The organism is Gottfriedia sp. NPDC056225 (genome assembly GCF_042267765.1).
Classification (GTDB): domain Bacteria; phylum Bacillota; class Bacilli; order Bacillales; family Bacillaceae_G; genus Gottfriedia.
Window position 1 is genome coordinate 115,343 of record NZ_JBHJTJ010000008.1, and the last position, 45,483, is coordinate 160,825.

Consider the following 45,483-nt stretch of genomic DNA (forward strand, 5'->3'; position numbering starts at 1 on the left):
AATATATGACCCTACTCGTAATGTACGATAGATTATACCTGAAACATTTTTATTAAGCATACTAGGTTCAGCTTGTACTGAGAACTCTTTCATAACAGGTTCAGTTGCAAGTTTAATTAATAATCTACCTTGATTTGTTTGCTTTAACGTACAAAAAATTTCATCACCTTCTTCAGGCCATACTTCTTGAAGAGGTGGAAGGTCACCTTTTTCTAATAGGATATCTTTTGAAATACCGATGTTTACAAAAACACCTACTCCATCAAGTTTATCTACTACTTTAGCAAATCCATAACCTTCAGTCGTAATAAAAGGCATTTCCATTGTTGCAGATAATCTTCCTTTAGAATCATGATATAAGAAAACAGTTACTTCTTGATCTATTTCAATTTCACCTGATGCTTCGTTATTATGTAAAAACACTTCTTCTTGACCTTGGGCAAGCATATACCCTATTTCAGTTACTCGACTGCACTCTAAAGTGACAATCTCTCCTGCTTGTAAACTCATTCTTTGTTACATCCTCTCTAAACTTCCAAACTAAAAATTATTATATCATGCATAATGAAAGTTTGTTACTTCGTCTATCATACACTATAATACAAGTATTAACGAATTGGAGGGATTCTATCTATGTCAAAGGAAAGTTCATTTGATATTGTTTCAAAAGTAGACTTACCAGAAGTCTCAAATGCGATTCAACTCGCTAATAAGGAAATCGCAACTCGCTATGATTTCAAAGGAAGCAAAAGCTCAATTTCATTAGAAAAAGAAGAACTAGTCTTAATTTCTGATGATGATTATAAATTAGAGCAATTAAAAGATGTATTAATTAGCAAATTAATTAAACGTAATGTACCGATCAAAAACCTAGATTATAGTAAAGTTGAAGGTGCTTCAGGCGGTACAGTTAGACAAAGAGCTAAATTAGTTCAAGGTATTGATAAAGATAACGCTAAAAAAATTAATACAATTATTAAAAATAGTGGACTAAAAGTTAAATCACAAATTCAAGACGATCAAATCCGTGTAACTGCAAAAAGTAGAGATGATCTACAATCAATCATCGCTGCTGTAAAATCTGCGGACTTATCAGTTGATGTTCAATTCTTGAACTACCGATAATGAATACATAAAAAAAGAGGATGAAATTGAATTCATCCTCTTTTTCATGCGGGAAAATTTCCTCTTTTACCCTTAACTACTCACCAATGTTAATCGTTCATTCTTTGCACAAGTATCACGGATGATTAGTTTATAAGGAACGATAATACTTTTTTCAGTACCGTCTGGTTCTTCAATCTTTGAGATAACATTTTTGGCCGCTTCGTTACCTAGTTGATAAATGTTAATATCAACAGATGTTAAAGGTGGATTTGCTAATTCTGCAAAGATGGCATTATTAAAACTAATCATTGAAATATTATTTGGAACTGAAATATTATATTCATTTAATACACTTATAATCCCTAATGCTAATACATCGTCTGTGACTACAATTGCAGTAGGAAGTTCTTGCATGTCTAGTAATTGGTTTACTGCTTTTCTTCCACCATCTCTTGTAAATGAAGTAAAGATTATTGCTTCATCATTTACTTGTAGCCCATTTAATTTCATTGAATCTTGGAAGCCACGTAAACGATTTTGGGTTACTAGTAGGCTACTTTCTCCTCCAATAAAAGCAATTTGTCGATGTCCAAGATCAATTAAGTAATTGGTAACATCTCTAGCAGCTGAGTAGTTATCATTATCAATATACGTAATATCATCCATTGAATGGTCTGGCTTACCAACTAGTACGAAAGGAAAGTTATTTTCGTTTAAATAATCAATGATTTTATCATTTTCCTTAGAATACAGCAGAATAATCGCATCAACTCTTCTACCTCTAATCGTTCTTATCACAGATTGTTCGACTTCATCATCATTATTTCCTGTAATAAAGTAAAGAGAATATTCTTTTTGGTTTGAGTAAGCAGTCACACCTCTAATTACTTCTGCAAAAAATGGATTATGAAATGATGTATCAAGTGCAGGTGGTAAAACTAAACCGATTGATTTCGTAGATCGATTAGCCAATGACCTAGCATTTAAATTCGGATGATAATTTAACTCGTCCATAACTTTTCTAACTTTTCTTTTTGTCTTTTCACTAATTCTTGGGCTGTTTGAGATAACTCGAGACACCGTTGAAGGTGCTACATTCGCTTTCTTCGCAACATCCTTAATTGTTATAGTCATTTTAATTCCCCTTATTCACGAATGAATGTAAACGTTATCATTTTTTCTTTAGATGCTATTTAATAAAATCCACGTCTTGCCAACTCTAAATTTCGATGCCTCGTTCATAACCAGATGGTGGATTATCAATATTGTTTGATGATTAGAATACTTCACATAACCGTTTCAAGTATTCTAATCACATCAAACTAGTTTCTATCCTTATTGTTTATTACGTCTTCTTGCTAACCACAAAAAGATGATAAATGCTACAAAAATCGATGGAATTGCAATGATTATGCCAATGTTTAAGCCTGTTTTTGGAGCAACTGCGTAAACATTTGATGATTCCCTTTTCAGAACAATATCAAACCCTTTTTTATTCGGGCGAACTAGGTCATCCGCTAAAAGACCTCTTAGTTCATCTGATTTCTTAACGACGTCAAAATTCAAATGAACCTTTTGGTCAAGTGAAGTATTATTAATTGCAATGATTGTCGTTTCATCTTTATCATGTCGCTTAAATAAAGTCATACCTTTCGAATCATAAAGAACTTCAAAATTCCCATTAGTAAGTGAAGGTAAAGTTCTTCTTAATTCTGTCAGTTTTTTTATATAATCCGAAAAATCTTGATCCGTACGGAAGTCCATTCCTTTTCGATTATCCGGTATATTTCCACCATTTAATGCAATTTCAGTACCGTAATAAGTTAATGGGATACCTGGTGATGTAAATAAATAAGTAAGTGCTAACTTTAATCTTGACGGTGGGTACTGACCCTTTGATAGTGCAATTGAAACAAAACGCTTAGTCATTTCATCGTCTACATAGTTAATCATTAATGTAGATCCAAGCTGTTTAGTTAAATCTTTTTGTTGCTTCATTATTTCTGTTAATGATTGATTTTGTGAAGAAAAAGTATTAGCTAAATCGCCTACTAAATCAACGTTATAAATTCCATTAAAGTCTAAATTCTCGTATTTACTATAATTCATTTCACTTGATTCATTTAAGTCAGCAAGTAAAATAAAATTTGGATTTTTCTTTTTTAATTCTTGATTAAATGTTTTCCAAAAAGAAACAGGCACATTATTTACTTCCTGTAAATTATAGCCATCAAAGCTAGCCTGATCCATCCAGTACTTACCAGCATCAATTAAGTAATTCGCTACATCAGCATTTTCTTGATTAAAGTCAGGAAGTCCGTTTATCCATTTCTTTTCTGAACTTGTACTGTTTTCTGGATTGAACCAATTCGCATTTTTAGCTAATTCACTATTAGGTGAAACATTATTAGCAACAAAATCAATAAAAACTTTAATTTTACGTTTATGCGCTTCTTTCACTAACTTTTTTAAGTCTTCAATTGTTCCAAACCTTGGGTCCATCTTTTTAAAATCTACGACTGAATATCCATCGTATGAATTTTCATCGCTTTTAAAAATAGGTGATATTGAAATAGCTGTATAGCCAAAATCCTTTAGATAATCTAATTTTTGTGTAATTCCGTCTAAATCACCACCCTGAGATTTTGTTAAATCTTTCGGGTCAGTATTTTTATTATTTCTAGGATTACCATCAAAAAAACGATCAATTAAAATTCGGTAAATCATTTCTTTTTTTAGATCTGTTGTATTTTTCTCTGCAAAACTAATACTTGGTAATGTACTTAAAAATAATACAGACACAAGTATTATAAAACCAAATCGCCTCATTTTTTCTCCCCCTGCAAGTCAATCGCATGTACAAAATTCACTCTCTAACTATTGTGCAAAATATTACAATGAAATTCAAATGTTATATTGATTTCATAAAACGGAAGCGATTGCACACACTATTTAATTATACTGTTAGCAAATTAGATAGCAAGTTAATCCTTTCATTAATTCCTTTTAGTTAAACCATTAATAAAATTTAAAGGGGAGAATCATGCAAATTGAATCAATCTATCATCAACCGTATGATCAATATGCTTTTTCAATTGATGATAAAACCTATCGTATAAGAATTCGAACAAAAAAAGGAGATTGCAAAGAAGTTAGTTTCTATTACGGAGATCCTTTCAAATTTAATGACTCGGGCTGGCAAATAGAATCGGTTCTCTCAATGTATCTTGCGTTTTCTACTGAATTTTTTGATTACTGGGAAATAAACGTTATTCCTCCGAATAAAAGAATGAAATATATTTTTCATTTAAGAAACGACCAAAATTCTATTTATTATGGTGAAAGTGGATTCTCAAATCAATTTAATCAAAATGATCAATCGAATTGTTTTACTTTAGCATTTCTCCACAAAAATAATTTAATTTCGCCCCCAAAATGGGTAAATAAAACAATTTGGTATCAGATTTTCCCTGATCGATTCGCTAGTGGTAATAATAAGAATAATCCTATCGATTCAATTCCATGGGGCTCAACTTTACCAACTAGTTCAAGTTATTTCGGAGGGGATCTAGAAGGTATAATCCAAAAAATCGATTATCTTAAAAATTTAGGAATAAGCGGCATTTATTTAACACCTATCTTTGAGGCAAATTCAAATCATAAATATAATACGATTAATTACTTTCGAGTGGACCCTACATTCGGAGATGAAAAAATCTTAAAATTATTAATTAAAAAATGTCATGAAAATAATATAAAAGTTATGCTTGATGCAGTTTTTAATCATACAAGTGCATCATTCCCCCCTTTTCAAGATGCATTACAAAACGGAAAAAACTCTGCATTTTATGATTGGTTTCACTTTTATACCGAAAACAATCAACTCTCTTATGAAACCTTTTCTTTTGTTAAGGAGATGCCAAAGCTAAATACAGAAAATAAAGAAGTACAAAATTTCTTAATCGAAATAGGTTCTTATTGGATTAAGGAATTTAATATAGACGGCTGGCGTTTAGATGTAGCTAACGAGATTGATCATTATTTTTGGAAGCATTTTAATAAAAAAATGAAAGAAATAAAAAATGATTTGTTTATAGTAGGTGAGATTTGGCATCATGCAATGCCATGGCTAAGGGGTGATGAGTTCGATTCTGTTATGAATTACCCACTAATGAAATCACTATTTGCTTATTTTGGTTACCAAACAATCTCAACCACTAATTTTCAAAATTCAATCAATGATTTAATAGCCACATATCCATTAACTGTTATCAAAGCTTTATTCAATGTATTAGGTTCCCACGATACACCTAGAATCCTGACACAATGTAACCAAAACGAAAAAAGGGTTATTTTATTATATGTTTTTTTGTTTACATTCTTTGGAACGCCATGTATATACTACGGTGATGAAATTGGCCTACAAGGTGGCAATGATCCTGAATGCAGGAGCTGCATGCTTTGGGACCAATCTCAGTACAATTTAACGTTATTTGACTCAATAAAAAAATTAATTGCCTTACGAAATAAGTTCTCAGTATTAGCAAACGATGGGGAATTTAATTGGGTACAAACTGATCTTAGCGGTATCCTCATGTATGAACGTAAAAATGATCATTTTCATTTTTTAATCATAGCTAATAACTCAATTGAAAAACAGTCAGTTTCAATACCTATAAATTTGAAGGGTAAAAGAATAACAAATTTATGGAATGGACAACAATTCGCTACGGATTCTGATTCAATTGCGATCGACATTGCTGAAACTGATTTTTTAATTTTGCAATTTGAAGAAGTAGGTTCAATCATTTAATTAACACAGACTCATTCACTTGAGTCTGTATTTTTATTCATCACTTTACTAAATGTTAGATTTCCTTACATTTTTATAATTGTTAGCGTTTACATTAATTTTCAGATTATTTTTTTGTTATTTTCAAGAAATTATTATTGAATTTTGCATATATTCTGAATATGATAACTTATATAACATTTAATGTTATATAATCTAACATTATAGAAATGGGGAATGAAAATGAACAGTATTCAAGCTGCAGATAGTGTATTTCTTTTTATTTCAACTGTTTTAGTAATGATCATGACGCCTGGTCTAGCACTCTTTTATGGCGGGATGGTCAAAAGCAAAAATGTTTTAAGTACTACAATGCATAGCTATGCTGCTATGGCAATCGTATCAATCCAATGGGTTATAATAGGCTATTCTTTAGCATTCGGCCCCGATGTAAATCACTTAATCGGTAACTTTTCATGGGCAGCCTTAAAGGATGTTGGTTTTACTCCAAATGATAATTACAGCGCAACAGTCCCTCATAATCTTTTCATGATGTTCCAACTAATGTTTGCAATTTTAACTCCCGCTTTAATCTCAGGCGCATTTGCTGAGCGAATGAAATTTTCAGCATTTCTATTATTTACCCTTTTATGGACAACATTCGTTTATGACCCATTAGCTCACTGGGTTTGGGGTGTAGATGGTTGGCTTCGTAATTTAGGTGCTTTAGACTTCGCTGGTGGTACAGTTGTCCATATTTCCTCCGGTGTTTCAGGCTTAGTCCTTGCACTCCTTCTAGGTAAACGAAGAGATTTCGGTTCAACATCTCCACATCACTTACCATTAACTGTGTTAGGTGCTGGTCTCTTATGGTTTGGTTGGTTTGGATTTAACGTCGGCAGCGCTCTAACTTTAAACGATGTTGCATTAACAGCATTTATTAATACAAATACTGCAGCAGCCTCCGCATCAGTCGCTTGGGTGCTCGTTGAATGGTATGTAAATAAAAAACCTACAATGTTGGGCGGAGTCAGTGGAGCAGTAGCTGGCCTTGTCGCAATTACTCCAGCCTGTGGCTTTGTTACTCCACTCTCATCGATCGTCATTGGCTTTTTAGGTGGAGTCATATGCTTTTTAGCAGTAACATACTTAAAATACAAATTCGGATACGATGATGCGTTAGACGCATTCGGCTGCCACGGAATCGGTGGAACATGGGGCGCAATCGCCACAGGCTTATTTGCTACAAAATCTGTAAATAGCGCAGGAGCAAACGGAGTCTTTTATGGTGATTTATCATTACTTTGGAAACAACTACTCGCAATCGGAGCAACCTATCTATTTGCAGGAGTGATCACCTTTATCATCGTAAAAGTAATAAGCAAATTCATCCGTATTCGCGTCGACCAAGAAGAAGAAAACCTCGGTCTAGACTTATCAATACACGGCGAAAAAGCATACCACGACGCAAGCTTATAAGGAGGTATTAAAGTGACTGCTAAACTAACTAAAATCGAAATCATTACTCGACCAGATAAATTTGATGTTTTAAAAGATGCCCTCTCAAAAGTAGGGATTACAGGAATGACCGTTACAAACGTATTAGGATGTGGAATGCAATCAGGCTACACAGAAGTATATCGAGGTAAAAAACGAACAATAAATTTACACGAAAAAATTAAAGTCGAAATTGTTGTATGTGACGTACCCGTTCAAGCTGTAATCGATGAGGCGAAAAGAGTGTTAAAAACAGGAAAACCCGGTGATGGAAAAATATTTGTATACCCTATTGAAAATGCGATTAAAATTCGCACAGGGGAAGAAGGTAGAGACGCTTTACAGAATGATTATTAATTTTAAACCCTAGCCGTTTTGAGTGGCTAGGTTTTTTATTTTAATTTACTTTTGAGGTTAATAGGTAGCCGCTACATCCGTTCCTCTACGGACGTTTTAGTGCCCCAACCGGCTTATTTTTTAATGAAAATTAGCAATTATCCTTTTTCCATCTTTACTCACAATCCTACGATCTAATTTGCGATTCCACTTCTCCTCTAATTAAGCCCTTACCCAACTAAAAAAAGAGGTGAAAATCACCTCTTTTTTTACGCCTTTACATTAATATTGAATTTTTTAAACCAAACATGAATTTGATACAAATGAGCTAATAACTGCGGTCCAGACATTAATTGCCCATACCACGGAACTTGGAATGCTCTTCCTTCACTTTGAACTAGGCTATTTAATTGCTCCTTATCTAGAAATTCATAAAGAGCTGAGCTTTTGTCTTTTAATGCTTCTTTTAATTTTTGAACAACTAATTTTGTATAGACTGGATTGTGCGTTTTTGGATACGGACTTTTTTTACGGTATAAAATTTCATCTGGTAACAGACCTTCAAGTGACTTCCTTAAGATGCCTTTTTCACGATTGCCATACATTTTGAGCTCCCAAGGGATGTTCCAAACATATTCAACAAGTCGATGATCAGCAAATGGAACACGTACTTCAAGGCTTGCTCCCATACTCATTCGATCTTTACGATCTAAAAGTTGAGCCATAAACCATTGGCGATTTAAATAAAATAATTGTCTTCTTTTAGCTTCTAAAGGACTCTCTCCTTCGAGGATTGGCGTTTCTCTTACAGTTTCATTGTAGCGATCTTGAACGTAGTTGGCTAAATTCAGTTTCTTACTCCATTCGTCTTTTAATAGATTTTGACGAAGCTCTGTAGATCTCATCCACGGAAACGCTGGTCTATTTAAATCATCTTCTCGATGAAACCAAGGATAACCACCAAATATTTCGTCAGCACATTCTCCTGATAAACCTACTACAAAATTGTTTTTAATTTTTTGGCAAAACCATAGTAATGAAGAGTCGACATCTGCCATTCCCGGAAGATCACGACATTCTGTAGCTTCTTCTAAATATTGCACAAGTTCTTCGTTTGAAATGACGCATCTTTGATGATTTGTATTAAATGTTGAAGACATTAACTCAATCCATGGTGCATCTGAATTCGGTTGGAATACACTTGATGTAAAGTATTTGTCATTTTCTTCGTAGTCAATTGAATAGGTCGTTAATTGGCCTTTTCCTTCTTTAGCATAATGATTCGCAGCAATTGCTGTAATTGCACTTGAATCTACTCCTCCTGAGAGAAAAGTGCATAACGGTACATCAGAAACTAGTTGTCTTACGATTGCATCTTCTACGTAAAAACGCACTTTCTCAATCGTTTCATCAACAGAATCTGTATGAATATCACTTTTAACATCCCAATATTTCCATACTTTAAGTCCATTTCTAGAGAACGTCATTGCATGGCCACCACGAAGCTCTTTTATGCCATCAAAAACGCCATTTCCAGGGGTACGAGATGGTCCAAGACCAAAAACCTCTGAAAGCCCTTCTTCAGTTAATTCCGCTTTTACTTCTGGATTAGCTAATATCGCCTTTACTTCTGAAGCAAATAATAATCTTTTGTAATCTTCTTTATAAAATAGCGGTTTTACGCCTAAACGGTCCCTTGCTATGAATAAGCTTTCTTTTTCTTCATCCCAGATTGCAAATGCAAATATTCCATTAAATTTGTCTACACAAGCTTCCTTCCACTCTATATAACTAGTAAGAAGGACTTCAGTATCTGAATGACCTTGAAATGTATAACCCCTCTTTAAGAGTTCCCTTCTTAGATCCTCAGTGTTATACAGCTCACCATTGTAGCAAAGTGTATACGTAACATTTCCACTTGCTTTACGCATCGGTTGTTTCCCACCAACCGGATCAACTACTACTAATCTTTTATGGCCAAAGCTACAATGATTTGTGGACCAAATATTCGTATCATCTGGACCTCGTTTCGATAATGTTTCAGCCATCTTTTTTGTAGTATTGGTTACCTTTGATAAATCTTTTTGAAAATCTGCCCACCCAGTTATACCGCACATGCTTTTTTCTCCTTTCTGGGCTATTTCCCTATAAAACTAAAGTTAATTCTATATCGTATTAATGCTTTTAAAAATAGGTGCGTCAATCTATAAAAAAAGTTGATAACTTATCATTATTTGTCCATACGTTTTTTCAATTTTTGCATAGTTATAAAATAGTTAAGTTATGTCAATAAATGAAAAAAGTAGCAGCTTTATTAAAATTGAAATAAACGCAGCTATTATTGTTAATAAATCCTAATATCGGTCGGAAAATAGAGTTAACTTTTATCCATTTAAAACAATATTCGAGATTTTAAAAAAGGTTCGAATGAAAAAAGGTTCCTATTATTAATACTTTATTTTATGTATCAATAAAATGTCCGAATCACTACTTCTCATCGAACTTATGTAAATTAATAAATGAACAGCAGAACGCTTGTAACTGGAGGTTACTTAATGCAATTTAAGCAACGATCTCAATTATTTCAAAAGCAACCTCGCGCTTTCACTATTGGAGCAATTGAAGAAATAAATGATGAATGGGTCTTTTTCGATGATGAAACTGATGAGGCGTTTTTACTTGAGGATCTCATCGATGAAGAGTTCGAAGTTTCTATAAATGAAGAATGGATTCCTGCTTCTTTAAAGAATGGAAATTTTCTAATTCAATATCCCAAAAAGAAAAAATTACAAAATGGTGATATCCTTCGTATTCAACGAAAACTTTTATATAGCTTCGATACACTATTAAAAAATTTGAGTGATGAATCGTTTTATACTTTAGCTTACTTGCTAAATACTCATAATTTTTCTTTATACGATTGTCTATACTGTCATAATTTTCTATCATTCCAACCAGAAAATTCCCCTTCTGATGGAGTAAATTTCATTGTGTTTGATAACGGAGAATTAGTTTGTTCAGTATATCACCAATTCAGGTTATCATCTGAAGAACAAAACCATAGATTTGAATTGACGAAAGCAACAGGAAACCGTTATCTATTAACACAGCTTTCTTAAAAAATAAAAAAACTGCCACAATTAATATTGTGACAGTTTTTTATTATGCAAAGAAGTGAAAACCTTGAGGTAATCTAAATCCTAAATATAATAAACCTAAAATAATTACTGTAAAAATAGTTGCAGGAACAACCATTTTACGATGTTTCTTAGAAGACACAGTGAAGTATTCAAATACTCCTAACATAATAATGCCAAGTGTCATTTTGATGTTGTAAAGCATCATCATATCTGACGGCATATTTCCTTTATTAGGAATGTGAATAAATAAATACAGTCCAGTTCCTAAAATAACGAAATATAAAAGACGTAAAATCATGTGAGCAACTTTAACATTCCAACCATTTTTGTAACCGTGCCCAACAATTAAAGCTAAAATAATAGCGACTACCCACGATGTAATATGTAAGTGAATCATTTCATTTCCTCCCAAATATATATTCTAAATAATCATAACATAAGACTATAAATAAGGAAAAATTAAGATGAATCGGAAAGTGTAAAGATTTAAAAAAATTCACAAATTGTTCAAAAAATACGGTGTGATTTTCTACCCATCAACCGTTAAAACTCACAGGACAAAATACTCATTTTTAAAATTTATAAATTATATTAATCTAGGATTGTAATCTACTGTCGAAAATAAATTCAATATTTTCTATAGGACCTTACGTTTCGACAGTCCGTATAGTTTATCCTACAAAAACCTATTAATTTCCACTATCCATTGATTGAATGCAGATGAATATTGTTGTATTTTGTAAGTTTTACACTTCTTTTAGCGAATGTCTTCTCATATGGAAATGATTTTGTATAATAGCATTACATACATCGTGAGACCTAGACATAATTCCCTATTCTTGAACAAAGTTGGTGACTAAATTGCTGCTTCATGTTATAGAGAAAAAACGGGCCCGAATGGTATATTATGCGGGACGATATGGCTTTACGAACAAGAAAACAGTTTTATGTAGCCAAGAGTTGGACAGGCTCATGAATATGATATCGACCTTTTCCTCTTCAAAAAAGAGAGCTTAATAACTAGTTGCGATTAGTTCATTCTAATTGCGACTAGTATTTTTTTATCTCCATTTAATAAGATCTTTCTATTTTACTATTCTTCACTTTCCTTCATTTAAAATTAATACTTCTTAACAATAAGTAGTCTACAATCACGTTTTAGGTTAAATGGCCATATAATACATAATCATAAAAAGAACAAAGGGTGTACAGTCATGCCTGCTTATGTTGGAGTAATAAATATTGTCAGTATCGGTAGTAGTGGCGTAGTTAACATAGGTGACGCGTATAATATAACACCTAAAAGTAATGCACAAACATATGCCGGTGCTGGTTCGTTTAATACGGGTGATAATGTAACAGTTTATAATAATAAAAGTATTTCGAACGTATACGACCAAGATCAAGTGGATCAGCCAATGGTTGGCAACATGTAAAGGAGGATGTCGTTTGAATATATATATACATCAAACAATTATTATTAATCAGCTGAAAACTGGTGGGATTGTAAACTCATCTGTTTTTCAAATTGGTACAACAGGAAATATAAATGCAAAAACAATAACGAATAATACTGGAGATTATTTAGAACCAGCACCACCAATTACTGAACCAGGTCAAATCGTTCAAACTTCGCAAGAGACATAAATTTATTCCTGCAGCAAATTGAAAGCGAGGGAATTCTATGAATCAACTAGAATTAAGGCAGACTCAGATTGAGCAACTACTATATGAACAGTCTCAAATGATTGAACAATTAAAAAGTAGAATTGCTCAACTTGAAGCCACTGTTGTTGAACTTTCTCAAAGACCTGAGACAAAAATTGATAAAATTGAATATAAATTCGACCAGTTAAAAGTAGAGAATTTAAATGGTACATTAACAATTGGACTGAATCCACTTCAATCTCCAACTTTCGATGATTTAACAGTTGAGAACCAACAAATAGATATTAAACCAGACAACAATATAAAAGCATTGAAAGCATATATTGAAGACCGAATTCATTTCCATTTGAAGGAAGAAGCTTTAGAAACAATTCTTCAATTAGAATCCGAACTAAGAGTTGCAGTAGATGAATATTATCGTCAAATGATGATCGATGATATTCGAAATCAAATGGATATTCGAATTCCTTATTATATCGACTTATATAAAAATAAACCTGAATTCAATGATAATCCTCTTCGTTATTCCGAAGAGGTCGTATTACACATGTTAAGAGATATCCGAACAGCATACAGTGCTTTCCTTCAAAACTTACCACATAATATTGGAAAGGAGAATAAAGGATGATTTTAAATGTAACAAATTGCAATTTACAAGTAGAGGATATTAAGTTTACAGCCATTTCTTCGTCTTCATTATTTTTGATTGGAGATGCTCATAACATTTCACTTTCTTCTATATTTGACACACCACCAGAATCGTTAATTATTGGACCATTTGTACCTTTATCTGTAAGCTAATGTTTCAAATTGATCCAAGGATTCGTTTAGCTGCTGTACAAAGATACGATGTAAATACAGTCCTATTTTCAAGTATTTTACAGTTTGGTGATGTATTTTCAATAAATGCAGAGTCAAACGCTCTTGCTTTACAAGAAGAAGGGAACATATTAGCTGATCCAAACAAAGATATTTTTGAAATTTATCCTATTTTTAAAGTAATTCCAAAACATCTTCCATATGTTCCTAATGTGGAATTAAATCGAGTAAATCTTAACCCTACTATACAGGTTGGTTCAATTAATTATAATGGTATAAGTTCCTCTAGCGCTTCCATTATTGGTTCAGTTCATAACGCTACAATGTTAGCCCGTGTTCATCAAATACGACATTTCACTTCATCACCTACCATACACTACCAAACGCCAACACACACTCAAGGTCAACCTACTTTTTCTCAACTTTTCCAACCACTCATGACACAACCAATGCAACCATATGAATCAGAAGTTCTTGTTCAACCAACTGTTCCAGTTACACCGGCAGTAACAGCACACACCGTAGTACCAGTCGCACCTGTAGTTCCGGTAGTACACACCGTTGTCCCAATCGTTCCTTCTGTACCCGCAGTACCAGCTCGATTAAAAGAACCAACCGAACCAAAATTAACAGATTAAGAAAGGAGAATACTTCATGCCAACATTTCTTGGTGCAATTGTTATCACAAGCAACGAAGGGAATATAAATACGGGAGATCTTAATAATATCTCTCCAAAAACTCAAACAAAATCATATTTCGGATCCGGTTCAGGTAATACTGGGTTTATCCCTGCAACAATTAGCGGCGCAAGTGCCACTAATACATTAGATGCTGATTTAGTTGATCAAAATGAAATAGCAACTTTATAATTTCTTCTTCGATAAAAGGCGATGCAAATTAGCATCGCTTTTTCTTTGTGTTGAAATGACCCCTTATGAGTTACATATTTTCATTATCTTGCTCTTTTCCTTACTCATGAGCCCTCAGTGAACCCTTTACGAGCAAGTTATGACCAGCTTCATGTTTATTTGTACTCACGATTCTATTTTATTAAGTAATATTCTACAACCACATGAACTTTTCATGAGTATCTTCAATTTCTTTGTCAATATTGACTAGGTACGATTTCACCACGTTGAAAAAAGCGATGCAAACTAGCATCGCTTTTTTCTATAATTCTACAATATGACCGCCATCGAAAAAGTATAGATATTTTGCTTTAACCTTCTTATCCATTCCAGCTTCGATTGCTTTTGAATAAAGATCAAGTTGAATACCGTATCTTCTTATGGCTTCTTTTTTCAATGCTTCATCAGTAGTAAATGCTTCAGTTCGATCTGTTTTATAATCAATTAGGATCGCTTCTTCACCATCGATTAAAAGTAAATCAATAATCCCTTGAATTAATACCACTTCTTCTTCATCTTGCCAATCTTTATAAATTTCATTTGTTGAAACACCATAACTAAAAGGTACTTCACGTAACTTTTGATGAGTGTTTTTCACTAATTGACCAAGTTCTGATTGACAGAAATCAAAGATTTCCATGCTATTGACGGCTTCTCCTTGTTCATGTGTAATTAGTTCTTTTAGAATCATACTACTGATTTGATTCATAATTTCTTCATGAGAAGAAATTAAGTGATAATCTAAATTTTGCATTACAGCATGGGTCGCAGTTCCTTTTTCAGCCTGGTTCATCTTTTGTTCTGAGATAAATTTTGGTCGTTCAAGAGGATAAGCTTTTGTTGTAGTTCTTATAAAACTTTCATTATACGGCTCTTCTTCTTGCATTTTTCTTTTTAATTCTGTTACAGATTGCTTTGGTCGATATAAAGTTGATTGACTATGACTATATTGCCATTTTAATTGATTTTCTATTTTTTCATAAAGCTCGTCATTTTTGATATTGATTGGATCTCTTAGCTGAAAAGCTTGAAATATTTCAGTTTTATTATTTTCTACTTCTTCAGTTTCCATTAATTGAATAGTAGAAGCATCAACAATCGAATAATTCCAACGACATGGATAAAATTGAATTTCATTTTTGGTTTGCCATAGATCATCCTGAAGTCTAATTGCGCTACTAGAATCATGACGAATGATCGATGGTCCAATCCAATCAAGATAGTTTTTTGCACCACTAATTATATTTAATGGTAGAAGCCACTCTTTATGATTTTCAACTTCTTTCCAGCTTTCGATTATTTTTTGTGCGTCCTTTACCTTACCTACAAGTATTAGTTTTTCCCTTGCACGGGTTAATGCAACATAAAGAATACGTAACTCCTCAGATATTAATTCTCGTTGTTCCTTACGCTTGATTGTTTCCTTTAATAGAGTTGAATTTGTAGTGCGATACGTCGGATGAACATAATTCATCCCTAGTCCTAGCTCTTTTTGTAATATAAATTTCGCATTTAAATCTTGCATATTAAATTGCTTAGCTGTATTCACAACAAACACGACAGGAAACTCTAGGCCTTTACTTTTATGTATTGTCATCATCTGTACGATATTTTCTTGATCACTTACTATACGAACCTCATCTAGTTTTTCGTCTCTTTCCTGCATTCGATCTAAAAATCTTAAAAATTGAAATAGACTTCTATAGTTCGATTCTTCTAACGCTTTTGCACGATCAAATATTGTAATTAGATTTGCCTGTCTTTGCTTCCCTCCAGGCAAACCTCCGACAAAGTCATAATAAGTCGACTCATTTAATACCTTCCAGATAAAGATTGAAAGTGTTTCTCTTTTTACAAGCCGCTTCCATTCCTTTATTTGTTGAAAGAAATTTGCTAATTTAATTGATAATTGCTTATGGCGATTTTCAAAGTTATTTGTATACGCTTGACATGCGTCATAAAAAGATCCCTTTTTATGGTCAAGTCTGATCACCGTTAATTCTGGTTCCGTTAGCCCTACAATTGGAGAGCGTAAGACAGATGCAAGCGGGATATCTTGAATCGTATTATCGATTAGCTTTAATAAATTTAAAAACACAGCCACTTCAATTGTTTGAAATAAGTCCTTCGATTTTTCAGCATATAAAGGGATTCCAAGAGCTTTACATTCCTCAATATATAAATCCGCATTCGATAATGAACGTCCTAATATCGCGATATCGCTGTATTTAACTGGTCTCATTTCTCCAGTTTTTTCGGTAACCAAATATTCACTTTCAATTAAGTCCTTTATTCTCCTTGCTACATATCTAGCTTCAATTTGTTCCAGTTTTTCTTCGACAAGCTCATCATCTTCTTGCTCGCTAATTTCAGAAACGTCATCTTCTTCAGCAGAGTTTGTTAATAAAATCAATTCTGAAGTGCAAAAAGAGTATTCTGGATAGCTTGCTCCTAACTTCAACATAGCATCTTCATCATATTCAATACCGCCAACTTCTCTCCCCATGATTTGTTGAAAGATAAAATTGGTTGCATCTAATACTTCCGCTCTACTTCTAAAATTTTTAGATAAATCAATCCTCAAACCTGTTCGATCATTTAACTCTTTTTCATATTGATTATATTTATTGATAAATAACTGTGGTTCCGCTAAACGAAAACGATAGATTGATTGTTTAACATCGCCAACCATAAATAAATTTCCATCCGAGCCTGTACCTTTTGTAATTAATCTTAATATCGATTCTTGAACATAATTCGTATCTTGATATTCATCGACTAATACTTCGCTAAATTTTTCTTGATAAACCCTTGCAACCGAAGAAGGCAGCAATTGTTCTGTTTCTTCTTTATCCTTTAAAATTTCGAGTGCATAATGCTCTAAATCATTGAAATCTAAAATTCCATTTTCTAGCTTTGCTTGTTTAAACAACACGATAAAGTTATTAACAAGCCCGATTAATTTTTCGACTAGAGGCTTCAATTCAATTATTTGTTTTAACTGATGATTAATGTTTCGACTAAAATACTTTTCTTTCAAATCATCAATTTTCTTTTTAACATCTTTACGGAAATTAGCCGCTAATTCTTTTTTCTGTTGATCCCCTTCTGTCTTTTTAATAATAGGCAGACGAGTAAACGCTATTTTTTGTAGACCGATATTGATTTCTTCCCATGTTTTTTCTGAAACATGATATAAACACTCTAAATTGCTATATTCTTCTTTAAATACATCGAAATACTTTATTGGACCATCGGGACTTTCAATTAAATCTAAAGCTTGTTTATAAGCATTTATACAAGTAATGATGTCTTCTTGAATAAATCTCTTTAGTTCTTGAATAAAAGGAATATCGTCAACTAATTTATCTTTTACGTCATATTGTTGAATGAACGTATTTAAAAACTCGCTTGGATTTGGATTAGAAATTGCATGACGATACAGCTTTAAAATTAATTTTGGTAAATCATTATCATCGCGATCGCTTGTATAACGATTAACTAAATCAAAGAAGACTAAATTAGAATCATCACTATACTCTGCTTCCATTAATTCTTCTAACACTTCATCCATCAGTAATTGGATTTCTACTTCTTCTGCTGTACGGAAATTTGGATCTAACTCAACCATATAGTAATTTGATCGAATGACTTCAGTACAAAAAGAGTGGATTGTCGAGATCGACGCTTTATTTAACAAAGAAGCTTGTTTTCGTAAATGATCCGATTCGGGATTATTTACAAGTTGCTTCTCTAATGCGACTCCAATTCTTTCTTTCATTTCCTGGGCACTTGCTTTAGTAAAGGTAACGACAAGTAATTCATCAACATTAATCGGATTTTCTTCACGAATAATCTTTTGAATGATTCGCTCAACAAGAACAGCAGTCTTTCCAGAACCAGCGGCAGCGGCAACTAGAATGTCTGATCCTTCGAGATCTATCGCCTTTTGCTGGTCGACCGTCCATTTTGTTTTACTAGCATTATTTTCTTCCTTACTCATCATGCTTCACCGCCTCTATCATTTTTTGTATTGCTTCACCATCTTCTAAAGGAGGTAAAATACGATATTCATTTCCTTTTACATTTGCATCGAATTGACAAACTGATTGATACGAGCAATATGTACATGGGATTTTATCCTTTTGTTGGTATGGGTTCGCTTCAACGAATCCGTTATAGATTTGCTGACCAGCTTCAGTAAATTTTTGCTTTATAAAGTTCGTCATCATTGGATATTGTTCAGGCTTTACTGTTTTAGAATATTTTGCAATGTACTCTCCATTTTTTTTAAGCTTAATTGGTACGATTTTCGAAGAACCTCCATCTTCAATTAAAGCTTCATCCATTAACGAATTACTTTCACGATCTTCCAACAGTAATCCATTCATTTTAAACTTTTTAAAGATTTCGTCTTGTATTTCATCGAACTCAATTTCATTTTTAATTTTTACAATTGGATTTTGAACATGGAAATAAAGTATGCCAGCAGGGTCTGCAGGTTTACCGAGTAATGCAGTTGAATTCGCTACAGCTATATCTAAATAAGTTAGTAATTGTAATGCCAGACCATAATAAACATCAGATAATTTTAATTCCTTTTTAGTTGACTTATAGTCCAAAATTCGTAAATATTCGCCTTTTTCACTCGACGCTTTATCAATCCGGTCAATTCGACCATTTAATACCATTCTTTTCTTTCCATCAATAGGTAGTTCATATGAATTTAATTGTTTACCAATACCAAATGGAACTTCTAAAGCAACTGGAATAAATTTACCTGCATGCTCTTGTTGACTTAAGATTGATGATACTTTTGAAATTACGTCTTTCATTTTTTTCTTTAAGAACATATATCGGTTTGTGCTTAGTAAAATTTCACGTTGAAACTTAGGTGATATTTCATCTACTACTCTCGCTGCTAATTCATCACACTCTGCATTCGTTAAATTACTCCAACTTTTTCCTGCCTGCAATAGATTCTCTCCAATTATTGTTAATGCACTATGGAAAAGTTGACCCATATCGAATGATTCAAATTTATAAATTTCACGTTCTTGTAGCTTTAATCCGTATCGTGCAAAATGAGCATAAGCACATTGATGGAAAAGCTCAATTCTTGATACCGAACCACTTAATTCTTCTCCATATAATTCTGTACTTAACTCTTCTCCAAGGTCTTTTGCAATATTGTTATACATTACACTACTAATAACTTTATAAAGTTTATCTTTAGAATCTGAATCTTCGCGTAAAAAGTTATATAGCATCCACCATAAATCCATATTAGACTCAGTCTCTTGAGTTGACCAAGCTTGAAGCTGGGTAACTAAACTTGATAGTGCAGTTCCATTATTCGTAATAAATGAAAGCTGTTCTTCTACTGAACTAAATAATAAATCTCCACTTTCAAAGCGTTGCTGTACATTTGGGAATATCGATTTAATCCTTTGAATTAGACTTGAAGGCGCAAGTCCTTTTCCGTCATCACTTGCCAAAGGATAACTGAATATTAACTCATGACTTGCCCGATTAATTCCAGTATATATATTAAAATTTTCTACGAACAATTGATGCTTACTAGTTGGCGCAACCTCAACGCCGAATGATTGTAAAAACTCTCTTGCAGTATCACCTAACAATCCATCCTCATTAGCTTTTCTTGGGATAATCCCTTCATTTACACCAATGATGTATGCGCACTTTACATTTTGTAATCGTGAATGATCAAAATTAGCAATATTTACTTGATCTAATGAAGCAGGTACGTTAGCAAATTGAAGCGATTGAAAACCCGTTTGAAGAATTTCAAAAAATGTTTTACGTGACAGCTTCTCCGTACCAATTAATTCGACACACTCATCTAAAAGATTAATAAATCCTTTCCATACTTGTTCGTGATCTTTACTTTCGATTAAATTGGAACGCTTTTCTGCTTCATCTTTTAAGCGTTGAAGTTTTCTAGAAATATCTAGTGACTCAACAAATTCGTATAATGCTACACACATTTCTCTTACATTTTTTGCATTTTTTAAATTGCTTTGAAATGATCGAACTGGCCCCACTAATAAATTTCTTACTGAATTTATTAAAGCCTCAAATTCTAGTTCTTCATTTGTTACTCCTTTTTCAATTCCATCAGTAGAACGATATTTACGATACTTCCATGGCTCATCAATCGTCCACCTTTTCCCTTGTTTCCCATATGCAATACAATAGTTTTCAAATAACTCTAACTGCTCACGATTTTTATCGCTATTGCTTTCAAACGGGTAAACTAACTCTGTCTTATATGCATTAAAAACTGATTCATACCGCCAATTTTTTTGAATGATATCAAAAGTAGCCTGTAAAAACGTAAACAATGGATGAGTTAACATTGAACGCTTTTCTTCTATAAAAATCGGTATTTGATAAGCATGGAAAATAGTAGAGATTAAATGTGAATAAGTCTCACTGTTTCTCAAAAAAATCGCCATATCACGATATCGGTAGCCTTTATCTCGTACTTTATGAAGTATATCTTTTGCAATCGCGTGAATCTCTGACCTTCGATTTGATGCCGAAATAATTTTAATCCCCTCTGACTCAAAAGATGGTGTTACTGGTCTACTATCAAAATTCTTTTCAAAATAGCTCAAGCCATTCGATAAATTCCTTAAATTTTCGTGGCAAATTATTGACTTGTCAATAGATTGCTTCGTATTTAAAGCAATCTCCTTAATTTGTTGATATAAAATTGCAGGCTTGTGAAATAAATTTAATTCATGCGGTAATAAATCATCGTATGGACGGTCAACCGTTAATGAGAACTTAACTTCACTACAATATTTCATTAACTCCTCAACAACATTACGCTCTTGAGGCGCTAAATCATAATAACCATCAATATAAATAATGCTATCTTTTATATACTCACTTTTAGGTAGCTCTTGAATTAATAAATTTAAATAGTCTTCCGAATCAAGATATTTATCTTTCATATATGTATTAAAAGCATCAAATACAATTTGAATATCATTTATCTTTTGTTGAATAAAGAGATGATCTTTTGAGGAATTTTGTTCCATTTGCAAAATCACGGAAGATAGTTCATCTGTAGAAACTTGGAATCCTTTAAACTCAGAAATAAGAGAAGTTAATTCCTTGTAGAACCCTTGTCGATCAGCGACGTGATGAAATACCTTTAATTCCTCTTTCTTTTCCTCAATAATCTTTCGAAGAATCATTGAAATACCAATTTCTCCGATATGAATCCGACTAATTCCACCGGTTTCCTGTAAAACCTTCCAAGCTAGTCTTGTAAAACTAAAAACTTGTGAATTAATAATAGCCTTCTTCTCTTGCCTTCTGACTAATTCATATTCCATCTGAAATGTCATTTGGTCAGGTACAATAAATATGATATTTTTTGTTTCTTTTTTTAATCTATCTGTAATTTCATTTAAAATATAATGTGTTTTCCCACTGCCTGCACGTCCTAAAATAAATTGAAACGACATTAAATTCACTCCTTTGAAGCAGGCCCATAGTAATTTTGGTACATAGGTAAAGTCCTAAAGACCTTGCCCCCAATTTCTCCTGCTTTTTTCGTTTTACGTGCTCTTCCTGTCTTTTCTGCCCCTAATAATAAAAGCCCCTATAAGGAGCTTATTTGTTAAAATTCGTATTCAAACTTGAAAGCGGCCAATATAGTAAATCGACCTTCCCTACAATTTTATCAATTTTTACAAATCCAAACAAACGACTATCATAACTTTTTGGTCGATTGTCACCTTCTACAAACACATAACCAGGAGGAACTTTAGCTTTACCCGTAATTTCGTTTAAATTAAAGTCACCAGTAAAAGGTGTTCCCTTTAGTGTATTTTTGTAATCATTTAAAAATGGTTCACTCCATTTTTTATCGTTAATATAAAGTTGATCATCCTTATATTCGATTGAATCTCCGGGTAAACCAATAACTCGTTTAACATAATCCTCTTGTTTATTTGCATGAAAGACTATTACATCAAATCTTTTTATATTACTTAATTCATATCCAAATTTATTTATTACTAGTAAATTTCCATTCTTTAAAGTTGGCATCATAGACTCTCCATCAACTACATAAGTAGAAAATAGAAAAGTTCGAACAATAAAAGCAATTGCGATTCCGATAAAGATCGCTTTTCCCCAATCAAATACTTCTTTTCTTAGCATAAACAAACTCTCTCCCTTTTGAGTAATAATGCTTTATTGCTCATCAGATGATTGAGGTGTACCCTTTTTCTCTGTTGTTTTTTCTTTGATGTCCATACGTTTCTCAATCACTTTTCCAACAATCCACAATATAAAAATAAATATTCCTATATATAATGCTTTAATTGGATTTTGAAACACAGAAGTCAAATCTTTCCCTAAGTAGCTAATCACTGCAATCATTGTAAACTTTCCAAGTACTAATGCAATTAGAAACTGGGAAATTTTAATACGGGACAAACCTGCTACAATATTTATTAAAAAAGATGGAGAGAACGGAAAAGCAAACATGATAAAAATTGGACCAAATCCTCTTTTTTCAATCCATCCAATTGAAGATTCTACTTTCTTATGCTTACTTAAAAATGAAAAAAATCGTTTCTGACCAAATTTCCTCACAGCATAAAATAATAAAATGGAACCTAAGCAAGAACCAATCCAAGAATATAAAAATCCTAATAACGGTCCAAATGCCGCAGCATTAGCAAATATAAAAACGACCAAAGGTAAAATTGGGCATAACGCTTCAAGAAATGGCATGGATATCCCAACTAATGGACCATAATCTTTGTATTGTTGAATAAGATGTAAAAAATGTTCCTCTGTAAAAAAAGCCTTTATGTCAAAAACGTTCATCTAAATATGAATCTCCTTAAGCCGTATTTCTATATTGATATCCTTACTGTTAACATTATCACATATAACTATTTATTCAATAATAATAAATGATTCTAACTATTATTTTTTGTCATAAATTGCCTCATTTTATTCGAAGTACTTTTTTACTAATTTATTCCTAATAATCCTTAATTAAATTCTAACAAATGATCGATGAATAAACTAAAAAAACTACTTTACTAAATGTAAAAGTAGTCAAAAATTTAATCTTCCGCTTTATTTTTCGTGTACCGTTACTCCTTTTATATAAGAAGTAATTTCTTTATCAGGAACTAATCTATAATTTCTTTGTTGTACATTCTCAGGATTGAGTCGATCTTCATAAATAGCTCTTAAATGGGCAGTTCGATATAATTGATTTTCAAATGAACCGCGGGATATATCTAGTGGGAGTTCAACACCATTAAAAAATTCAACAATTGATCGATTATATTTACCGCCTTTGAATTTTGAAACGTGATTGTAGGAGATCCAAAAACATTCTACTTTTAAAGAAGATGAAGTGGGGAAAAAGAAAATTTGATTCATTGAGCTGATTGCAATTGGTGGTTTGTGAGTAATGGATATCATTTGTTTTGTGCCTTCACGCCTGCCGCGATAACTGCTTCCAAAATAAGCGCAGCTTCTCTCAATAATTTCAATCGGCTTCATTAGTACATAAAAATTATCATCTGATTCCAATACCTTTGAAATCACTACTAAATCCACCGTAAACTCAGGTATGATTGCCATTGTTGATTTGTTGATTTCATACTCGTTTAGTACCTTAACTTTTCCTTTCGAATTATTCATCATTACAACTCCTTCTGTTATTAGTTTTGAGTACTGTTAAATATCGAAAAGTTTTAAAAATACCAATCTCTAAATTTAACAACACCAATAAAAAGTTTTTTAACACGAAGTATAGTAGCAAACATAGATGTTAGAAAAATAATATCATAAATTATTATTAGCAAAATCAATATTTAAATAGTTTAACAAAAGTGTCAATGTTTACTAAATTTTAGGATAATAGCCATAAAAAACCACTTTCTCTTGTAGTAGAAAAAGTGGTTTCTTTCATTAATTAGCTGAAAATTGTTGTTCTTCTGTAGAACCTTTAAGAGCAGTAGTTGAAGAAGTTCCTCCAGTAATAACTTGAGCCACTTGATCAAAATAACCTGTTCCTACTTCGCGTTGATGTCTTGTCGCAGTGTAGCCATGTTGTTCACTTGCAAATTCAGCTTGTTGAAGCTCTGAATATGCTCCCATTCCACGTACTTTATAATTCCTAGCTAATTCAAACATTCCAAAGTTTAATGCGTGGAAACCAGCCAGTGTAACGAATTGGAATTTGTAACCCATTGCAGCAATTTGTTGTTGGAATGTCTCGATTGTTTCGTCATCTAATTTCTTCTTCCAGTTAAATGAAGGAGAACAGTTATATGCAAGTAATTTACCAGGGAATTTTGCATGTATTGCATCTGCAAACCGTTTTGCATCTTCTAAATTTGGCTCCGATGTTTCACACCAAACTAAATCTGCATACGGTGCATAAGCAAGACCACGAGCAATTGCTTGGTCTAACCCAGCCTTTGTACGATAAAATCCTTCTGGTGTTCTTTCCCCTGTGATAAATTGCTGATCAACTGGGTCAATATCACTTGTAATTAAATCTGCTGCATCAGCATCAGTTCGTGCAACAATTAGAGTAGGAACTCCCATTACATCGGCTGCTAATCGAGCAGAGATTAGATTGCGAACCGCAGTTTGAGTAGGTAATAATACTTTTCCGCCTAAATGACCGCATTTTTTCTCAGAAGACAATTGATCTTCAAAATGTACTCCAGCCGCTCCCGCTTCAATCATGCTTTTCATTAGTTCAAATACATTTAATTGGCCACCGAAGCCAGCCTCTGCATCTGCCATAATCGGTGCGAAGTAATCTACTTCCTCTCCACCTTCAACATATTGAATTTGATCTGCACGTTGAAAAGCCTGATTTATTCTTTTTACAACAGCTGGTACAGAATTTGCTGGATATAAGCTTTGATCTGGATACATTTGACCAGAAAGATTTGCATCTGCAGCTACTTGCCATCCACTTAAATAGATTGCCTTCAAACCTGCTTTTACTTGTTGAATTGCCTGATTTCCAGTCAATGCTCCCAATGCATTAACATAGCTCTCTTCGTTTAAAAGCTTCCATAATTTTTCTGCACCTTTTTTAGCTAATGTTTGTTCAATATCAATTGATCCTCTTAATTTAATAACATCCTCAGCTGTATAAGTCCTTGTAATACCATTCCATCTAGAATCAAGTTCCCAGCTTTCTTGTAATTCAGCAATACGTTTCTCACGATTTTTCGTCATATTCATTACCTCCTAATTTTATAAAAAGTTATATCCGTTTAAAGTTAGAAAATCTGCAAATTCATCGTTGCTAATTAAGTCATCAAATAATTCAATTGCTTTTTTAAATTGCTTTGCTTCAAACTCTTCTTTACCGATTTCTAGTTGAAGCTTCATCATTTCTTCGTTTTTTAATGAATCAACTAATTGTAGAGTAATGTTTGTACCGTCCTCTAAAATACCCTTTTCATGACGTACCCATTGCCAAATTTGCGCACGCGAAATTTCAGCAGTTGCAGCATCCTCCATTAAATTGTAAAGTGGTACAGCTCCTCGTCCACTTAACCATGCCTCAATGTATTGGATCGCAACTGTTATATTCGTTCTAAGACCTTGTTCTGTAATGACTCCACTAGGAATCTCTAAAAGATCTGCTTCAGTTACATAGACATCCTCACGTTTTCTATGAATCTGGTTTGGTGTAGGCATAAATTGATTAAATTGTTCAAGTGCAACAGCTACTAAACCAGGATGAGCCACCCAAGTACCATCGTGACCATCCTTTGCTTCTCGCTCTTTATCTTTTCTTACCTTTTCAAACGCAGCTTCGTTTCGTTCCTTATCACCCTTAATTGGAATTTGAGCAGCCATTCCTCCAATTGCCGGAGCATTTCTACGATGACATGTTTGAATTACTTTATGAGAATATGAGCGCATAAAAGGTACTTCCATCGTCACAATTGAACGATCAGGAAGAATAATAGATTGATCGTAACGCATCATTTTTATAAAACTAAAAATATAATCCCATCTTCCACAATTAAATCCTGCCGAATGATCTTTTAACTCATACAGAATTTCATCCATTTCAAATGAAGCAGCAATTGTTTCGATTAATACCGTTGCTTTAATTGTTCCAACTGGTATATTTAACTCGTTTTGAGCAAATACAAAGACCTCATTCCATAATCTTGCTTCCAAATAACTTTCCATTTTAGGCAAATAAAAATAAGGACCAGAGCCGTTTTTTAATGCCTGTTTTGCATTATGAAAAAAATAAAGTCCAAAATCTACTAAGCTGCCAGACATATTTTCACCATTTACAGTTATATGCTTTTCTTCTAAATGCCAGCCCCTTGGGCGGACTAATAGTACAGCTGGCTTCTCTTTTAATTGATAAGTTTTTCCTTTTGAATGAAGTGAAATCGTTCGATTCACAGCATCTCTTAAATTGACCTGACCTGAAATAATATTTTCCCAAGTTGGAGAAGTTGCATCCTCAAAATCAGCCATGAAAACAAATGCATCTGAATTCAATGCATTTATTATCATTTTCCGATCAACTGGTCCCGTTATCTCCACTCTTCGATCTTGTAAATCCGTTGGAATAGGTGCAATTGACCATTCACTTTCACGAATATGTTTTGTTTCCTCCAAAAATTGCAGCTTACCTCCATTTTGTAAAAAGCGCATTCTTTCTTTTCTGTTTAATAACAGCTCTTGTCTACGTTGATCAAATTTCAGATGTAATTGTTCTAAAAAACTTAAAGCTTCGGTCGTAAGAATGTCAGTTGAACCCTCTACATGATTACCTAGAACCTTAATTTTCGAAAGCTCAGTTGTCATACGATTCCTCCATTCAGTTATATAACAGTTTTTATATACTTACGTTATTATATAACAGAGTATTCAAAATGGATATTAATTTCTGAAAATTTTTCCAAAAGATTTTTCGACAGTTAAACTCTAAATACCCAGAAAAATTTCTTTTAATTTCCTTACTTTTTGATCGAATTTTTACTATATAAATTTTACTGAGCTGAGAGATCCATACGATTTTCATACTATTATTTTTTAAAAAGATGAATTCTCCGCATACAAAAAAACTTGTAGACAAGTGACATAATAATCACTTTACCTACAAGCTAAAAATTCAAAAAGAGTTTTTATTTATTTGTTACCATTTCTTTTCTCAGCTGCCTCTAAATACTGCATTCTTTCCAACATAGTCGGATGATCATATCTAAATAACTTCACAAGAAATGGAGGATTTACCTGGGAAAGACTGTTTTTTGATAATTTTTGAAACGCAATAATCCCTGCTTCAGGATCATGTGTTAACTTAACAGCATATAAATCCGCTCTTTTTTCCGCACTTCTAGAAAACGCATTTGAAACCGGGTCAGAAATAAATTCTACAACTCCACTAATAATTAAAAATAGTGTTAAGACAACTGCCATTTTTTCAGTCTGGTTACTGCTTCTACTTTTTGATAGAACATACTTCATTAATAAGTGAATGATATACAGACCAACTAAGCTTCCGGCTAGCAAGCCAAACATTGATTTATAGATATCTTTGTGTACGTAATGAGACATTTCATGAGCCATGATGAACATAATCTCATCTTCAGTTAACCCCTTAAGTGTTGTATCCCATAAAACAATTCTTGCATTTTTACCTATCCCTGTTACGTAAGCATTATAAGTCGTGGTCTTAGTCGACATATTTACTTCATAAACCCGATGTGCAGGAATATTCGCCTCTTTAGCTAATGTAATAATTTTCTTTTCTAAGTTTTTATCTTTCAATGGATAAAAATCATTATATAAAGGATCGATGACGACCGGCTGAATAAACGTTAAAAATATTGTAAAAGGAATACTTAATAGCCATGCCGTTAGCCACCATTTCTTTGGTTGTTTTTTGATTAATAAATACAGCACATACAGCACAAAAAACATCATTCCAAAATTTATCCAAAAACCAATCATTTCATCCTTCATATATGCATTAAATGTTTGAACCGACAATCCATATTTAGTTGATAACTTAAATCGATATAAGTCAATTGGAAATGTAACGATATATGTAATGACTGAGACAAAGAAATAATATAAAAGGACTTGGATAAACTTAAATCTAGTCAACTTAGATAACGATTCACCTAATCTTTCAATCGCTCCACTTAATAATAAAAGTGATAAAACAATCCAATCGATCGGTAAGCTAATAAAGTAAAGAACATTTTTCAATGTGCTATAACTAGAACTTAAATTAGCTTCTTTATGATTCATAAATGTATGTGGATCTACAAATGTTCCTTTATATTTTGAAGGTAGGTCAGGACTTGTAAATACATAAAAGTATAACAGGATTAAAATGATATAGACGAGATAGCCTAGACAAATGTACTTGGTCAATTTCGTTTTTGTAGCTTTTTTCATAAAATCTCCCCCCACTCTATATTATCAACTTTGTCCAATTTTTTAGAACTTCAACCTATTATATTTTTAATTACTTTTTTCTTTCAGTAATGTAATTTTATAACAAACGTTGCAATGCCGTGTCCATCTACTACGTAATTATTTCGTTTATAACCTATTAAAGATTGGTAATAAAGTACATCGGCAAATAACAATCAAGTTAGAAAAAGCCGAAACATGATTAGAGAATTTTAAACTGAGAAGTAGGTATCTCTCATGCGCTTGTTGCTAATTATCATTGTTTTATAGATTATTAGCAAATTTATATCAATTATTTATTTAATTTAAAGAGAATCAAAGCAATTTTGCTAATTTTTCATTTAAAAGGAATAAATATTGTCCTATTTTAAGTGTAATCCCTTATCTGTATTGGGAAGTTTTATCTTATTTGCAGTTCTCCATCACTTATTTGCAATTCGGTGTTCGTAGATTTCTTTCGGAATACATCATAACCCTCTTCCAATAAACACTGTTATAACTCTATTTCAGCAAATAAAAGGAGAGCTACCCAGAATAGGACACTCTCCTTCATTACTGCTCCCTATTGAATAACAGAATCCTTTAATGCTCTTCTAAGTATTTTACCCGTTGCATTTTTTGGTAGCTCAGAAATAAACTCGATTGATCTTGGTACTTTATATTTTGCTAGATGTGCATTGCAATATTCTTCCAGTGCTTCTACACTTAATGATGGATTTTTAGAAACGACATATGCTTTTACACTTTCGCCGAAATTATCGTCTGGTAATCCAATTACAGCACATTCAACAACATCAGGGTGATTGTAAATTACCTCTTCAACTTCACGAGGATACACATTATAGCCACCTACAATAATCAGTTCTTTTTTGCGATCGACTATATAGAAATAGCCATCCTCATCTATTCTTGCTAGGTCACCAGTATATAGCCATCCGTCACGAACCGTCATTGCCGTTTCCTCTGGCATATTATAATAACCTTTCATAATGTTTGGTCCTCGAACGATTAATTCACCTACTTCGCCAACTGCAACTTCTTCACCAAGTGCATTAACAACTTTATTTTCTACATTGCTAATATTTGTTCCAATTGATCCTGCTTTTCTCGGACGATCTAATGGGTTAAATGTAGTAACAGGTGAAGCTTCTGATAATCCATAACCTTCTGAGATCATAACATTAAATTTCTTCTCAAAATTTTCTAATAGTGCAACTGGTAATGAGGAACCTCCCGATATGCATAATCGAATAGACTCAAAGTCCTCTGTCTTTCCTTCAGGGAATTGATAAAGGAAATTATACATTGTTGGTACACCAGCAAATACTGTTGCCTTATATGAACGAATGATATCAAATATTTCTTTTGGACTAAACTTAGGCACTAAAATAACAGTAGCTCCGTACATTAAAGGCGCATTTAAAGCTACAGTTAAACAGAATACATGAAAAGCAGGTAAAGTTGCTATTACTTTTTCAGAACTCGAAAAGCTTAAAAAATGGCCCGCATCCATTGCATTGGAATATAAGTTCTTATGCGTTAACATAGCTCCCTTTGGTTTACCTGTTGTACCAGAAGTATATAAGATGACTGCTAAGTCATCTTCTACTAATTCAGGTCCTTTGAAATCTACATCTCCAAGGCCAACTATATTTGTAAACGATTTCAATTTATTGTTTTTAAATTCATACGGATTTTCTTGCTTTGTTTCACAAATAATGAAGTGTTCGATGTTAGGAAGAATCGGTGAAGCTTTTTCTACTAGTGGAAGAAATAGGTCTAAGGTGATTACTGCTTTTGCGTCGCCGTTTGTTAATATGTATAGTAATTCATCTGGTGAATAAAGAGGATTAACTGGTATAATAGCCGCTCCAATCTTTAATGCACCATATAGCGCTATAATAAAATGAGGAGAATTACCAACAACTAAAGCTACTTTATCTCCTTTTTCAATTCCTAGTTTTGAGAGACCACTCGCAAATTTCGTAATGTAAGTATCTAGTGTTGAATATGATAGAGTTTGTCCTTCAAAGATAACGGCAGAGTGTTCAGGATGCTTCAAAGCCGATTGTGACAGTGTTTCAACTAAATTCAAGAAAAACTACCCCCTTTAAATATAAAAATTTAAAATATTCTAAATATATTATATTGCTAGAAAACAATTCTGACAAGTGAGAATACTAGCACTTTTTAGTCTTTGATTTGCTACATCAAACAAAAAAAGAGTAGTTTCCTACTCTTTTTTTAAAATAATAAACTCATAAATTCTTCTTTAGAGACGTTACCAAAATAATGTGTAAAATTAACTTCATTTAGCTTATTTTCAATCTCTTGTTTATCAAATTTACTATCTATAAGGAGCTGTTCTATATCAGATACATCTCCAACTCCAAAGAAGTCACCGTAAATTTTAACATTTTCAATACTTCCTTTGTTTACATCTAAACGAATATCAATTGATCCAGCTGCAAATCTCTTATTTTGTTGAATATTACATTTAGGAGATTTCCCAAAATTCCAATCCCAATTGCGATATCGACTCTCAGCAAGCTCTTTAATATTCTTAATATCCTCATCTGTCCATTCGTAACGTTCTATTTTGCCGTGTTCTTTAAAAATTGATTGTAATATTAATTCTTTAAATTCTAGAATCGTAATATCTTCTTTTAAAAATTCCTTAATGTTTGCAACTCTACTTCTAACAGATTTAATCCCTTTGGATTGGATTTTTTCTAGTTTTACATTTAACGCATTTACAACTTCATCAATATTACTATTAAACAACAACGTACCGTGACTAAACATTCTACCTTTAGTAGAAAATTGTGCATTACCAGAGATTTTTCTACCTTCAGCTAAAATATCATTTCTGCCACTAAGCTCGGCATTCACACCAAGTTTTTTTAATGCCTCGATTACTGGTTCAGTAAACTTTCTAAAATTATGAAAGCTATCGCCGTCATCCTTAGTAATAAAACTAAAGTTTAGATTCCCTATATCGTGATATACCGCTCCGCCTCCAGATAATCTTCGCACTACATGAATGTTGTGATCATTAACATATGACGCGTTAATCTCCTCGGCAGTATTTTGATTTTTACCAATAATGATTGATGGTTCGTTAATATAAAATAAAAAATATGTATTTTCAGGATCTAGATTTTTTAGCGCATATTCTTCCATCGCTAAATTTAATGTTGGATCCGTAATTCCTCTATTATCTAAAAATAACATGTGTATTCTCCTATCCTTTTAATTTCCATTCAAATCCTGTATAAGCTAAATGAACAATTCCATTATAATACTTCTTTGCCTCAATGATTAAATCTTTTGTATTTCCCTTATGAGGAAGATGGGATAAAAGTAATTCTTTTACATTTGCTTCATTAGCTATCGTCGCAGCATCTTTACTGCTCATATGTCCCACTTTAGCTCCATCTTGGTGTTCATACATATTACAGTCACTTATAAGTAAGTCCGCATTGGAAGAGAATGGAATGAACTCTTCCGTATAGCTTGAATCGGCAGTATATACGACTGAATGATTTGCAGTTTCAATTCGGAATGCAAAACAATCAACTGGATGAACAGTCTTAAGAAAACGTATTGTAAATGGACCTAGATCAAGGGCCTCATTTGGTTTATATTCATATCCCTTTGTTGCCTCTTTATATGTTAATGAATTAAATTTTTCTTGATTAAAGTTATGACCATATATAGGTAAAGCAAACTTAAGCTTATCAGCGTTTACAAGCTTGTAGTATTGTAGTACTCCTATATCCGCAATATGATCATGATGATAATGTGAAAGGATTACAGCATTTAAGCTATTAGGATCAATGTAATTTTGTAAAGCTGCTAACGCGCCTGAACCACAATCAACCAATAGATTAAAATTTTTAGATTTAAATAAATAACATGATGTTGCTTCACTTTTACCTGGATAGCCGCCCCAATAACCGATTACGGTTACTTTCATAAAAAACACGCTCCTTTCTACTTATTATTTCTATGAAAATTCAAATTTATAAGTCGTCCTTACTGTTTAACTGAAAATAGGCGTTTAGATTATTTTTTAAAATTGTACTAATACAGATTGACATAAAATAAGTTGTAGTAATACAATACTAATAAGTTAATCAATCAAAGGAGATGGTAGCATGCTTGTAAAAATGTCCGAATTTTTAAAACTATTACCGAAGAAACTTTGTAAACAATGTAATTCGACGATTGAAGAACAACATGATTGCTACAGTAATACTTGCTCAAAATGCTTAAAAGATAGTTTTTGATTTAGAGGCCTTATCGTTTCACTAAGTTCTTATAACACAAAACTGTTATAGTATAGCGTCAAAATAAAAAGAGCAACCTCAAAAGTATCTATCTACTTTACGGTTGCTCTATTCTTTAATAACTTGGAACAGATTGTTTTTCTTTAGAGAATAAGAACTCAATCGTATCTGAAACTGCTTTTTCACCTTGATCTATGCAATCTGGTAAACCTGAACCATAAAATGAGCAGCCAATCACTGATACTCCTGGCATTTCCTTTTGTAAATATTGTTCCATATTTTTCGTACGCTCTTTATGATTAATCGTATATTGAGGCATCGCATCTTTCCATCTTGAAACAATATAAAATTCAGGTTTTTCAGTTATATCCATCGTTTTTCTTAAATCTTCTAAAACAATTTCAACAAGTTCTTCATCTGTTTTATCGACTATTTCCTTATTGTATGGTCGTCCAACATAACAACGTAATAGTACCTTACCCTTTGGACAGGCATGTGCCCATTTTTTATGAGTCCAAGTACATGCTGTTATATTATAGTCGTTGTTTCGTGAAACAACAAAGCCTGTACCATTAATATCCTTCTTAATTGCATGCTCCGGAAATGCAAGTGCAACATTCGCAACTGATGTAGAAGGTACTTTTTTGAAAGGCTCAAATACAGGTTTATCGTTAAATAGTTGTGGAATGAAACGATGAGGTACAGTAACGATAATTGAATCTGATTCGATCTTCTCATTATTGCTTAGTGTAATCTCATATTTTTTTCCAATTTTATTTATATTAACAACTTGTACACCCTTTAAAACTTCCTCTTTATCTAACTCTTCTTCAATTCGTTCAACGATTGTTTGAAGTCCCGTACTTACAGTCTGGAAAATTCCTTTTCTAGGACCTTTTGATTTTTTTACAGGCATTTCTTTTTTCATACCTAGAACAATACTTTGATGTTTTTGTTCAATTTGGAAGAATTGAGGAAATGTCGCCATTAAACTCATTTGGTCAATATCACCAGAATAAATACCTGATAATAATGGCTCAATTAAATTTTCAACTACTTCATTACCAAGTCTTCTTCTGAAAAATTTACCTAATGACATATCCCCTTGGACATGTGTTTTAGGTAAAACAAAATCTAGACCTGCACGAATTTTTCCCGCCGGTGAAAATAGACCTGAAAATATAAAAGGTTTAATTTGAGTAGGAATCCCCATATTAGAACCTTCTGGCATTCCATGTAATTTATTATGGGCTAAAACATAGGATTTTCCAGCAGAGTTAAAAACGATTTGATCTTGAATACCTAAATTTTCAGCTAATCGATACGCACTCTTTTTCCTTGCCAAAAATGAATCAGGTCCACGCTCAATCACAAATCCATCTTTTCTAATCGTTTGGATTTTCCCGCCAAGCCTTGATGATCCTTCAATTAATTGAATATCAATCGGAAGGTTATTTTTTATTTTTTCTTGTTTTAAATAGTAGGCAGCTGTCAATCCAGTAATACCGCCACCAATAATGACGACCTTCTTATTCACTTCTTTACCCCCTATTTCAAAACCATTTTATTGTTCGTTTAATTTTCTTAATACAACCGTACTTAGTCCACTAATAAATAATGGATCTGTATTAGGCATTGGTGGACGAACATATGCTTTTTGAATTTCATCAGTTACAAGTTTACATTCTATGTCATTATCATAAAGTACTTCTAAATGCTCACTTACAAATCCTAATGGTAAGTAAACATAAGTATCAAAATCATAATTATCATTTAGTTCACGTGTTAAATCTTGTACATCAGGTCCAAGCCAAGGCTCAGGCGTGTTTCCTGCACTTTGCCATCCTAAAAAATAATGACGAATATCAGATTGCTCAACAACTAACTCGGCAGTTTGTTTAAGCTGCTCAGGGTATGGATCACCATAAGTAAGAATTTTTTCAGGTAAGCTATGTGCTGAAAAAATAAATGCCGTTTTAACACGTTGCTCTTCATTCATTGGTTCTAAAACCTTTTCTACTTCACGTACCCAATATTGAATAAATCTTTCTTCTTTATACCAATCATCAACATGGATAATTTCTGGTCCGTCTACTTTTTCAGAATGATTTGTAGCACGTTCGTTATATGATTTTACACTGAATGTTGAATAATGTGGTGCAAGTACGATACTAACCGCTTTTGTTATACCGTCTTTTTTCATTTCGTCTACTGCATCTTCAATGAATGGTTCAATATGCTTTAGTCCGATATACATTTTGAATTCTACTTTGTCTTGGATATTATTTAAATCTTCTTCTAAAGCTTTTGCTTGTTCAACTGTTGTTTTTGCTAATGGAGAAATCCCTCCAATTGCACGATATCGCTCCGTCAACTCTTCTAACGCTTCAGGAGAAGGCTTTCTACCTCTACGGATATCTGTATAATAACGCTCAATATCTGATTCCTTATATGGCGTGCCGTAAGCCATAACTAATAAACCGATTTTTTCCTTCATGTCATCACCATAGTCCTTTTATATTAAGCTTTAACTCTAGATGAATACTCATGTACAAAACTTGTTAATCGTTTAAGAGTATCAGGATTAACTTCTGGGAATACCCCATGTCCTAAGTTAAAAATATGTCCTGGGTTTGCCATACCTTCATCTAAAATTTCTTTTGCACGTGCCTCAATTACTTCCCATGGAGCTAATAAGAATGCAGGATCTAAATTACCTTGAAGTGTTTTCGTAACACCTAAAGAACGAGCCTCAGAAATAGACGTTCTCCAATCTAATCCAATTACATCTACAGGCAATGAATTCCATTCATGGATTAAATGACTTGCGCCAATTCCAAACATAGTAGTAGGAATATTATCCTCTTTAAGAGCTGCAAATATTTTATCCATACAAGGTTTAATATAAATGCGATAGTCGCTAGCATTTAATGCACCAACCCATGAATCAAATAATTGAATCGCACTTGCTCCTGCTTTAACTTGTGCTTTCACGTATTTGATCGTCATATCAGCTAAATGATCCATAAGAGCGAACCAAGCTTCTGACTCTGCATACATAAACGATTTAGTTTTATTATAGCTTCTTGATGGTCTTCCTTCGATCATATAGCTTGCAACTGTAAAAGGTGCACCTGCAAATCCAATTAATGGAACAGATAAAACTTCTGTTGTTAATAATTTAATCGTTTCATAAATGTAAGGTAGTTGCTCTTCTGGATGAATATCAGTTAACTTTTTTACATCTTCTAAAGAACGAATTGGATTGCTAATTACCGGTCCTACTCCTGATTGAATTTCTACATCTACTCCAATAGCAGGAAGCGGCGACATGATATCTTTATACAAAATAGCTGCATCAACGTTATATTGATCAACTGGAAGCGCTGTTACATATGCACATAATTCAGGTTGATGAGTAATTTCAAATAAAGAATATTTCTCTTTAATTTTTCGATATTCTGGCTGAGAACGCCCTGCTTGTCTCATATACCAAACTGGTGTATGTGTTACTTCTTCTCCTCTAATCGCTTTTAGAAATGTATCGTTAAAATCTTTTTTCATCCTTCAAAGTCTCCCTTTCACTTTTCCAAACTCTACTATTAAATATACTGATTGAACCATTAATTGTATAGAAAACTCGAATTTTGACACATAATGTTCACTCTTTTTACATTTTTTATCAATTAATAGGTCTAATTTACCACCAGACTTTTCCCATTAAAAATTATATCAAAATATAACTAAAATATCGAATTTAAAATTCAGAATTAAGGGATTAGGCATCAAGGGAAAGACGTAAGAAACTAGTTCCCTTATTTACATAAAAAACTCCCCTTCAAATCATACGATAAGAAGGAGAGCCTTAATAAATGTCTATTCCTTATTTCTTATGTTTGGTGTGACAAGTTTAGACCTCTTACCTTCTTCTTTTGTTTGAGGATTGTACGGTACTACGTAATAAGAAGGTACATTAAACACGTTTACAAAAGTGTCTTTATATTGATCTAATCCTGTAACAGTATCTATCAATTTCTCTTTTCCATTTTTTACACGATAAATTCGATATTGTTGTCTATGATCAGTTGGTGCGTTCCAATTAAGGACGACAGTGAATAATCCAAATGGAGAGAATGATACTTTCGATTGAACACTTGAAATAGGCTCTAAATTTATTGGTGAATCTAAATCATCTATATTTTTTGGTTTTTTAAATTTCTTATTTGGTTCTCTTCCAGCTTCACTTAAAATCTTTTTAAATAATATAGTTGGATATGTGCTTCCATTTCTTAAGTAATGGGTTGAATCCGTTTTATCGTACCCCATCCAAATTGCTCCAACTACATCAGGTGTATATCCTACAAACCAAGCATCTTTATTTCCATTCGTCTGACCAGGGATATTAGTGGAACCAGTTTTCCCTGCTAAATCACCAGAAAAACTACCTCTACTTGCAGTCCCTTCATTAACAACACCTTTTAGCATTTTTGTCATATACCAAGAGGTTTGAGATGAAAAAACTTTATATTCTTTAATTTTTGCTTCCCCGACTAATTCATTATTGCGATCGTAAATTGCATTAATAACAAAAGGCTCTAATGCATCCCCTTCATGATCAAGTGCGCTATATGCTTTAACCAGCTCTAATGGCGTTAAACCATTCTTTAGACCACCAAGAGCCATACTTAAACCTTTGTCAGGAATATTCAAATCCATTTTCTTTAAATACTCTTTCGCATTATCAATTCCAATATCATTTAATAACCAAACTGCTGGCACATTTGCGGATTGTATTAATGCGTCAAACATCGAAATTGTTTTCGAGTATACTCCATTATAATTTTTAGGTTTATAGTCTCCTAGTGCACTTTGCTCATTTGGCAATAAGGAATACGGATTGTAGTTTCCCGTTTCAAGTGCTGGGGAATAAACTAGTAATGGCTTCATCGTTGAACCAGGTTGTCTTTTTACATTGATTCGATTTAAGCCATGAAAATAATAATTTCTTCCTCCAATGGCTGCCTCTACACCACCTGTTTCAGCGTTGATTAAGATGAATGCTCCCTCAGCATTTTGATCTGTACCAGGAAAATAGTTTCCATTTTTAAAATATTTATAAGCAGTTAATTGAGTCTTTTTATGAATCGGTACAACTACTTTGTATCCACCATTTAAAAGCTCGTCATAAGAAATTCCATACTTTTCTTTTGCCTCTTTTATAACCATATCAATATAAGTAGCATAACCATTTTCAAATTTTTGCTCAGTGATATGTAATACTGAAGGTATACTTATTGCTTTCTTGTATTCAGAATCTGTAATATAGTGCGTATCTAGCATCTTATAAAGAACAAGATTCCTACGCTCTAGAGATCGCGTTGGCTGAGTGACAGGATCATAATGCGATGGTGCTTTTAATAGCGCTGCTAATGACGCACTTTCTTCAATCGTTAAATTTTTAACGTCTTTTCCGAAATAGTATTTCGCTGCTCCACCAATCCCATAAACCCCATGTCCAAAATAAACTTGATTTAAATACATTTCTAGTATTTGATCTTTTGTATATTTTCTTTCTAGATTAATTGCAATAATTACTTCCTTCGTTTTTCGCATATATGTTTTGTCATTCGTCAAAAATACATTCTTTGCAAGCTGTTGCGTAAGTGTACTTGCACCTTGAACCTTACTAAATGATTTTATATCGTTTACGATCGCTCGAAAAATTGATTGTGTATCAATTCCATGGTGCTTGTAGAATCGCTCATCTTCAATTGAAACTACAGCTTGTTTTGTATAGTCAGGTATATCATTAATTGAAACAATTTGATGGTTTTCATTATATAACTTTGAGACAAAATCCCCCTCTAAATCTACCATTTCAGATGATGAATGGACGACTAGTTTATCCTCATCTATTACATAATTACCTAAAAAGACTATTAGTAAGAATCCTATAAAACTAATCAGCAGGACACTTAATAGTCCTATTGCTACATATCCCCATTTTTTCAATGATTTCACCTTCATTCTCTTACCATATAAGTAATAGTATATCCATATATTCCCACGAATAAGTCATTATTTCCTTTTTTTCGATGCATATTTCCTTGGAAATACATTTTTCGTCATATCCTAATTGGAGATAATTTTGAAGGATATCAACTACATTTCTTGAATAGGTTATATAGATAGTAAGTAGGAGGGTGAAAAAATGTCAGATTTATTTACATTATTAGATTCATATTATCCAGAAATGGTATCTACTCGTAGATATCTACATGAAAATCCCGAGCTTTCTTTTAAAGAATTTGAAACAGCTAAATTTATTCAAAACTTCTATAAACAATTAAATATTCCATTTAAATCAAATGTTGGTGGAAATGGAATTGTGGCAACAATTCATGGAAGAAGCCCTGGAAAAACAATTGCTTTAAGAGCTGATTTCGACGCTTTACCTATTCAGGATGAGAAGAACGTACCTTATTCCTCAAAAGCACCTGGAGTTATGCATGCATGTGGTCACGATGGTCATACCGCTACATTATTATATTTAGCAAAAGCACTTCACGAGAAAAAAGATTCTTGGGATGGTACAGTCGTTTTACTTCATCAACATGCTGAAGAATATGCACCAGGCGGGGCAATTTCAATGATTGCTGATGGCTGTTTAGATGGTGTAGACGAGGTTTATGGAACTCATATTTGGGCTATAGAAGAATTAGGAACAATCGGTTATCGAAAAGGGCCGATCATGGCAGCAGCTGATCGTTTTTCAATTACAATCCAAGGTCAAGGCGGTCATGGTGCCGAACCCCACCGAACTAAAGATAGTATTGTAATTGCAAGCCAACTTGTAATGGCACTTCAACAAGTTGTTAGCCGTGAATCCAACCCAATTGACACTGTTGTTTTATCTATTGGTAGTTTTGAAGCAAAAAATGCTTTTAATGTAATTGCCAATCGAGCAACTTTAGTAGGAACTGTACGAACATTCAAAAAGGAAACACAAGAAAAAGTAAAAGAACAAATGGCTAGAATCATAAAAGGTATTTGTCTAGCTAATGACGTTACATACGAATTTCAGTACGATGATGGTTACCCTCCAGTAGTAAATCACGAAAAAGAAACTGATTTACTTGTTACTGTCGCTGACAAAATCGAAGAAGTAACTATCCTAAAAGAAATGGACCCTAAAATGGGTGGAGAAGATTTTGCCTACTATTTACAAAAGGTTCCAGGAACATTCTTCTTCACAGGAGCAAAGCCTCCTCACGTTACAGAAGCTTACCCTCATCACCATCCTAAATTTGATTTTGACGAAAAAGCTATGCTAATAGCAGCAAAAACACTAGGCTCTGTGACACTAGCTTCATTAAAGCAATCACAAAAATTAGTTGAACAAAATTAAGAATTGAGGAGAACTTTTGAAGTTCTCCTTTTTTGCGTGGTGAAATATAACATACCCCAAATTGAAAATGGCAGGAAAAATGCAAATTACTTATTCGTGAACTTTTTAGATTCATGCCTAGCTTTAATGAGTAAGAAAATTAGCCTAAGTTAAAATATACTAACTCATAAGGAGCCCATGAGGGTTCATGTGTTAATAAAATAGCTAAATTAGTAAGTTTTGTTACTCATAAAAGGTTCATGAGTTAATAAATCAGCTAAATGTTCCAATTTTGTTGCTCATAAAGTGTTCATAAGTATGAAAACAGCATGTTGTAAAAAAAGATCTTACGCATAAAAAGCTATGTTCAACAGCAAAAAAAAGGAGAACTTTTGAAGTTCTCCTTTTTTAATATGTAGACCTTAGAAAAGATCTTCCTTCTTGTTCATATACCTTAAACGATAGGCATTTTTGGCAGTTTCGCCTAATTGCTCAAGTAGTTGATAATTTACATATGCTCCAACTGGTGCTCCAATCACGGGTACCAATTGTAGGAGTTTAGCTAAATCGATATGATCTCGATACTCTTGTTGTAATTGTTCCCAATTAACTTGTGGATTTTCGTCTATTTTGTCTTCCCACTTTTCGATGATTTGAAAAACTTTCTTTCGATGATTATCACTTGAAAAAGCAAGTTGAAAAATATAAAGCATGAATTGGCGCTCAAGTTCATCTTTCGGTGAGTACCCATATATTTTGGCTGCCTCAACTAAAAACCTAATTTTTATTCCTAATAATAGTGGAAAATCAGCAAGACCTAACAATAGTCCACCTGCTCCAGTTCCTGCTCCTTCAACTGCTGAAATCTTTTTATATTCGTTCATTTTCTTATCTAGCATTAAATCTCGTTCTCTAAGAGATAATGCTTCATATTCTTCGCCTGAACCGTTAAAAACCGTCGATCCACCCATAAATAGTACCATCATGTTTTTAACGGCTTTCGTAAACAAGTCTTGAATTTGCTCTGGCAATAATGATTGAATTTTTAATTGAACCTTTTTTGCAGATGTTTGGAAGATATTTGATTCGGCCATTACTTTTTGTTTCCATCTAGATAATTCATACTGAATACGAAGTTCATAAGAATCCATTTTGTCCACCCTTTACAATTTTTGTGGCTGACTCAATCTCTTTTGTACATAAAATTTAATTAACCACATTGAAAATAAAGTATATACAACGATCGCAATAATAAAATTTAAAATTGATGCGACTTTTATTAATACGATTAAACTAAAAACAACACTACATATTATCAGTAGTATATACAAAAGCGTTGAAATAGATTTTTTATTTTCTTCATTTGTATAAGGATAAATTTTCCACAATAAATGATAGTTATATTGTCTCAAAATTGATATATTCTGAAGCGAGATTACATAAAGAAATAAAATTCCTATTAATACCTTCCCCACAAGAGTTGGTACTAAGTAAACTACAAATCCACCTACGAAAACCTGTCTTACAAACATGCTTAAATAGTTACCATTTCGAATAAATGTACGGACTAAAAGATAGTTTGCTGCATTTTTTACTCGAATCTTATTAATCAGTGGATCTGCCCATTTTCTTCGTTTAACTTGTTGTTGAATGGATGGTACATCTGTAAACATATTCGCAAATCGATAAAAAGTAGCTAATCTCGAAGTATCGAGTCTTACATTTCTTTCCCATTGCACTCTTTTATTTTTACTACCGATTTGGATATATAATGCATACGCTGCTAAAATAACTATGATTATTAAAAGGACTAAACTATTCCACTTACTTAATAAACCGTAAATAAATAAGAAAGTGCCGATTAATCTTAAACAATAATCAAAAGTTCGATTTAAAACACCACTGTTTGAAATATGTAAAAATGAAATGAAAAGATTATATCCCTTTAATAAGAAAATGATTACCATAAATACGATGAAACTTGTAGTTTCCCCTAGTAAAAATTTCTTATAAATTGGATAAATTACCCCTAACATCATTAACATTAAATAAATTTGAACAATGTAAGTAATGAAAAAGGAACGAATAAAATAACTTTTCATCTTTTTTTCTAAAGGTAATAAATAGTGTAAATCAGGCCCTTTAAAAAAAGTTGTTATTTGACCTGTTACAACAAGAAAACCAAAAATAATTGAAATGACCAAAACGACTGGAAAGTCTGGAGAGATTGTTTTTAGCATTTCTTGATAATAATATGCGCCTCCGCCAAAAGCAAAAACAAGCACAAATTTTATATGATCATTAAAAATATAACGACCATATCTGCCCATTTCTTTCATGAAGCTTCGAAATCGTGCTAGCCATAATTCCTTTATCGTACTCATATTTCTCTTTCCTTTGTTGCAAAAATATAAATTTCATCTAATGAAGCATTTGGCATTTTATATTGATTTTGTAGTTCTGCTAATGTACCTTTTGCAATGATTACTCCCTCATGCAAAATAATAAATGAATCACAATAAATTTGAGCAGTCGATAAAATATGAGTAGACATCAATATGCCTGCTCCTTTTTCTTTTTCCTCTTTTAATATCTCAAGTAAGTCATTAATAGCAATTGGATCCAATCCTAAAAATGGTTCATCAATTATATATAACTGAGGCTGAACAATAAGGGCACAAATAATCATTACCTTTTGTTTCATCCCTTTTGAGAATGTAGACGGAAAATATTTTCTTTTTTCATATAGTCTAAATGTTTTTAATAACACTTCACTACGCTTTTTAAAATCATTTTCAGGAATATTATAAGCTAAAGCTGTAATTTCAAGATGCTCCTGTAAAGTTAATTCCTCATAGATCATCGGTGTCTCTGGAACATATGATAAATTTGCACGGTATGTAGTTGGATCTTTATCAAATGATTGTCCATTAACTAATATTTCACCCTTTAAAGGCTTCAAGAGTCCTAAAATATGTTTTATTGTTGTACTTTTACCAGCACCATTTAAACCAATCAGTCCAACAAGCTCATTTTTATTAATCGTAAACGAGACATCTTTAATGACTGGCAGGCGTGTATATCCACCCGAGACATCTTTTACATGTAATAATGTCATTCTTTTACAAATCCTTTCATATGTACTTTTCCTATAGATTGTATTGTATCAAATAATAAACATAACTGCCTTATAATCATATTTATGGAACACTCAAAAAAAATCCTTCTTTTTATGAATACTATTTTAGGTTAAGGGTATTCTAATTCTTGAAGGGAAAGCAACACACTTTCTTAATTCAAAATTTGAAATGAGGTGTGTGTTAAAGGAAGTTTAATTTGCGTTCAAACCTAAGTCTGATATTTGTTTAAGTGAAATGAGGTATCTCCATTGATTAACATCGTTGTCACATACAGCAGTGCTAAATTCAAAGGAGATGGTAAGCTTGAACGATATCTATAAAACCAAAGGGCATTAGTATACCAATTTGTAAATGAGGTGTCTCGAGCAGAACATATAATTTATTTATAGGTGTACCAATTTATTGAACATTAAAGCAAATGAGGTGTCTGTTAAAGACAATTTAACTTATTAACCTATATTCTAAATTCTTTCCCCTTCATCAAGGAGCAACTAAAGTTGCTCCTTGTTCATTTTTGTTGAAAAAAGAACTCGTCAATTAATTAGCAATATTTTTCAAATAAAAAAATGAAGTTGATTTACTCTTTTTCAAAGTTCTAGATGACCTGATCCTCTTTTAAATTGCCTGCTGGGTCTTTAGACTCCTTACATCCATAATAATGATGCCCTTCTTTTTTAACTACTTTCTTCTATTATAAATAACCAAAACCCTTAGGCTTACCTTTTATCTTTAAGGGAAACTAATTTCTCAAATTTTTTTCATACTTTGCTGCATACTATCTTTTCAAAAGGGTATTATAATCTATGAAGGGAAAGCAACACGCTATTCTTAATTCAAACATTTGAAAATGAGGTGTGTGTTAAAGGGAATTTAATTTGCGTTCAAACCTGTGTTAGATAACTGTTGAAGTGAATATATCTCTTAAGATAAAACATCGTTGTATAAACAGCAGTGAAAACATCAAAGGAGATGGTACGCTTGAACAATATCACTTATATCAAAGGTTTTTAGTATACCAATTTGTAAATGAGGTGTCTCTACCAGAGCATATATATTTATTATTATAGGTGTACCAATTAATTGAACATTAAAGCAAATGAGGTGTCTGTTAAAGACAATTTAACTTATTAACCTATATTCTAAAATCTTTCCCCTTCATCAAGAAGCAACGTAGGTTGCTTCTTGTTATTTTTTTGTCATGATTTTATTAGCCACATTTACAATTAAACCAACGCCTATGTTAAAATAAGGAAAAAAAGTGAAAGGATGTAATAAAAATGGTGCATGATTCTAATTGTATTTTTTGCAAAATCGTAGAAGGAAGCATTCCAGCTTCGAAAGTATATGAGGATGATGATGTGTTAGCTTTTTTAGATTTAAGTCAAGTTACAAAAGGTCATACATTAGTCATTCCAAAAGATCATACTGAGAACATATTCGAAATGAGTGAAGACACAGCAAGTACATACTTTCGTAAAGTACCTATAATTGCAAATGCAATGAAAGAAGCATTTAATGTTGAAGGGGTCAATATCATAAATAATAGTGGTGAAGTTTCAGGACAAACTGTATTTCATTATCATATGCATATTTTACCACGATACGGAAAAAATGATGGATTTGATGTAAAATGGCAATCAAACCAAAATCAATACACAAATGAAACGCTCCAGGAAATCGCAAAATCGATTCATAATAACATTATTAAAAAATAATAAAATAAATCCAAATAAAAACAAAAACAGGAGTTTGATTTTCTCCTGTTTTTGTTTTTTCATTTATATCCCAGCCAAATTCTGCATTTTACACTATATTTTTGAAGATTAATATTATATATTTACTATATTACTAATAATATTTTTTCGACAACCCCTCTGTATTTTCGCTAAAAATATTATAT

The 45,483-nt window shown here is 32.7% G+C and carries 38 protein-coding genes (1 of these 38 running past the window's edge); 15 read left to right on the forward strand and 23 right to left on the reverse strand.

Going from position 1 to position 45,483, the window contains the following annotated elements; genetic code table 11:
* Positions 1-510 carry the 5' portion of a CvfB family protein gene (locus ACFCYN_RS08205; RefSeq protein ID WP_172445656.1) on the reverse strand. Its footprint begins 366 nt before the window's first position, so only the first 510 of its 876 coding nucleotides appear in the window; its start codon is at positions 508-510; its stop codon lies beyond the left edge, outside the window.
* Positions 511-633: 123 nt separating this feature from the next.
* Here ACFCYN_RS08205 and ACFCYN_RS08210 point away from each other — a divergent pair, with 123 nt between their 5' ends.
* Complete coding sequence (locus tag ACFCYN_RS08210; RefSeq protein ID WP_172445657.1) at positions 634-1,125, forward strand: YajQ family cyclic di-GMP-binding protein; 492 nt, start codon at positions 634-636, stop codon at positions 1,123-1,125.
* A 72-nt stretch (positions 1,126-1,197) separates the two neighbouring features.
* Here the strand turns inward: ACFCYN_RS08210 and ACFCYN_RS08215 are convergent, their stop codons facing one another.
* Both ACFCYN_RS08215 and ACFCYN_RS08220 read right to left on the reverse strand, forming a co-directional pair.
* Positions 1,198-2,241, reverse strand: coding sequence for a LacI family DNA-binding transcriptional regulator (locus ACFCYN_RS08215; protein ID WP_375948666.1), 1,044 nt, complete (start codon positions 2,239-2,241; stop codon positions 1,198-1,200).
* Positions 2,242-2,442: 201 nt separating this feature from the next.
* Positions 2,443-3,936 (reverse strand): alpha-amylase family glycosyl hydrolase, encoded by a 1,494-nt coding sequence (locus ACFCYN_RS08220; protein WP_375948668.1) that lies wholly within the window; start codon positions 3,934-3,936, stop codon positions 2,443-2,445.
* A 214-nt stretch (positions 3,937-4,150) separates the two neighbouring features.
* Between ACFCYN_RS08220 and ACFCYN_RS08225 the strand changes: the two genes are divergently transcribed.
* The 3 genes from ACFCYN_RS08225 (at position 4,151) to ACFCYN_RS08235 (ending at position 7,753) form a co-directional block, all read left to right on the forward strand.
* The gene (locus ACFCYN_RS08225; protein ID WP_375948669.1) at positions 4,151-5,920 is read left to right on the forward strand and encodes an alpha-glycosidase; all 1,770 of its coding nucleotides are present in this window, start codon (positions 4,151-4,153) and stop codon (positions 5,918-5,920) included.
* Between the two features lie 231 nt (positions 5,921-6,151).
* The gene (locus ACFCYN_RS08230; RefSeq protein WP_172447687.1) at positions 6,152-7,378 is read left to right on the forward strand and encodes an ammonium transporter; all 1,227 of its coding nucleotides are present in this window, start codon (positions 6,152-6,154) and stop codon (positions 7,376-7,378) included.
* Between the two features lie 12 nt (positions 7,379-7,390).
* Complete coding sequence (locus tag ACFCYN_RS08235; protein WP_069032963.1) at positions 7,391-7,753, forward strand: P-II family nitrogen regulator; 363 nt, start codon at positions 7,391-7,393, stop codon at positions 7,751-7,753.
* A 248-nt stretch (positions 7,754-8,001) separates the two neighbouring features.
* Here the strand turns inward: ACFCYN_RS08235 and asnB are convergent, their stop codons facing one another.
* Positions 8,002-9,849 carry an asparagine synthase (glutamine-hydrolyzing) gene (gene asnB, locus ACFCYN_RS08240; protein ID WP_172445661.1) on the reverse strand — a complete coding sequence of 616 codons (1,848 nt, stop codon included), beginning with the start codon at positions 9,847-9,849 and terminating at the stop codon, positions 8,002-8,004.
* A 438-nt stretch (positions 9,850-10,287) separates the two neighbouring features.
* Between asnB and ACFCYN_RS08245 the strand changes: the two genes are divergently transcribed.
* Positions 10,288-10,851 (forward strand): DUF2777 family protein, encoded by a 564-nt coding sequence (locus ACFCYN_RS08245; protein ID WP_375948672.1) that lies wholly within the window; start codon positions 10,288-10,290, stop codon positions 10,849-10,851.
* A 43-nt stretch (positions 10,852-10,894) separates the two neighbouring features.
* On the opposite strand, the gene ACFCYN_RS08250 is transcribed toward ACFCYN_RS08245, so the two are convergent.
* Positions 10,895-11,269 (reverse strand): DUF1516 family protein, encoded by a 375-nt coding sequence (locus tag ACFCYN_RS08250; RefSeq protein ID WP_172445663.1) that lies wholly within the window; start codon positions 11,267-11,269, stop codon positions 10,895-10,897.
* A 464-nt stretch (positions 11,270-11,733) separates the two neighbouring features.
* Between ACFCYN_RS08250 and ACFCYN_RS08255 the strand changes: the two genes are divergently transcribed.
* The 7 genes from ACFCYN_RS08255 to ACFCYN_RS08285 all read left to right on the forward strand — a co-directional run bounded on the left by ACFCYN_RS08255 (position 11,734) and on the right by ACFCYN_RS08285 (position 14,229).
* On the forward strand, positions 11,734-11,889 hold the full coding sequence (locus ACFCYN_RS08255; RefSeq protein WP_098117210.1) for an aspartyl-phosphate phosphatase Spo0E family protein: 156 nt from the start codon (positions 11,734-11,736) through the stop codon (positions 11,887-11,889).
* Positions 11,890-12,086: 197 nt separating this feature from the next.
* A complete protein-coding gene (locus ACFCYN_RS08260; protein ID WP_172445664.1) occupies positions 12,087-12,308 on the forward strand; it encodes a spore germination protein in 222 nt (73 codons plus the stop codon).
* 13 nt (positions 12,309-12,321) lie between these two features.
* Positions 12,322-12,519, forward strand: a complete 198-nt coding sequence (locus tag ACFCYN_RS08265) for a spore germination protein GerPB (RefSeq protein WP_098117208.1) — start codon at positions 12,322-12,324, stop codon at positions 12,517-12,519.
* A 37-nt stretch (positions 12,520-12,556) separates the two neighbouring features.
* Complete coding sequence (gerPC, locus tag ACFCYN_RS08270) at positions 12,557-13,168, forward strand: spore germination protein GerPC (protein WP_172445665.1); 612 nt, start codon at positions 12,557-12,559, stop codon at positions 13,166-13,168.
* Positions 13,165-13,341 carry a spore gernimation protein GerPD gene (locus ACFCYN_RS08275; protein ID WP_172445666.1) on the forward strand — a complete coding sequence of 59 codons (177 nt, stop codon included), beginning with the start codon at positions 13,165-13,167 and terminating at the stop codon, positions 13,339-13,341. Before gerPC ends, ACFCYN_RS08275 begins: the two co-directional genes overlap by 4 nt.
* Positions 13,341-13,997 carry a spore germination protein GerPE gene (locus ACFCYN_RS08280; RefSeq protein WP_375948674.1) on the forward strand — a complete coding sequence of 219 codons (657 nt, stop codon included), beginning with the start codon at positions 13,341-13,343 and terminating at the stop codon, positions 13,995-13,997. The genes ACFCYN_RS08275 and ACFCYN_RS08280 overlap by 1 nt, the downstream gene beginning before the upstream one ends.
* A 16-nt stretch (positions 13,998-14,013) precedes the next feature.
* Positions 14,014-14,229, forward strand: coding sequence for a spore germination protein (locus ACFCYN_RS08285; RefSeq protein WP_172445668.1), 216 nt, complete (start codon positions 14,014-14,016; stop codon positions 14,227-14,229).
* A gap of 301 nt (positions 14,230-14,530) precedes the next feature.
* Here ACFCYN_RS08285 and addA read toward each other — a convergent pair whose 3' ends face one another.
* From addA to ACFCYN_RS08340, 11 genes are all read right to left on the reverse strand, one after another.
* The gene (gene addA / locus ACFCYN_RS08290) at positions 14,531-18,271 is read right to left on the reverse strand and encodes a helicase-exonuclease AddAB subunit AddA (protein ID WP_375948676.1); all 3,741 of its coding nucleotides are present in this window, start codon (positions 18,269-18,271) and stop codon (positions 14,531-14,533) included.
* Positions 18,264-21,770 carry a helicase-exonuclease AddAB subunit AddB gene (gene addB, locus ACFCYN_RS08295; protein ID WP_375948678.1) on the reverse strand — a complete coding sequence of 1,169 codons (3,507 nt, stop codon included), beginning with the start codon at positions 21,768-21,770 and terminating at the stop codon, positions 18,264-18,266. The genes addA and addB overlap by 8 nt, the downstream gene beginning before the upstream one ends.
* Positions 21,771-21,918: 148 nt before the next feature.
* Positions 21,919-22,470, reverse strand: coding sequence for a signal peptidase I (lepB, locus tag ACFCYN_RS08300; RefSeq protein WP_172445671.1), 552 nt, complete (start codon positions 22,468-22,470; stop codon positions 21,919-21,921).
* Between the two features lie 33 nt (positions 22,471-22,503).
* The gene (locus ACFCYN_RS08305) at positions 22,504-23,145 is read right to left on the reverse strand and encodes a TVP38/TMEM64 family protein (protein WP_098171415.1); all 642 of its coding nucleotides are present in this window, start codon (positions 23,143-23,145) and stop codon (positions 22,504-22,506) included.
* Positions 23,146-23,403: 258 nt separating this feature from the next.
* The gene (locus tag ACFCYN_RS08310; RefSeq protein WP_375948681.1) at positions 23,404-23,979 is read right to left on the reverse strand and encodes a competence protein ComK; all 576 of its coding nucleotides are present in this window, start codon (positions 23,977-23,979) and stop codon (positions 23,404-23,406) included.
* 270 nt (positions 23,980-24,249) lie between these two features.
* The gene (gene aceA / locus ACFCYN_RS08315; RefSeq protein ID WP_172445673.1) at positions 24,250-25,539 is read right to left on the reverse strand and encodes an isocitrate lyase; all 1,290 of its coding nucleotides are present in this window, start codon (positions 25,537-25,539) and stop codon (positions 24,250-24,252) included.
* A gap of 18 nt (positions 25,540-25,557) precedes the next feature.
* Positions 25,558-27,144, reverse strand: coding sequence for a malate synthase A (gene aceB / locus ACFCYN_RS08320; RefSeq protein WP_375948683.1), 1,587 nt, complete (start codon positions 27,142-27,144; stop codon positions 25,558-25,560).
* Positions 27,145-27,468: 324 nt separating this feature from the next.
* Positions 27,469-28,746 carry a M48 family metallopeptidase gene (locus tag ACFCYN_RS08325; RefSeq protein ID WP_375948685.1) on the reverse strand — a complete coding sequence of 426 codons (1,278 nt, stop codon included), beginning with the start codon at positions 28,744-28,746 and terminating at the stop codon, positions 27,469-27,471.
* 580 nt (positions 28,747-29,326) lie between these two features.
* Positions 29,327-30,859, reverse strand: coding sequence for a fatty acid--CoA ligase family protein (locus ACFCYN_RS08330; protein ID WP_375948687.1), 1,533 nt, complete (start codon positions 30,857-30,859; stop codon positions 29,327-29,329).
* Between the two features lie 149 nt (positions 30,860-31,008).
* Positions 31,009-31,998, reverse strand: coding sequence for a lipoate--protein ligase (gene lplA, locus ACFCYN_RS08335; RefSeq protein ID WP_375948688.1), 990 nt, complete (start codon positions 31,996-31,998; stop codon positions 31,009-31,011).
* 10 nt (positions 31,999-32,008) lie between these two features.
* Entirely contained in the window at positions 32,009-32,743 is a 735-nt protein-coding gene (locus tag ACFCYN_RS08340; protein WP_375948690.1) for an MBL fold metallo-hydrolase, read from the reverse strand.
* A 193-nt stretch (positions 32,744-32,936) separates the two neighbouring features.
* On the opposite strand from ACFCYN_RS08340, the gene yhfH reads away from it, so the two are divergent.
* Positions 32,937-33,056, forward strand: coding sequence for a protein YhfH (gene yhfH, locus ACFCYN_RS08345; protein ID WP_375948703.1), 120 nt, complete (start codon positions 32,937-32,939; stop codon positions 33,054-33,056).
* A 115-nt stretch (positions 33,057-33,171) separates the two neighbouring features.
* Here the strand turns inward: yhfH and hemY are convergent, their stop codons facing one another.
* The 4 genes from hemY to ACFCYN_RS08365 all read right to left on the reverse strand — a co-directional run bounded on the left by hemY (position 33,172) and on the right by ACFCYN_RS08365 (position 39,083).
* A complete protein-coding gene (gene hemY / locus ACFCYN_RS08350) occupies positions 33,172-34,593 on the reverse strand; it encodes a protoporphyrinogen oxidase (protein WP_172445680.1) in 1,422 nt (473 codons plus the stop codon).
* Between the two features lie 27 nt (positions 34,594-34,620).
* A complete protein-coding gene (gene hemH, locus ACFCYN_RS08355) occupies positions 34,621-35,553 on the reverse strand; it encodes a ferrochelatase (RefSeq protein WP_375948692.1) in 933 nt (310 codons plus the stop codon).
* Between the two features lie 23 nt (positions 35,554-35,576).
* Positions 35,577-36,620, reverse strand: a complete 1,044-nt coding sequence (hemE, locus tag ACFCYN_RS08360; RefSeq protein WP_172445682.1) for a uroporphyrinogen decarboxylase — start codon at positions 36,618-36,620, stop codon at positions 35,577-35,579.
* A 312-nt stretch (positions 36,621-36,932) separates the two neighbouring features.
* On the reverse strand, positions 36,933-39,083 hold the full coding sequence (locus ACFCYN_RS08365; protein WP_375948694.1) for a transglycosylase domain-containing protein: 2,151 nt from the start codon (positions 39,081-39,083) through the stop codon (positions 36,933-36,935).
* Between the two features lie 184 nt (positions 39,084-39,267).
* Here ACFCYN_RS08365 and ACFCYN_RS08370 point away from each other — a divergent pair, with 184 nt between their 5' ends.
* Positions 39,268-40,464, forward strand: coding sequence for a M20 family metallopeptidase (locus ACFCYN_RS08370; RefSeq protein ID WP_172445684.1), 1,197 nt, complete (start codon positions 39,268-39,270; stop codon positions 40,462-40,464).
* Positions 40,465-40,865: 401 nt separating this feature from the next.
* On the opposite strand, the gene ACFCYN_RS08375 is transcribed toward ACFCYN_RS08370, so the two are convergent.
* The 3 genes from ACFCYN_RS08375 to ACFCYN_RS08385 are packed head-to-tail and all read right to left on the reverse strand — an operon-like array spanning position 40,866 to position 43,561.
* Positions 40,866-41,594 carry an EcsC family protein gene (locus ACFCYN_RS08375; protein ID WP_375948696.1) on the reverse strand — a complete coding sequence of 243 codons (729 nt, stop codon included), beginning with the start codon at positions 41,592-41,594 and terminating at the stop codon, positions 40,866-40,868.
* A 12-nt stretch (positions 41,595-41,606) separates the two neighbouring features.
* Positions 41,607-42,827: an ABC transporter permease gene (locus tag ACFCYN_RS08380; protein WP_375948698.1), complete on the reverse strand. Its 1,221-nt coding sequence runs from the start codon at positions 42,825-42,827 to the stop codon at positions 41,607-41,609.
* Positions 42,824-43,561 (reverse strand): ABC transporter ATP-binding protein, encoded by a 738-nt coding sequence (locus tag ACFCYN_RS08385; protein ID WP_172445687.1) that lies wholly within the window; start codon positions 43,559-43,561, stop codon positions 42,824-42,826. Before ACFCYN_RS08385 ends, ACFCYN_RS08380 begins: the two co-directional genes overlap by 4 nt.
* 1,299 nt (positions 43,562-44,860) lie before the next feature.
* Here ACFCYN_RS08385 and ACFCYN_RS08390 point away from each other — a divergent pair.
* The gene (locus ACFCYN_RS08390) at positions 44,861-45,298 is read left to right on the forward strand and encodes an HIT family protein (RefSeq protein ID WP_172445688.1); all 438 of its coding nucleotides are present in this window, start codon (positions 44,861-44,863) and stop codon (positions 45,296-45,298) included.
* Positions 45,299-45,483: the final 185 nt, after the last annotated feature.

Excerpts from the sequence above, each read along its gene's own strand:
- ACFCYN_RS08210 (WP_172445657.1), top strand. The coding sequence starts at position 634 with ATGTCAAAGGAAAGTTCATTTGATATTGTTTCAAAAGTAGACTTACCA.
- lplA (WP_375948688.1), bottom strand. The coding sequence starts at position 31,998 with ATGTTATTTTTAGATAATAGAGGAATTACGGATCCAACATTAAATTTA.
- aceA (WP_172445673.1), bottom strand. The coding sequence starts at position 25,539 with ATGACGAAAAATCGTGAGAAACGTATTGCTGAATTACAAGAAAGCTGG.
- ACFCYN_RS08245 (WP_375948672.1), top strand. The coding sequence starts at position 10,288 with ATGCAATTTAAGCAACGATCTCAATTATTTCAAAAGCAACCTCGCGCT.
- ACFCYN_RS08275 (WP_172445666.1), top strand. The coding sequence starts at position 13,165 with ATGATTTTAAATGTAACAAATTGCAATTTACAAGTAGAGGATATTAAG.
- aceB (WP_375948683.1), bottom strand. The coding sequence starts at position 27,144 with ATGACAACTGAGCTTTCGAAAATTAAGGTTCTAGGTAATCATGTAGAG.
- ACFCYN_RS08215 (WP_375948666.1), bottom strand. The coding sequence starts at position 2,241 with ATGACTATAACAATTAAGGATGTTGCGAAGAAAGCGAATGTAGCACCT.
- ACFCYN_RS08260 (WP_172445664.1), top strand. The coding sequence starts at position 12,087 with ATGCCTGCTTATGTTGGAGTAATAAATATTGTCAGTATCGGTAGTAGT.
- asnB (WP_172445661.1), bottom strand. The coding sequence starts at position 9,849 with ATGTGCGGTATAACTGGGTGGGCAGATTTTCAAAAAGATTTATCAAAG.
- addA (WP_375948676.1), bottom strand. The coding sequence starts at position 18,271 with ATGAGTAAGGAAGAAAATAATGCTAGTAAAACAAAATGGACGGTCGAC.
- ACFCYN_RS08380 (WP_375948698.1), bottom strand. The coding sequence starts at position 42,827 with ATGAGTACGATAAAGGAATTATGGCTAGCACGATTTCGAAGCTTCATG.
- ACFCYN_RS08305 (WP_098171415.1), bottom strand. The coding sequence starts at position 23,145 with ATGAACGTTTTTGACATAAAGGCTTTTTTTACAGAGGAACATTTTTTA.
- ACFCYN_RS08340 (WP_375948690.1), bottom strand. The coding sequence starts at position 32,743 with ATGAAAGTAACCGTAATCGGTTATTGGGGCGGCTATCCAGGTAAAAGT.
- lepB (WP_172445671.1), bottom strand. The coding sequence starts at position 22,470 with ATGCTAAGAAAAGAAGTATTTGATTGGGGAAAAGCGATCTTTATCGGA.
- ACFCYN_RS08375 (WP_375948696.1), bottom strand. The coding sequence starts at position 41,594 with ATGGATTCTTATGAACTTCGTATTCAGTATGAATTATCTAGATGGAAA.
- ACFCYN_RS08280 (WP_375948674.1), top strand. The coding sequence starts at position 13,341 with ATGTTTCAAATTGATCCAAGGATTCGTTTAGCTGCTGTACAAAGATAC.
- ACFCYN_RS08220 (WP_375948668.1), bottom strand. The coding sequence starts at position 3,936 with ATGAGGCGATTTGGTTTTATAATACTTGTGTCTGTATTATTTTTAAGT.
- yhfH (WP_375948703.1), top strand. The coding sequence starts at position 32,937 with ATGTCCGAATTTTTAAAACTATTACCGAAGAAACTTTGTAAACAATGT.
- ACFCYN_RS08250 (WP_172445663.1), bottom strand. The coding sequence starts at position 11,269 with ATGATTCACTTACATATTACATCGTGGGTAGTCGCTATTATTTTAGCT.
- ACFCYN_RS08285 (WP_172445668.1), top strand. The coding sequence starts at position 14,014 with ATGCCAACATTTCTTGGTGCAATTGTTATCACAAGCAACGAAGGGAAT.
- ACFCYN_RS08310 (WP_375948681.1), bottom strand. The coding sequence starts at position 23,979 with ATGAATAATTCGAAAGGAAAAGTTAAGGTACTAAACGAGTATGAAATC.
- ACFCYN_RS08370 (WP_172445684.1), top strand. The coding sequence starts at position 39,268 with ATGTCAGATTTATTTACATTATTAGATTCATATTATCCAGAAATGGTA.
- ACFCYN_RS08385 (WP_172445687.1), bottom strand. The coding sequence starts at position 43,561 with ATGACATTATTACATGTAAAAGATGTCTCGGGTGGATATACACGCCTG.
- hemE (WP_172445682.1), bottom strand. The coding sequence starts at position 36,620 with ATGAAAAAAGATTTTAACGATACATTTCTAAAAGCGATTAGAGGAGAA.
- ACFCYN_RS08225 (WP_375948669.1), top strand. The coding sequence starts at position 4,151 with ATGCAAATTGAATCAATCTATCATCAACCGTATGATCAATATGCTTTT.
- ACFCYN_RS08325 (WP_375948685.1), bottom strand. The coding sequence starts at position 28,746 with ATGAAAAAAGCTACAAAAACGAAATTGACCAAGTACATTTGTCTAGGC.
- ACFCYN_RS08365 (WP_375948694.1), bottom strand. The coding sequence starts at position 39,083 with ATGAAGGTGAAATCATTGAAAAAATGGGGATATGTAGCAATAGGACTA.
- gerPC (WP_172445665.1), top strand. The coding sequence starts at position 12,557 with ATGAATCAACTAGAATTAAGGCAGACTCAGATTGAGCAACTACTATAT.
- hemH (WP_375948692.1), bottom strand. The coding sequence starts at position 35,553 with ATGAAGGAAAAAATCGGTTTATTAGTTATGGCTTACGGCACGCCATAT.
- addB (WP_375948678.1), bottom strand. The coding sequence starts at position 21,770 with ATGTCGTTTCAATTTATTTTAGGACGTGCAGGCAGTGGGAAAACACAT.
- ACFCYN_RS08390 (WP_172445688.1), top strand. The coding sequence starts at position 44,861 with ATGGTGCATGATTCTAATTGTATTTTTTGCAAAATCGTAGAAGGAAGC.